Consider the following 57,671-nt stretch of genomic DNA (forward strand, 5'->3'; position numbering starts at 1 on the left):
ATGTAGATGAAGTAAATTCCTACACTTATATTAATACCGAATTCCAGACCGGAGCATGGAAATTTAATCCTTCGGTGCGATTAGATTACTTTAAATTCGATTATTACAACAAGCTTAGCACAACGTACGACAACACCAGCGAAACCCAGCTACGCCTTAGCCCAAAATTCAATACCATTTTCAGCGTAAATCCCAACCTGCAGTTATTCTTTAAAACAGGCATGGGATTCCACTCCAACGACAGCCGCGTTGTAGCCACGAGTCCCGACCTTAAAACCTTACCTAAGGCTTATGGCGCAGATTTAGGAACAATCTTTAAACCTGCATCTCGTCTGGCCCTTAATGCCGCCTTGTGGTATTTATATCTGGAACAGGAATTCGTGTATGTTGGCGATGCCGCGGTTGTAGAGCCCAGTGGTAAAACCAGACGTTTAGGAATAGATATTGGCGCACGTTACCAGGCTCTGGACTGGCTTTATGCTTATGCCAACTTTAATTATGCTCACGGTCGAAGCATAGACGATCCTGATGGCGAAAACTACATACCATTAGCGCCAGACTTTACCTCGGCCGGAGGCCTTGTAATAGATAACTTAGGGCGTTTTTCAGGAGGTATTCAATACCGCTATGTAGACGATCGTCCGGCCAACGAAGACGATTCTATAGTTGCAGAAGGCTATTTTGTTACCGATGCCACTATAAATTACAAATGGAACAACTGGACTTATAGCATTATTATAGAAAACCTGTTTAATACCGAATGGAACGAAACCCAGTTCGCCACAGAAAGCCGTTTATTTAACGAAACCGAACCTGTAGACGAAATTCACTTTACACCGGGAACACCATTTTACATCCGCGGTAAAATTGCCTTAAACTTTTAAGGACAATTATGGTAATAAAAAAACCTTCAGCTTTGATTGTCCGCAAAGCTGAAGGTTAAAAAAAAATAGTATTTAGAAAACTATGTGCAATCAATTTTATAGGATATGCGCTACTCCTATAAAAAGGCTTTCAAAATAATGATTTGATTTTGTCGACTATTAACACAACCAAACCTGTTTAATATTATGCTGATACAAAGATACGGGCCGTCCTCGAGTATAAATATGACTTGTATCAGGTTTTGAAAATTATTTTTAAAAGGGCAAAATAATAGCATAAATAAGAATTATATTAGCTACAATGAACGACCAAATTGTAGCTAAATATTCTACTGAATTCGAAACCTTAAAAAGAGGATATTCCAAAGGACTCGGAAAGGCTCCGCATAAACCGATCCTTATTATTTCGGTACTTGAATTGATAAGAAATGGAGAAATTACTTCCAACAGAATCTACATTACTTCAGATTTAATCTTAGCATTTAAAAACAACTGGAAAAAACTAGTTGATTCTGGACACACACCTAATTTCGCATTACCCTTTTTTCATATGCGCAGTGAACCCTTTTGGCATTTGGTAACAAAACTGGGGCAAAACCTTTCCCTAACCCGCTCAAAAAGTATAAAGAGTTTTAAAAATTTAAATGAAACCTTGGCCTTTGCAGAAATAGATAAAGCACTTTTTGATGTCCTTGTAAACCCTACAAGCTTTACATATTTATTGGAAATCCTTTTAAACAAGTACTTCCCTTTCACTCAGTATAATTTTTATGCAAATACGGAAAACACATTTGAATCACATATTGAACATCAAATTTTAAATGAAGAACGTGCAGAATACCAAAATCATCTAAATGAACTAAGAACTAAATTGGATGATAATGCATTCGAAGAAGAACTTTTTGTCAGAGGTGGTCTTTTCAAAAAAACGATTCCCAAAATATATAATTACTCCTGCTGCATTTCAGACATGAAAGTCTTAAGTAGTACCAATGCCCAAATGATAGACGCCTGTCATATTATGCCTTTTAGTATTTCTAGGGACGATACTATTCCTAATGGCATTTCTCTTTCTCCGAATCTTCATAGAGCTTTTGACAGGGGATTAATAACAATTAATAAAGATTACATAGTTCGCGTTTCCCCGACTATTTTAGAAAATGATTCTGTTTACTCCATTTCTCAATTTGAAGGTAAGCAAATCTCCCTCCCTAGTAATATAAAATGGTATCCCTCGCCAGAATGTTTATCGTGGCATAATAAAGAAATATACGCGCTTTAAAATGCTCTAATCAGAAAAGTTCCAGCAATAACCACAAAAAAAAGCCTCTCATTTCTGAAAGGCTTTCTGTAAGCTTGCTCCCCCTCTTGGGCTCGAACCAAGGACCCTTTGATTAACAGTCAAATGCTCTAACCAACTGAGCTAAGGAGGAGTGTTTGCTTTTGCGAGTGCAAATATACAATCCTTTTTTGCTTCTGCAAACTTTTTTATTCTAGATTTTCAGAGGCTTTCAAGCTTATTTTGTATGCCCTACAAAATTCCATTTAAAACATTTTTTCAATTTAATCAACATCCTTATTTCGAGGTATTACCTATACATATTATATAGGTATACCTTAAAATTTTATATAGGATACCGAATTGTATACCTTTTTTAAATTTATTTACTAATTACAGTTACACACACTATTTCGAATGTAGTTATGAAACGCTTCCCCCCATGAACCTGTCATACCTTCTGAACTAAATTGGATCCACGTATAATTAGATATTCCACAGAAAATATAAGGACTCCCTGAGAAATCATATTCATTCTTTTTAATATATGCTACTACAAACCCTGTTCCATCTAAGGTATAATAAGTTGCTTTTACTAGCATACTAGATCCAAAACAAGTTACAGAACTATTTGTATCATATTTGGTTGTAACAATTTCATACAACTCCTGACAACTAATGGACTGCGAGAATCCATAATATCCAGTTAATAGGGTAAAAATTAAAATAGAGTAGATTTTCTTCATAATTATTGTGGTTATTGATTAGCTAGCTGCTCCTCCATATAAATATTCTTGAAATCCTATAAAAGTATTTCTTATAAGAGGGATGTCTCCTAACTGTTGCTTAGCATCAGCTATGCCTTGATATTTAAGAATTAATAAATCTCCTAACTTATCATCATCTAATTCCTGCACTCCAGATTTTACATATTGATCTAAAACGAAATTCAAAAACTCCTGCTGAGCTGGACTGTATCCATTAAAATGAATACGAGCTCTTTGCGCTCTTTCCTCTCTTGGCACTAATTCTTTTTGATAGGCAATATGTATTAAAACATCATATAAATCACTTTGCTCTCCATGTATTATTTTTTTTAATTCATGAATCTGACTAGATGAATATCCTTTTTCTGATAAAGCTTCTATCAATTTCTTTCTTGTATCTGGCAAACTCCAAATACGTGTTAGTTCCTCTTCATTTTTAAATAGACTTGGAATATCTCCATACAAGGTTTGTATAAACTCTGTAGCTGATATTGGCACTCCTTCAGGACTCCAAAAACTAGTCTTTATCATATGATCTATTTCTAAAGCCTTAGAAGTTGACAGCCTAACTTTTATCATCTGCACAGGTTCTACTTCACAAACACAAGGATCATTCTCACAAACATCACAAACAAAGTCTAATTCATCAGGGCATTGACAGATTATTTGACCACAGTTATTACATGCATTTCTTCCTCCACCACCTGCTCTTGGAGTTGGTTCGACTGGATCTACTGGCTCTCCATCCCATTCAGGATCCTGAAAATGGTTATGAGCACCAACAAAATCATAAATTGTAAAATAATCCTTTCCATCAAACAAACGTGTACCTCTTCCAACAATTTGCTTAAACTCAATCATGGAATTAACTGGGCGCATCAAAACAATGTTTCTAATTTCTGGAGCATCCACACCTGTACTTAATTTTTGTGATGTAGTAAGAATGGTAGGAATATTTTTTTCATTATCCTGAAAATCCCTTAAATGCTGTTCTCCTATTTTACCATCGTTAGCTGTTACACGACAGCAATAATTAAGGTTCTTAGAATAAGAAAATTGATTAATTAGATCTCGAACAGCAGCTGCGTGGTCTTGAGTTGCACAAAACACTAATGTTTTTTGATTCTGATTAATTTCATCCATAAACAGCTTAACACGATATGTCTCACGCTCTCTAATCTCTATAATTCTATTAAAATCAGTCTCTGTATACTCTTTCTCCGTATCTATCTCTCCAGACTCTATATCATCATCATCAGTAAACCTATATGAATCTATAGTTGTACTTATTTCTTTAACCTTAAATGGTGTTAAAAACCCATCATTTATACCAGATTTTAAAGAATAAATATATACAGGATCGCCAAAATAAGCATAAGTATCTCCGTTCACATCTCGTTTTGGTGTTGCTGTTAACCCAAGTTGAACTGCTGGCTCAAAATACTCTAAAATGGCTCTCCATGAACTCTCATCCCTAGCTCCTCCACGATGACACTCGTCAATAATTATAAAATCAAAAAAATCTTTTGGATATTCACCAAAATAAGGAGAATTATCTGGTCCAGACATAAAGGTCTGAAAAATGGTAAAGAAGATACTACCATTTTTAGGCACACGTTTCTTTTTCTTAATTTCTGAAGGTGCAATACGAACTAAAGCATCTTCCTCAAAAGCATTAAACGAGTTAAAAGCCTGATCTGCCAAAATATTCCTATCTGCCAAAAAGAGGATTCTAGGACTACGAGAACCATCGCGTTTAAGATTCCATTTTGCATGAAATAGCTTCCATGCTATTTGAAACGATATAGCTGTCTTACCAGTCCCTGTTGCTAATGTCAATAATATTCTGGTTTTCTTCTCTGCAACTGCATCTAAAACCTTTGTAATGGCATTATTCTGATAATAACGAGGTTGCCATGTACCACTTCTATCTTCGAAAGGCACTGCAAATAATCGCCTTTTCCAGTCTTCAATTTCAATTTTATAATCTTCCTTTGGAGTTGGAAAGGTCATCTCCCATAACTCATCTGGAGAAGGATATTTAGACACATCTCCCTCTATACCCTGATGAACGTCTACTCCATATATTTTAAGCCCATTGGTAGCATACGTAAACCTTATATTTAAACGCTCTGCATAATCCTTAGCTTGCCCCAAACCCTCTGTATAATAACTACCTCTTTTCTTAGCCTCTATTACAGCTAAACGCCTGTTTTTATACTCTAATACATAATCTGCAAAAAGTGGCTTAGAACGCCTATTTTGACCTATTAAACGTCCTTTAGTAATAGGAAATTCCAGCCTTATACGACTACCTTCTACAACACCCCAACCAGCTTCTTTTAAGGCTGGGTCTATTAAATCATGTTTGGTTTGAGATTCATTCATACTAAGTAATTAAATTATCTAACAATTGAATCTTATTAATCATATAATCAAAATCAGCAGTGTGAAAACCGAACATTGAGTCAATATACCGTAGCATCTTATTTGAACGTTCTTTATTAACTGAATCATCTAGGCTAATATCAATTGTTAATTGATAAATATTCCTTTCTACTTCCTCATAAATTTTTTTACCTAATCTATCTTCAGGGAAGTAATAATCATTATAGCTTAACGCTATTTGTATCAACATTAAAGTAACGACGTCAATTTCTCCCCTTGATGTAACACTAGAAGGAAACATTTTTTCAAGTTCTATTATTAGATTTTGAGTAGTGTATTTTTTAGCAAGAATAGAATTAAAAAAAACTGAGTTCTTAGATTTAATGTAAATAAGAAATAAAAACATTCCAGGAAACACATAACTTTTATGGGGATGCGTTCTCAAACTTAACCTAGCATGGACAAAAATCTTTTCTATCTCCCTAATAGCAATATTATCTGATCTAAACAGAATCTCAGAAAATTTAATAAAATTTTCCTTTTCAGAAGCAAAATCATTCCTTCTACGTTCCGAATTGTTGAAATAGCTTCCAAAGTCAAAATACTCATAAAAATACTTAACAATATCTTTTGTACTCGACTTAGGTAACGAAAATTCAACATCTATAAAACGTCTTAAATATTCGTTAGCATCTATTAAATCACTACCATAAACACCGCGCACAGCATGACCTAATTGCTCTTTATCTATAGACAATACAAATACAATACCTTCAACCGAAAATAAATGTTTAATTTGCTCTAATATCTGCACCGCGTAATTAGGACGGCATCTATCTAATTCGTCTATAAAAAACACAATGGGTTTTTCATTATCTACTGCATCTACAAATTCCTTTAAAGAGTTTTTAAAATCTTCAATACCTCTTTTACGAGTAGTATAAGATTCTATTTCATTTTCAAGTCCATTTACAGTTGCTTCTACAACTCCTTCAAACATTGCTTGTACGGCTTCTTCTAAACCAGCTTTTTTAGACAGACCTTTTAATAACCCAACTCCAACGTTTTTAATTAAAGGTGTTGCTTTTTCAAGTACCTTTTTAAACTTAGCTTCATCCTTAGTATCTTTTAAAACCCCTAACTCTGCTAGCAAGGCGATTAAAACATCTTCCTGAAAATCGTTCTCCCAGGCATTAAAATATAGGGTTTGAAACTCTTTATTTTTTAATTGCTGACACCACATTTTAATAAATGTAGACTTACCTTCTCCCCAAGGGTTATTTACAGCCAACACAAAACCATCTGCATAAGACTCCACGATAGATGTTAAGACTTCTGCATACTTTTTTCTGCCTAGCTTACAGTTCTCGAATGGATCTCCGTCTTTTTCTGTAGGTATAAATAGGTCTTTGTGTCTTATTATCAAACCAATTCTTCTTTATTAGTTAACTCCCCTGTAAAAGCCTTTTGTAATAGGGATTTTTTTAGTTCTTCTAGGTTGGATTTTTTCTTTTGGAAAGCGTCCTGTAATTGTTTCAATTTATTATCAAATGAATCTAGGTCATTTACAATTTCAATTTGTTTCTCAATAGAAATTACAGGAATTATAGTATCCTTAATCTTCTTTTGTGAAATATTTGGTTGTGCATTACCAACAGCTTGTGCTATTAGTTCATCTTTAAACTTCAAAAAGAAATAATAAAGAAATTCAGGTACAATATTATCATTTGGTAAAATTCCACATACAGCTTGATTAGTGGCACATTCAAAGTTTAAAATACCAACTTGGCCAGCAGTAGCCCCATACATTGCAATAACAACTGTCCTTGGCGGAAATAGCTTTGCAGAAGAATTATTTAATCCAGATTCTGTTATACGTATTTCACTTTCAGTTATATTTCTATTATTAACCTCACCACTTCTAATCCAAGGGATATTACCATTTTCGTAATATTCCTTATAACTTTTCAAGGGTGTTCCTCCTGCACCTGTTTCACAAACCTCCCCCAAACTCTTCTCCTCCCAACCGTCTCCAGTCTGGCTAAAGATTTGGTTAAGTTTAGACTGAAACAACTCTTTAGCGTTTTCTATATTTCGTTCTATATTAGCTTTCGCTTGGTCTATAACTGCAAAGGCTTCATCTAAACTAGCTACGATGTGTTGTTGTTCTTGAAGTGGAGGGACGGGGATTTGCAGATTTTTAAGTGATTTATAATAAATACCTACCACACTAGTAGTGCCACTTTTCATTTTTTCTAATTCACTAAAAACTGCTTTTGTAGAAAAAGCGTACGCAACAAACGCAGGTAGTAATTCCTTTTTAAATCTAACTCTTAATATGTTATTATTAAACAACGTAAGCTCTGTGCTTTTTGAATTATATAAACATGTCTTACCTACTAATTCATAGCTATTCCTCGTATTAAATAGGAAATCTCCCTGATGTAAACTATATTTTTCAACCTCTTCATCAGATGCATTAATATAAGTAAAAGAATCTTCGTTTATACCATTATCATTCTTGATATTATTCATTTTGAAATATCTATACTTATTAGTAGGAGATTGCTCTTTATTATTCCTCACAACGCCAATTAAAGTATCTGATATTATATCTTCAAATTTCTTTAACTTCCAACCCTCTCTCATATCAGCTCCTTAATAGATTGTAAAATCGTATTCGTTTCTGCATCTAAAACTTCCATTTCTGCTAAAATCACTTCTGGGGTACGTAATGGCTCTTCTTCAGGGGTATTTGGGTTTTTAACACTTAGGTCGTAAGTGGTATCGTCTATTTCAGCAACCTTTAAGTTCCATGACTGTTCTGTCTCTGGTTTAGACTTTTGAAGCTCTATAAACACCTCTAAATCCTTATCATTTAAAGGATTTGTTTTACCCATATTACGCCCTGGATCTAACTGGTAGTACCAAATGTTTTTAGTAGGTTCACCCTTATCAAAAAACAACACTACCGTTTTAACGCCCGCTCCTAAAAATGTACCACTTGGCATATCTAAAATGGTATGCAGATTACAACTTTCTAATAAGAGTTTACGTAAAGCAATAGAGGCATTGTCTGTATTACTTAAAACAGTATTTTTAATAACTACAGCTGCACGACCACCTGTTTTTAAACTCTTTAAAAAGTGCTGCATAAACAAGAAAGCTGTTTCTCCTGTTTTAATATCGAAGTTTTGCTGTACCTCCTTACGTTCTTTACCTCCAAATGGTGGATTAGCCAAAATTACATTAAAACGATTCTTTTCCTGTATATCTCTAATACTCTCTCCTAGAGTATTTGTATGCACAATATTTGGAGCTTCTATACCATGCAATATCATATTCATTATACCTATTACATAAGCAAGATTCTTTTTTTCTTTACCATAAAAAGTAGCCTCCTGTAATATTTTTAAATTATCAGTAGACTTTTCCATACGCTCATACATATACTCATAAGCTTCACATAAGAAGCCACAAGATCCTGCTGCACCATCGTAAACAGTTTCACCCATTTGTGGATTAACAACCTTAATCATGGCTCTAATAAGAGGCCTAGGCGTATAATACTGCCCACCATTACGCCCTGCATTACCCATGTTTTTAATCTTGGTCTCGTACAGGTGGCTTAACTCATGTTTATCTTTAGAGGAACGAAATGGCAATTCATCTGCATATTCCAGAATTTCTCTTAAATTATACCCACTTTGGATTTTATTTTTAAGTTCTGAAAAGATCTCACCTATTTTATACTCTATTGTTTGAGCACTCTCTGCTGTTTGCTTAAACTTGGCTAAATACGGGAACAACTCGCCATCTACAAACTGTACTAAGTCTGGTCCTGTTAATGCTATATGATGATCTACTTTACCATCTGCTCCTTTAGGCATTGCCCAATTAGCCCAACGGTATTTTTCATCTAGTATAAATGTATAATCTTGACCTCTTAAAGCGGCTTCATCTGCTTTGTCTTGCTCTAAATTATCTAAATACCTCAGGAACATCACCCAAGAAGTCTGTCCTATATAATCTAATTCGCTATCTGCTCCTGAATCCTTATACAGGATATCATCAATATTTTTAAACGTTTGTTCGAACATTCCTACAATTATTATTAAAGTTTCTAAAATATAAAAAAGGCAGCTATTACACTGCCTTTTCTTTGGTTTAATCTACATATTTTCAGGAGTACCCTCCACTATTTTTTCTTTCTCCTCTGCATACTCTAGAAATGCTTGTTTTACTAACTCCTGTACTTTTACTAGCTTCTGTAACTGAATCATAGACATTAATTAACTTGCCTGAAAGTCTATACTGTCTAACTAGCCTCTTCCTCAAGTCTATTTCTAATCCATCAGAACCTTTTAGTTTATAGCTTCAGTAAAAACCTCCACAAGTTTTATTTTGTCCAGCACAAACATTTGCTATACTATTTTTATGGACTCCAACTGCCTTGGCAGCTCTTTCTAAACAATCATAGGCATACATTAATTTACCTGTTTTAACTGAATACTGATAGACCTTTTTCTTAAATCCTCCTCCTGAATCAGAATTATAACCATTCAACCTACAATCAAATAAAGCAATATAGTCCTTTTCTTTTTGCGCTAATTCCTCACTACTTGTAGCTATATCAATTTGACTTCATTCAAAAGCATTGGCTCCATATTTTGCTATAGCATTATGAAACTTGTTTGCTTCTCCTCTGTTAGCACGTTCAATATGATCTAGTTTACGTTGGTGTAGAGTTTTGGTTGTAGCACCTACATAAACTTGTTCTGTAACTTTATTGGTTGCTGTATAAACAACACCAAAAGGAATAAACTTTTTCTTAAACATCTTCATCCCAAAATTATTTTAAACAAAATATTTATTTTCTACATTTTCATTAAATTGTTTGAGTCCTATAAATAAATTACTAAAAGAACTCGTATATTTATTTTTTACTATCCTTTTCGCATTCTCAATAATTTTTGAAGAAATATCCCAACAATAAAGTCTATACTTAGCGAAATCTCTTATAGCCTCGTAGTCTTTAGCCTCAAGTTTTATTCCTTTAAATCCTGGAACAAGTTTTAACAAAAATTCTGCAACTATTTTAATGCGATCTTCTAATTCATCATCATCATACCCTACAATACTTTCTAATAAATCAGAAAGCTCATCTTCCTTTTCATCTATATCCTTTATTTTCTCCACATCCATGTGGCAAACTGGACTATATGTTTTCTTGTTTTTAGTATTCTTGTTCTTAGTATTAGCTACTTTTTTATTTTCTTGAATACGTTTTTTTTGACTTCCTGAAAGTTGATTTTCACCAATCTTAGGTACTACGGGCTTTTTAGATGAATTTTCTCCACCAGTATCTTTCAAATAGTTTTTATAAGAACCTTCATGTTTATTAATATATCTAGCAATATTATCTAAATCTAGAAAATAAATATTAGGTTTATTTAAGCCTTGACGTTTTACGTTAATTAACTTTTCTTGTTTTAATTTTTTAATCCTGTTTTGTATAATATTTTTTGAATAACTGGTTTCTTTTTCTAAATCATCATGACTAATATAAAATCCCTTTTCTCCTTTATACTCTTTTAATTTATCCTCATTCCTCCAATACTTAAATTTATACATCAAAGTAGCTAAAATATCAGCAGAAGCGGGGTCTAACTTGTATCTAATAACTTTTGATGATGCTATAAAATCATAAGATATTTCATCGTTTAAATTTCCAATCATTTTTATTTATTTTGAAAATTTATGTCTTAATTACACACTTTTGTGTGACTAGATTAATTGGACCATCCAAATTAATCTCTAAAATATGTTTAAATGATTACTGTCTAGACAGCCAAGTTTGCCATCTTTTTTTTCAAAATAGTCTTTCTATTTGAACAGGTAACTTCTAATAAAGTGTAGTAGTGTTTTAATTAATGTCTGCTTAGAAGCCATTGTTGCTTATAACAAATAATCATGCCAAATTCAAAACCTCTTAATTTAATGCCAAATTGACTTATTTTTTATTCCTAAGAACCTTAAAATCATAACCTATGGCAGAAAAAAAGGCAGCCTAAACTGCCCTTTATAAATTACAATTGTTCATTTTCAGGTGTTTTTAGTTTAAAGTGTTAAAAACAGTCTCAAAAGCTTAACTATCCAAAATACAGCATAAACCACTTAATATTATACCAAGATGTAAAAATGATGATAGTAATACACCTCTCCCTTTATAACAAACACAGTCTTCATTGTCGTTGAAATTTTCACACTTTCAACATCGTACATAAAAGCCTTTTTCAAACATCCAATATCATGTTTTGTTTCTACCTTAAAAGGACATTTCAACTCTATTACTCTATTCTTGGCATTTACCACAAGAATACTTTTAGGCGAAGCATATTTTAAAAGCTCCGCCCAATCCTTTGAATTCATTTACTGTTGCATTAAGTATTATTAATTATTCAAAAACCAATTTGGCTTATTATTCTTTAATGAATTACACAGATCTCTGGTAAACTCGAATGCACACAGACTACGTTCTAAATAATTATCTATATAGGATGATTTGTTTGCCTCAGTTAATAAATTGTATACTCTCCACAAATTAATAGAACCATTTTCCTGACGTTTAAAATTTGGACACCCATAATATTCCTTGACCATTTTATTAATCTGAGAATCATTCATAACAAACTTAAAAATATCTCTCTGCTCTGTCTTTGGCATACTTTGAAACATCCTTATTTTGCCTATAAGATGTGCAAATTGAGGTTCTGTTAATGAGTAATTTTCCATTTGACTAAGTTCTTCAAGATGATTTTGAAAATTATATCCATTAAACAGCATCTTCATCTTTGCATCTAATTCTGAAATTGAACTGATTCTAATATCATCGCATAAGCCATCTGTACTCACACATAAATTAGTACACACTTTATTAGTATAACCTATAAAAACCTTGAATTTCTCTACTGTTTTTTTACTATATAAATTCTCCTGATTTAAACTTCTTACTCCCCCAATATTTAATGATAACACATTACCATTTACTGTACTTGTAATATCAGGGACAGTAATTAAAAAGGCACAACGCTCATAATAAATAGTTTTCTCTTCTTCTAAAAGTTCTTTTGCTGGTTTACCTATGGCACTTGGAATTCTTCCTTTAATTACATGGCTAACTCTAATATCTGGCTCATTTACCTTTAAATCAGGAAAACTAGACTTGACAGTTTCAAAAGCACTTTGTATAAATTGATAATGACTTATTGTTGACTCATTATCTTTAGAAAACACAGGTATAATACAATCGTTCTTTAAATGATTCAAAGAGACTTTTGAAGTATTAGCCTCAATAAAACTAGAACTATTTATACTTTTAACAACTTGACTATCCTTGACAACTTGTTGCTCTATTTGATTTGAAATTAAATTCATATTACTTATTATTTTTACTCACATTAACAATACTCGTACTAGGAACTACTTGTCTTACCACATGTTCAATTTCTGCCTTACGTTCAAGGATCAAATCATGTATTTCAGTTTTTATAGAAGCATATTTTTGATACAAATGCCTTAACCCCTCTAAGGTCTCACAGGCTTCTATTTCTTTAATAGCATCTTCTTTTCTAAAACCTAAATCGCACCACTCCTTTAGTTTCCTCCCAACAACTGCACTAATAACAAACTCTGGTTTATTAGCAAACAAACCAGTTCGATCTTTACTTGCTACAGCCATGTGATTATCATTAATCAACTCAAAATTCACAGTCAATTCATATTCAAACCCATCTCTAGTAATCTCTTTTGTTCCATGCTTTACAACTTTTGTTTTACCATTCGAGTTTACGTCCAAAGAATAGTCTATTTTACGTCTGGTTGTAGTTAAAACATGGCAAGTTGACTTTAAAATTGCATCTACCATTGCCTGATGACGAGGGGTTATTTTTGCCCAGTCTTGAAATCTACCTCCTAGCTGCTCGTGGATTTGTAAACACCCTCCAGAACCTACCCATTCATGAGAAATACTATCTATAATAACCACCTCCATTTTAGCCTTTTCACACATATTTAAAGCCTCTATATAACGCTCTGGAGTATAAGGATCATTTAGTTGCAAAACATTAAATCTCCCCATGTGAGCATATAAATTTGCACTATTATTTTCTGTGTCGATAATGGCTATTTTATTCCAGTCATTGGTTATCCCATATGCCAACAATAAGGCTGAATATGTTTTTCCAAACCCAGAGGCTCCAGATAGCCCTATTCTTAATTTAACTTGCTCTCGCTTTGCTATTTGTAAATTCATAATTTTAATATGTATTTGATTATTTACAGACAAAAAAAAAGAGCCTCCGTTTGGAGACTCTTATATTTTAATCTTTATTATTTAATTTATTTGATCTGTTTTTTCAACCACATGTTCCTGAAACACATCTAACTCTTCATCAACGTACTCCCATCTATGATTCAACTCGATAATTTCACCTGTTGACTCAATTGTATAACTATAAGGCTCGCAGTTAATTTTCTTAATAATACCATCAAACTGTGTTCCTACCGCTAACCTACAGGTTTGCTCATCAAAAGTTGTAGGCACTGTTGCTGTTCTGCAAGTAAAGTAGGTTCTACCAGTTCTAGAACTCTTTACAGGCTCTACTCCACCTTGAAGAATTAATGCATAAAACACTTCCCCATTTTCTTTTGTAATAGATTTAAAATCTTTAATTGTAACCATCTTGATATTTTTTAGGATTAAACATTAACGGGGGGTATCCCGCCAGTTTACAAAGCCTGGGGGGTTGATGTATGGATTATTTGGTTCTTGAAGACTTAATTAAAAAAGTATTCAACACCTAAACTTCCTATAAAACCAACATCTAACTTTAATACGTTCAATCTCCCTCTTTAACCTTATTAAATGGTTTTTTAATTAATAGCAAAAACTCTATTTAAAATTGTGATTGAGCTTCAGATCTAAGTTTTTTCTCCCTTTCAGATTGAGCCTTTGCTCTACTTTTCTTCGCAGCTAATTTACCCTGTTCATATAAATTTAAGTTTAAATAAGTTAAGGTATAAGATTTCACTCCTGAGATATCTGGGCCCATAAAAGCCAACTGAATTCCATTTTTTGTTCTCCAATAATAAGTAGGAAACAGATCCTTATTGTATTCAGTACATCTACCATATTTATAAGTAAGAAGTTCTAATATTCTATTATTTGGTTCAAGAAAGATTTTTATCTCATAAATCTGCCCATAATTAACCTTAACTAGAAGCATATAAATTGATAGATCCCCAATTTTATCATATGGATATTTTTCATTTAACACAAACCTATAAACATCATGAACTGGCTCTCCTGTAATTCCCCTCATCATACTCCTCTCCGCATTATCTTTCACAAAACAATCGTAATCAAAAATATAACCTCCTAATTTAATATCTCGAAACCCCATCCCTTTCTCTAATGCACTTATATCCTGACCATAAATTGAATTTAAAGAAAAAACAACCAAAGCTATTATAAGTAAAGTACCATTTTTCATAAATAAATTTTTAGGTATTAATAAACAAACTGTATCGTTTTGTCTTGATAAACATCTCCTGAGGAATTATAACGCTTATAATTACAAGTTTTTGGATAACCATCTGAATCATATGTATAGGATGCCTCAAAATACAATTCTCCATTTTTAAAAATTTTGGTAGGGTTATGTTCAAAAAAAGTAAATGTGACATCATATATTCCTATTTCAGGATCCATATAATACCCAAAAGACTTCCATAACGGATAAAAAGGATTTATTTTATCATCAAACTCATAACTTAAAACACCCGTATTATCTTCATTCCTTGAAGTAAGTAAAGTACCATTTGAATCATAAGTAAAATAAGCACTCCGCTCATACCCTGCATTATACTCATAACCTTCTCCAAACTCTTCAATATAGTCCTTAACTAGACCATCATTAGTATAATTAAACATACCTGTTAAATAGTTTGGAGACAAGTCCTCCGAGTAAATCACTTTAACCAACTTATTATTGGAATACTCTTGAGTTTGAGAATAGCCATCAAAGTACATTGACTCAATCTTATTAATGTTATTTAATTGTACCATGAAATTGACATCTTGAAATACACTTTCTATGTTACCAGAATTATCATACTTGAAAATCATGGTATCTGCATATTCATCGTCACCATCCGACATATATGTAATAAATTTAAAATTCATTTCATTAGAATTTTTGGAATCTTCACTGTCCGAATCAGAAGAGCATCCTAAAAAGATTAAAGCTAGAATTAGGCTAAATAAAACATTGTTTTTTTTCATAATTTATTGATTAAATATTTAGTTTTTAAATATAGGCATATACGCCTACCTAGTAGTCGTTAATCTCCACGATTTTTACTTTGTGGAGAATTTCAATGAAACAGAATTTTTAATTGCATTTGGAAAAAATCTTAGTAAACTAAGGAGGTTCAAAGGGTTTACCCAAGAACAACTCGCCAATGATTTAAATATTGAAATTTCACAAATAAGCAGAATTGAACGTGGTAAAATCAATACTTCTATTTCTAATATTAAATTAATCTCATTAGCTCTTGACATTGAAATCAAAGAGCTTTTCAATTTTTAACAGCAATAAAAAAGGAGCCTCATTAGACTCCTTCTATATCATTAATACTTGATTACTTTTTTTATATCCCTACCCATTTCGGAATCTATTTGAATTAAATAAACGCCATCTGGAAAATTATCAACTAAAATAGATTCTGGATTAGAATTATAACTAATTAACTCTTGACCCGATAAATTATATAAGCTAATATTCTTAACCTTTAATGGTGTAGAAATATTAATCACACTTGAACTTTTATCGTAAAAAACCTTACTATCATTTACAACAAAATCATTTACACTAAGAGTAGCACAATTTTCTGAATACACAGCCTGAGTAGGTAAATTCCACATCTGATAACTACCAATTCCTGCATTTGCAGCTGCTTCGTTATCCACTTGTACACAAGTCAAATTTACACACCCTTGAGCAAAAACAATAAGATTTGAATTATTCCCATTTTTTAAATTAAGTGATTCTAATTTAGAATTATTATAAATATACAGAATTTCCAATTTAGAAAATCCCGAAGAAATATCAAATGATACCATTTCATTTCCTGGACATATTAAATTTTCTAGGTTGTCAGTTTCACCAAAAACTAGATTATTAATCTTATTATCATTACAACTGACCCAATTAATGGACGAATTACTGCTAAAATCAAGACTTATAAATTCATTTTCAAAACCCTGAAAAGTTAAAAGTTTACTATTATTACTTAAATCAATTTCAGTTAATTTATTTCGAGTGCACTCCAAACGTGTTAATTTTTCATTTTTAGAGACATCCAAATTTTGTAATCCATTCGATCCAACTGACAAATCTTCTAATTCTAAATTTTCAGTTACATTTATGTCAAACAAATAATTTTGACTAGCATCCAAATGGGTTAGACCTTTAAAACCCTCTATCCCTGTTAAATCAGAAATGCCTTTTCCTAAAAGATCTAAGCGTACCACATTTTCGATATCTGAGGTCAACACCTCCCCATTTACAGTTTTATCTGAATCAATGCCTAGTTCAATTAAAGCCTCCTCAAACTTAGAATCAGGAATTGCGGTTGTTTGACCCAACATATTATGGCTATAAAAACCAATTAAACAAAAAGCCATTAAAGTAATTTTCTTCATATATTATATTTTGATGATTAATTTAAATTCAAATATACGTGCTAAAATACTTACAGTTTACGGTTTTCCGTATCCTCTACTAATTTTACTTCTAAAACTTTGATTGCTTCACTCACTTTCCTCTGAACCACTTTTGCATAACTATCCTGAGTTACCTTTAGACTTGAGTGCCCTAATAATTCACTAACAATTTCCATAGGCACATCATTATAAAGCAATACCGTAGACGCAAAAGTTTTTCTGGCAGTATGTGTTGTAAGCTTCTTTTCTATGCCTAATACGGCTGCTATTTCCTTTAAATAAGAGTTATATTTTTGATTACTAATTCGAGGAAAAATCAAATTATTATGACCTGAATATTTTTCTATAATTTTTAAGGCTATTGGCAGAAGAGGTACTGAAATAGGTTTTGAAGTTTTTTCTCTCTTCATTTGAATCCATAAACCTTTATCAAAACCTAGAACTATATTTTGCCTCCTTAACCTAAACAATTCATTATAGGCTAAACCTGTATAACAACTAAAAACAAATAACTGCCTTACAAAGTTTAATCGTGGTTGTGAAAATTCAGCGAGTTCTATTTGCTTTAATTCCGCTGGTGACAAAAAGACAACTTCTTTAATAACCTTCCGAGGTTTATATAATATAAATGGATCTTTATCTAGATATCCTTCTGCCACGGCTACAGTAACAGGCTTTCTTAATCTTTGTATTGCCTTATTTGTAGTTACTTGTTTTTGGTTACGCTCCGTCTTTAAATAATATTCGAAGTCCACCAAAAATTGATTATTTAATTTAGATAAGGGATAATCTGATGTCTTGTATTTAGATTTAATAAAGTCTTGAGCTTGCATTTTAACGTACTCAAATTTCTGCCATGTAGAATGGGTCAAATCTTTACCTATTAGCTTCTTCCGTTTTTCCTGAAACCTAGTGAAATATCTTATTAGATGCCCCTCCATTTTCTTAGTCTTTTCAAAATACTTTTCTAAAATATCCTGAACCCCAAACTCACTTTCATTAAGTTTTAAATTTAGAAATACCTTATTAATCTTCTGAGATATTAAAAGTAATTCTCCATTTATAACATCATTAATTTTAGATGATCTAAGTTTTTGCTTTTTAGCATTCCAGTCTGTAGGAAACACATAATTACCTGTAGAGAATTGCTTTCGTTGTTTGAGATATGTTATTCTACAATAAATAGAACAACGTCCTTGTTGATTCGTTTTAGCTTTGTTTAAATAAAACAAAACTGACAATGATTGTTGCTTCATTTCCAATTATTTACGTTAAACAATTGGCATACAATTCGGAAAAAAATAGGGATACCCAGTTTTTTTTAATGGGATACCTAATAGGATACCTTATTTTTTAAAATAAGTTGACAAATTGACTAATTATGTCTCCAAGTAGAGAATCTTAAAAACTCAAGAATAGCTAGGAATAGCAAGCAATAACCACAAAAAAAGCCTCTCATTTCTGAAAGGCTTTCTGTAAGCTTGCTCCCCCTCTTGGGCTCGAACCAAGGACCCTTTGATTAACAGTCAAATGCTCTAACCAACTGAGCTAAGGAGGAGTGTTTGCTTTTGCGAGTGCAAATATACAATCCTTTTTTGCTTCTGCAAACTTTTTTATTCTTTTTTTATTTAAATATCGCTTTAAAAATATCATTCCCGTTAGCGAACAACACTAAAGCTATGAGAATGAAGAATCCAACCATTTGTGCGTACTCCATAAATTTATCGCCTGGCTTACGGCCGGTAACCATTTCATAAAGTAAAAACATGACATGCCCGCCATCTAAAGCCGGAATTGGCAATAAATTAAGCACGCCAAGCATAATAGATAAAAAGGCTGTAATACCCCAGAACGCTTCCCAGCTCCAGGTGTTCGGGAAAATATCGAAAATCGCCTTAAAACCACCTACACCTTTATAAGCACCGGTGTTTGGATTAAAGATCATTTGTAACTGCCCCCAGTAGGCCACAATCTGCTGCTTGAACTTTCCAGCCCCCACACCTATACTTTCGGCAAACGAATAGTCTTTAGTAACAACTTTATAGTATCCTAACTTCTCATAAGTTTCGGCTCCTACTCCGGCATACGGATAAATACCTAATTTCCCCTTATCATCTACCGTAAGCTCGCGCGTTACCGGTTTAAAATCCCGTAGTAACTCCACTTCTACCTTTTGCCCTTTTAGCTGAGACAAAAATGGCTCGAACTCATCAAAATACTTTAGTTCGGTATGATTTATTCCTGTAATAATATCGCCCTGTTTTAAATCTACTCCTTTATTCATCGAAGAATCAGAAACCTGAGCTACGACGAAAGGAATACGTAATTCAAATAAGGACTTATCTTCTCCTGTACTTAATTGCCCAAGAAAATCTTCGGGAGTTGTTATGGTTTTCTCTGTTCCATTACGATCTAAGGTGATGGTTTTAGCCACAATTAATTTAGAACGCATATCGGAATAACTTACCACCGGTTCATTATTTATAGCTACAACCTTATCTCCGGTTTGCGCTCCCAGATCTATTAGCAACGGATTGGTTACCCAGTACCCGTCTTTAATACTGCTGGTTGCGATATCGGTTTCTCCGTACGCAAAGGCCATAAACATATAAATTAAAGCCGCCAGAATAAAGTTTACTGTTACTCCTCCTAACATAATAATTAAACGCTGCCAGGCCGGCTTGCTTCTAAATTCCCAAGGCTGCGGTTCTTTAGCCATCTGCTCGGTATCCATACTTTCATCAATCATACCGGCAATTTTAACATAACCTCCTAATGGCAACCAACCGATACCATAAACCGTTTCTCCGATTTTCTTTTTAAACAATGAGAATTTCACATCGAAAAACAAGTAGAATTTTTCTACTCGGGTTTTAAATAATTTTGCAGGAATAAAATGTCCTAATTCGTGCAATACTATAAGTAAAGAAAGGCTTAATAAAAATTGAGAGATTTTAATTAGAAACTCCATTGAGGTTTTACAGTTAAATTTTAACAGCCAAAAATACATTTTTTAACTGCTTAAAAAAAAGATAATGTAAGACACAATGCTAATTTAACACCGATTTATAACAAAATGCCCTAAGCAAAACCCAATTTTCTTGGTACTTTTGCAGGACTCAAGCATAAAACCCAAACATGTTATCATTTTTTTCGGCTTACAAAAAATTCGCCATTGTTTTTGCTATCATATCACTGGTTATCATTTCCATTATCTATAACATTTTAGATGTAGAGGCACCGCTTCCTATTTATCAGCCGGCTCAGGTCGCGCAGGATTTAGTAGACACCAGTTTAATAGACGTCAAAAAATATCACAAGATTGCCGATTTTAGTCTGACCAATCAAAATGGAAAAACCATTACTCAGGACGATTATAAAGACAAAATTTATGTCGCCGATTTTTTCTTTACAACCTGCCAAACCATTTGCCCCATTATGACACAGCATATGGAACAAATCCAGCAGGAAATATTAAACGACGATGAGGTCATGCTATTATCGCACACTGTGACTCCCGAAATTGATACCGTAGCCCAATTAAAACGTTATGCAATAGCCAAAGGGGTTAACGACAGCAAATGGAATCTGGTTACAGGAAGCAAAAAAGCTATTTACGAGCTGGCTCGCAAAAGTTATCTGGCGGTAAAAACCACTGGTAACGGCGATGCTTACGATATGATACATACCGAAAATTTTATGTTAATTGACAAAAAAAGGCAAATCCGTGGTTTTTACGACGGTACAGATCCTGAAGCCATAGATAAACTACTTAACGACATTAGCAATTTAAAAAAAGAGTATAAAAAGTAGATTTTTGGTTTCAATTTTTTTACCATAAGTTTTTACCGTACTTTTGCTTCTTTAAATTCAATCTAAATAAGCTTGCAAACAACTTTAGCACAACTGAAACGCGGAGAAACAGCCATCATAACCGATGTGTCTTCCATACATATTCCACTAAAATTACTGGAAATGGGTTGCCTTCCTGGAAACGAGGTTGAACTGGTTCAGATTGCACCGTTTAAAGACCCTATTTATCTTAACATTAACGGATCGCATTTAGCCATTCGTAAGGAAACTGCAAGCCACATTTTAATTGAAATGATATCGCATGGGTAAACAAATTAATGTCGCTTTAATAGGAAATCCAAACACAGGAAAAACCTCTGTATTCAATGCTTTAACAGGGCTTCACCAGAAAGTAGGAAACTATCCCGGAATTACGGTTGAAAAAAAAGAAGGGATCTGCAAACTACCTCGTGGCGTTAAAGCCCACATTATAGATCTGCCGGGAACTTACAGTTTAAATGCCTCTTCTCTGGATGAAAATGTTGTTATAGAATTACTCCTGAATAAAAATGACAAAGATTTTCCAGATGTTGCTATAGTAGTAAGCGATGTTGAAAATTTAAAACGAAATCTCCTTCTTTTTACCCAAATAAAAGATCTTGAAATTCCCACTATTCTCGTCATTAATATGGCAGACCGGATGGCTAAAAGAGGGATTTCGCTGGACATTCCATTTTTGGAGAACCAGCTTAAAACAAAAATTGCTGTAGTTAGCACTCGAAAAAATCAGGGTGTAGACCATTTAAAGGAACTCATTACGAACTACAGAGACCTTTCTACAACCCCGTGTTTAAACGCATCTGAAATAGACAAGGAATATTTTAACCGATTACAGCACGCTTTTCCTAATCAGTTACTTTACAAATTATGGCTGGTTATTACTCAGGATGTTAATTTCGGAAAAACCAACCGTAACGAATTTGATGCGGTTTCCGATTTTAAAACCAAAAGCAAAACCGATTTAAAACGCCTGCAGCAACAGGAAACTATAAAACGTTATCAGTTTATAAACAACACCTTAAAAGCAGGACAAACCATAGACAGTTCGAAAGCCAAAGGCTTACGTGCGCAGCTGGATCGTATCCTGACACACAAAGTCTGGGGCTACGTTATATTCTTTTTTATTTTACTGCTTATCTTCCAGTCTATTTACAACTGGTCCAGCATACCAATGGACTTTATAGACGCCTCTTTTGCATCTTTAGGCGAATGGGTTAAAACCAATTTACCTACAGGGCCGTTTACCAATTTACTGGCAGAAGGCATAATTCCGGGACTTGGAGGTGTAGTCATATTCATCCCGCAAATTGCATTCTTATTCCTGTTTATTTCCATTTTAGAGGAAAGCGGTTATATGAGTCGTGTGGTATTTTTAATGGACCGCATTATGCGACGTTTTGGTTTAAGCGGAAAAAGTGTGGTTCCTCTAATTTCTGGAACAGCCTGTGCTATCCCCGCAATTATGGCCACAAGAAATATTGAAAGCTGGAAAGAGCGATTGATTACCATACTGGTTACACCATTCACCACCTGTTCGGCACGCCTTCCGGTATACCTTATTATCATCTCTTTAGTCATTCCAAAAGGTTCATTCTTAGGACTGGGCTATCAGGCGCTTACCTTAATGCTGCTATACCTCATCGGCTTTGCAGCAGCTATCGTATCAGCCTACATCCTGGATAAGGTCATGAAAATAAAGAGCAAATCATTCTTTGTGGTAGAAATGCCAAATTATAAACTGCCTCTACCAAAAAATGTCGCTTTAACCGTAATAGAAAAGACCAAATCCTTTGTATTCGGAGCCGGTAAAATTATTTTAGCCATCTCTATCATTTTATGGTTTCTGGCGTCCTACGGCCCTGGAGAACATTTTAACGAAGCCGAAACTATAATGACTGAAAAATATGCTTCAGAACAATTATCGCAGGATGACCTGAACCACAAAATAGATGCTTATAAACTGGAACACTCGTATATAGGTATTGCAGGACGTGGTATAGAACCCCTTATTCGTCCTCTAGGTTACGACTGGAAAATAGGCATAGCCATAGTAAGTTCCTTCGCGGCCCGAGAAGTATTTGTTGGCACTTTGGCGACCATTTACAGTGTAGGTAGCGATGAAGAAGAAACCATTAAAAACCGAATGGCCGGAGAAGTAAACCCGATTCTTGGAGGTCCATTATTCAACTTTGCTTCCGGTATTTCTTTACTTCTGTTTTACGCCTTCGCTATGCAGTGCATGAGTACCCTGGCCATAGTTAAAAAGGAAACCAACAGTTGGAAATGGCCTATGCTGCAACTTATAAGTATGAGTGGACTGGCGTATTTAACAGCTTTATTAGCCTATCAGTTTTTAAAGTAGTAAGTTTAAATATAAATTACGACTAGAGCATTATGAACACGCTTATTCAAAACATACTGGCTTTTTCCGCTTTAGGCCTATCTGTATATTTTCTGTACAAAAAATTTTTCGGGAGAAAACCAAAGCCTAAAAAATCCTGTGGCACAGACGGCACCGATTGCGGATGCCATTAGACTTAGTACCGATAAAAACGCTTGCTTTTCTAAACAAACAGGCGCCAGATCTGAGCTACTAAAAATGTAACTACAAAACCAAGAACCAAAGGCATTAAAGTGGCTACTGCTGTCCATTTCACACTTTTAGTTTCCCTATATATGGTATAAATGGTTGTACTACACGGATTGTGAAGCAAACTAAACAACATAAGATTTATTGCCGTTAAAAGCGTCCAGCCACCAGCCCTCAATATATCACCTGTAGCATTCACCGAATCCAGTTCAAACATCACTCCTGCACCTTCACCTCCGGACAAACCAGCAACCAGAACCGTAAGCATTAACACTGTAGGAATTACAATTTCATTTGCCGGAATCGCAACGATATAAGCCACCAGAATTACACCATTTAAACCAATTAACCAGCCAAAACCTTCCAGATAATGAATCATCCAGTAAGCAATACTTTCATTTCCGATGTGAATATTCGAAATTAACCAGATTACTGCACCTGCCGGTACTGCAAACACGATTGCCCGCCATAATACAATTAGCGTTCTGTCGATTATTGAAGTATAAATAGTTTTCCAGAATCGCGGCGGTCTGTATGGCGGCAATTCAAGGTTAAAAGTGGACACCTCTCCTTTTAAAACCGTTTTTGAAAGCATCCAGGAACTGGTAAACATAAATGCCATTCCCAATATCGCTATACCTATAACAGCAAAAACCGAGGCTGCACCCGAAAGTGATTTAGGCACCAAAGCACCAACAAAAATGGTAGCTATTAATATTTGCGTGGGCCAGCGCCCGTTACATAACGAAAAGTTATTGGTAATAATTGCAATAAGACGCTCCCGCGGACTATCTATAATTCGAGTAGCGACTACTCCTGCTGCATTACAACCAAAGCCCATACTCATTGTTAATGCCTGCTTACCATGAGCTCCAGCCTTTTTAAACAAATAATCCAGATTGAATGCTACTCGTGGCAAATACCCGAAATCTTCCAGCAAGGTAAACAACGGAAAAAATATAGCCATAGGCGGCAACATAACCGCTACAACCCAGGCCGAAGCCAGATACACACCATCTATTAAAAATCCATCTAACCACCAGGGCATCCCTATACTGGCAGCACCACTTTTCAATGCCGGATGAATAGTATCCAATAATAATTCTGCAAGTAAACCGGACGGATAATTGGCTCCAGTAATAGTCAGCCACAAAACAACACCAAGAATTAAAAACATAATAGGAAAGCCCCAGCGCTTACTGGTTACAATCTGATCTATTTTTATATCCAGGGCGTTTCTCCCTTTTTTCCCATCAGTACTCACGGTTTCTTCCACAATCTCGGAAGCATCAGCGTAAATACTTTCACTAATGTGATCATGAAATTCACCACCCAACTTCCAACGCAACTCGTTGGACATTTCTATAATATTTTCAACTTCAGTCTTCATAATCTACTGTAATTCAAACTCACCGTTTCTCAATGCCTCTATGACCCGTTCATCGCCTTCCAGCAGTCGAAAGGCAATCCACCGGCTATTCGGGATAGACGGAAACTGTTTCGAAATATTTTCACTTAATGTTTTTACCGCGTCGTTTATATGTTTTGGTACATTGGTAATACGATGCGGCTTACACAGCACTTCTCCATTTGCCACCTGACGAATCACATCTATAAGCTCTGGTATGCCCTGGTTAAATCTGGCACTGGTAGCCACGACCGGAATCCCCAGACGTTTAGCAAGTCCCCGCTCGTTAACTTCAACATGATTACGTTTGGCTTCATCTATCAAATTTAAACACAACACGGCCTTACTTGTAATCTCCAGAATCTGAAGCACCAGATTAAGGTTACGTTCCAGTCGCCCAGCATCTACAACAATTACTGTGACATCTGGTTTTCCGAATAAAATAAAATTGCGAGCTACTTCCTCATCCTCAGAAGTAGACAACAAGGAATATGTCCCAGGCAAATCGACCAGTTTATACTTCTGTTTATTATATTGATATGCCCCTTCTGCACGCGTTACTGTTTTTCCCGGCCAGTTCCCTGTATGCTGCTTTAATCCGGTTAAAGCATTAAACACCGTACTTTTTCCCGTATTGGGATTTCCGGCCAATGCCACAACAAAATCAGTTTGTGTTGCATCAACCCCCAGACGCTTTAAGCCATCGGGATTGTATTGCGGACAAACTTCGCACGCACTGGTTACTATTTTCTTCTCCATCTTACTGCTTTTTTATAAGAATTTTTGCCGCCTGATCTTCACGCAACGCAATAGACGTTCCTTTAATTAAATACGCTTTAGGATTACTTAAAGGACTTACCAGATCAACTTCTATATGCGCCCCTTTAACAAAACCCAGATCTAAAAGTCGTCTGCGCGCGTCTCCCCTGCACTCTTTAGAAATGCCAAGAATAACAGCCGTCTCGTTTTCCGGCAAGGCCGATAATCTCACAGCATCGTCTTCTATATTTTCACTGGTGTCGAGCACCTCAACGGTAATATTCGCAGCCACTTCCGGAGCTAATTTAAACTCTTCGCCTTCGGCATAAAACACCACCCGCTGCGCGTTGTTTTCCACAATCCGAATATGCGACCCAATATGAATGTTTTCTGCCAGTATCTGTTTATAAATTATAACGGGCTCGTCTTCTATATGCACAATTTTACCCACAGCATCTACAGGAAGGTCATTAAGATGCTCTCCTTCAATATGCAGAACATCTCCGGCATGCGATGGAATTGGATCGCCATGAGGATCGTAAACCGGGTTTCCCAATTGCGTGGCAAGCACATTGGTTTCTTCCTGACTCAATTTATGCTCCATCTCCTCGGCTCTGGCATGCCATTCGGTTTTTTCGAAACCTGTTTTTTCTGCCAGATATTTTTCCCACAACCTGTGTACCCGTACAATTTTTATAGCATATTCCCTTCCCGAAGGCGTAAGATTCAATTCATTCCTTTCGAGTTGTATCAATCCATTTTTAGACATACTAAGCAAAACACTTTCTAGAGTACTATCGCTGTACTTTAAACTATACTTTAACTCATTTTTAAGGATATCCTGCCCAAGATTTTCCCAGGTATACATTTGTTTTAAAATGTCTTCCGAGATAATTTTAGTATTGGTCTTAATACTGTTTTTAATTAGCCAGAACCACCCCTTAACCGGTCTGAAAAACAAAAAAACCATACCGGCCAGAACCAGAAATAGTATTAAATTTTGTAGCGGCTGACTTAAACTCATGTACTGCTCTTTACATATAAATTGTTCGACACAAATTTTGAAATACTTAATGGTTTGCCATTAATTTCAATAATCATAGATTCATCGAAAACCTCTTTGGAATGCACGCTAAAAAGCGTTCCCAGACCTATTTTCAGTTTATCCAAATACTGTAAGAATTCTACCGAAGAATCTTTAACCCCAACACAAATACAGGCCGTTTTAATACTTACCTGAGACAGCAGTACTTTTTGGGTACTTTTTATCTGACCATCTTTTCCCGGAATAGGATCTCCATGCGGATCTTCTTCAGGAAAACCTAAAAAAGCATCCAACTCGTTGGTTAATTTTTCAGACTTAATGTGCTCAAGTTGCTCCGCCACTTCATGGACTTCATCCCAGGAAAAATTTAAATTATCTACTAAAAACACTTCCCATAATCGATGCTTACGTACAACATTCGAGGCCGCCAATCTGCCTTTTTCAGTGAGTCGAACCCCCTGATATTTTTTATAATTCACAAAAGATTTCTCAGCCAACTTTTTAATCATATCTGTAACCGAAGACGCCTTGGTATCCATTTTCTCTGCAATGGCGTTTGTACTCACCGACTCAGCACCGTATTTACTTATTAAATAAATGGCCTTTAAATAATTCTCTTCCGATAATGTAACCACTATAGTATTGTTTTCCACAAATATACAAATTTTACTTTAACTCAAATATATTTTTAGTCTTATCTAAATTTATATTTATATTTGTATAAATATTTTTAATATGAGAACCTTAATTGTAGCCTTAATATTCTCAATTCATGGCATTTACTCACAAAACACCGGAGCAATAAACGGCACGATAAGCTCGAAAGGCCAACCTGTTGCCTTTGCGAACATCTATCTTAAAGGTACAAGCAAAGGCGCTGTAAGCGACGAAAACGGCTATTTTCAACTCAGTAATATTAATTACGACAACTATACTCTTGTCGTTTCTTATACGGGATTTACAACCAAACAAAAGCATATCACACTCAAAAAGAAAAACTTAAGCATTAATTTTGAATTAGATGAAAACGAAACTTTAGATGAAATCGTCATTTCTGGAACCCTGAAACCCATTTCCAGAAAAGAAAGTCCAGTTCCTGTCGAGGTATATTCGACGTCTTTTTTAAAGAAAAATCCGACACCCAATATTTTTGAATCGATGCAAAATATAAACGGAGTCCGACCTCAGTTAAACTGTAATGTCTGCAACACCGGAGACATTCATATTAACGGACTGGAGGGGCCGTACACCCTGGTTTTAATAGACGGCATGCCAATAGTTAGTGGCTTATCTACAGTATACGGTTTATCTGGCATCCCTAATTCGTTAATTGAGCAAATAGAAATAATAAAAGGGCCAGCATCCTCATTGTATGGCAGCGAAGCCGTTGGCGGCTTAATAAACGTCATTACTAAACTTCCTGAAAACACTTCAAAATTTACCGCAGACAGCTACCTGACATCTTTTGACGAACTGAATTTAGATTTAAGCTATAAAGCTCAAATAGGCAAAAACACCACTGTTTTAACAGGAGCAAATTACTACAATTACAGCAACCCAGCTGACCTTAACCACGATAACTTTACCGATGTAACCTTACAAGATCGCATATCGGTTTTTCAAAGCTGGAATTTCAAAAGACCAAATAACAAGGCTTTCACCGTTGCGGGGCGCTTTTTTTACGAAGATCGCTGGGGAGGAGAAATACAGTGGAATAAATCGTATCGCGGCGGCAATACCATTTACGGAGAAAGCATTTACACGACACGCTATGAGCTTTTCGGAAAATACGAGTTACCAACAACCGAAAAAATAGTTATACAATACTCTTTTACAGATCACGATCAGAATTCAGTTTATGGCGATGTACCTTATCTTGCACAGCAACGCATAGGATTTACTCAGCTTACCTGGCACAAAACTCATAATAGTCACGACATCCTACTGGGAACAGCGGTCCGTTACAATTTTTACAACGATAACACCCCGGCAACGGTTATCGCAGACGAAGTTATTATACCATCTGTTTTTCTGCAAGACCAGATTTCCTTTTCAGAAAAACACAATGTACTACTCGGCGCACGATACGACTACGATTCCAGACACGGATCTATTTTTACACCTCGAATAGCCTACCGCTACAAATCTAATAACGAATCTATATTAAGACTTAATGCCGGCACCGGATTTCGCGCCGTAAATTTGTTTACCGAAGAACACGCGGCGCTTACCGGGTCTCGCGATGTTATTATTACCGAAGCCCTAAAACCAGAACGCTCCTACAATATCAACCTAAACTACCTTAAGACGTTTTATACCAAAAATCACAATATAATTACTCTGGATGCTTCGGCCTGGTACACCTATTTCACCAACGCCATAATCCCGGATTACGACACAAACCCAAACCAGATTATTTACGACAATTTAAACGGACATGCAGTAACCACAGGTATAAGCGCGAACGCTGATATTACTTTTACCAACAGCCTAAAAATATTACTTGGAGCCACTTACCAGGACGTTTCTCAAACTGAGAACCATATAACTACCGAACAAATTTTAACCGAAAATTTCTCCGGAACCTGGGCAGTAAGCTATAATTTTTACAAACCGAATATTACTTTAGACTACACAGGAAATCTATACGGACCAATGCGACTTCCTTTACTTGGCGATCTTGATCCCCGAGCTGAATACTCTCCGGTTTGGAGCATACAAAACATCCAGGCAACGTATAAAACTCATAATTTTGAAATCTACGGCGGAATAAAAAATATTTTAGACTGGACACCAAACAGAGGTAATCCGTTTATAATCGCAAGAGCAGAAGACCCCTTCGACAAACAGGTAACCTTTGACAGTAATGGAAATGCTGTAGCCACAGCAGACAATCCGTACGCACTTACTTTCGACCCGTCTTATGTTTATGCACCAAATCAAGGCAGACGCCTGTTTTTAGGATTACGATATCACTTTAATTAAACAGCTACAAACCCGAAAAACGTTTTACTGCACTTCTAAATCAGGCAGCACAAAAGATTTAGCATTACTATGCAACCTGATCCATAATCCAGGATTTTCATTTAACTGCTTTTCCGCTTCAATTGGATCTGAACTGATTTTGGTATTTAACACCTTAGCATAGGTTTTAATCTTTGCCGGCGCCGAGTCGGCATCCACTACAGACTGCACTACTTTTTTAGCCTTCAAAATAGCCGCAGGTCCTAAAGTTAAGATAAACTGAGCAGATCGACATTCCTCCTCATCTTTCTCGTTTACAACGCTTCCACCGGCCTTAAACTTATTAATATGATGCTCTAAAATACTATTTGAAATGGGTATAATTCCAGCAACATGATGCCATTGCGCCCCTGAAAAAGGCTTGATATACGCCAAATGGGATGCTTGATTATTCTCCGGTCCGTGGCCGATAAAAAAGATATCCAAACCTCCTAAATTTTCCAGCTTTGTTAAATATGCCTTTAAAGCAGATTCTAAATCTGCAGTATCGGTTTGCATCGGCGTAAAGCTTTTAATTTTTTTAAAGAAATCAGCTCCTAAAATACGCTCAAAATCACGTACAAAACTAAATCCATTGGCCATATTCATAGGCGCAAGTGCATCTTGGGTAAACACATTTAATCGGGCTAATAATTCATCCTGTTCTCCGGACTTTGCTAACTCTCCCAACAAACGATGCAACTCCTGAGCTCCACGACCGCCTAAAAGCGCAATATTAATATCTCCTTCTTTATTAGCAGCCGTAGTGTATAATTCCTGCAACATAGCCTGACCAACTTCAGCTTCAGATGATAAAACAAGCGGTTTAACACCGTAATCTTCTGTACTAAATTCCGAAGTATTCAAATGAGATAACCACACATTATCATGCTCTTCCTGTCTGGTAAATTGCAACTGCTGTTCAGTCATATCGTTTCGTTTTATACTATTGGTAATTTAATTAAACCCGCGTTCCTTTTGCAGCTGATCGTAAGCGTCCTGAACCTGACGGAATTTTTCTTCGGCGCCTTTCTGATGTTCTTCCCCTAAATGAATTACTTTATCCGGATGGTACTTCTTAGCCATTCGTCTGTAAGCCTTTTTAATCTCGTCGTTAGTCGCCGTTTTTTCAATTTCAAGAATTCTATAAGCGTTATCACTACTGTTATAGAACATGGCTTTTATACTTTCAAAATCCAACGCTCGTATACCCAGATAATTTGAAATCCTATAAATGGTATCCACTTCTACCTGACTTACATTGCCATCGGCTTTAGCAATTCCAAACAGAAAATGCAATAACTGCAATCGCGAAGGATGATCCATCATCTGACGAATCTGCATACACACATCGCGCACAGGGATATTATTTTGTTTACTTATGTTTTTAAACAATTTGAAGGCATGATTGGCACGGTCTTTACCATACATACCTACAAACTGCGATCTTACAAAATCCAGTTCTCGTTGATCGCTTTTTCCATCGGCCTTTATAACCACAGCCGAAAGAATAAGCAGACTCACTTCAAAATCTCCTGAACGTGTACGTGTATTTGTTGGTCGCGCATAAGGCCCCTGGGTATTTATTTTTATACCACCATCTGTTAATCCGTCAACTACACTTCCTAAAGCAAAACCTAAAATTGCTCCTATCGGTCCGCCGAACGACCAGCCTAAAGTCGCCCCTAACCACTTTGATATACTCATAGCTCATTTTTTGTACAACAAATATAGCACTTGTAAGTTTTAAGCCCATTGTGTTTTAACAAAATGATAGCCCCCCCATCCTGATACAACCCGACATAGTAATAGATACATTGAAAAAACAACATTTTATAAGATTCCCAATAACACTAAAACATTGTGTTAGGATTAACGCTTATTACATGACTAAACATTTAATTTTATGTATCTTTGCTGCCTATTATTGTTAAACATAAAATTTCAAAAAAATATGTATCCAGCAGAATTAGTAAAACCAATGCGCGAACATTTAACTCAAGCTGGTTTTGAAGAATTACATACTGTAGAAGCTGTAGATGCAGCGATTGCAAAAGAAGGTACAACTTTAGTGGTAGTAAATTCGGTTTGTGGTTGTGCAGCTGCTAATGCAAGACCAGGTGCCATTGACAGTATTCAAAACGAAAAACACCCAGATCATTTAGTTACTGTATTTGCGGGAGTAGATAAAGAAGCGGTAGACAAAGCCAGAGGTTATATGATACCTTTCCCTCCAAGTTCACCAAGTATTGCTTTATTTAAAGACGGAGAATTAGTACACATGCTTGAGCGTCACCACATTGAAGGTCGTCCTGCAGAAATAATTTCTGAAAATTTAAAAGATGCTTACAACCAGTTTTGTTAAGACATTTTTTGAAAAATATACAAACCACGCTTTTTGCGTGGTTTTTTTATGCTTAATTTTACGCGCATTTTAAACTAAAAAACAACCTTATTAATGAAAATCTTAGCGTATCCGTTAACTATTTTATACTTTATCGCTTTTGGTTTAACCTTACTTATTTTTCACCCCATTTTATGGATCAGCCATAGGGTTTTCGGATATAATACCCTTCAAAAAAGTGTGAATATCCTTCAGTTTTGTCTACTGCGTTGTTTAAATATTCTGGGTACACGGTTCACCTATACCAATTCGCACGAATTACCTAAAAACACCCCGCTAATAATTGTTTCTAATCACCAGAGCATGTATGATATTTCTCCAATTTTATGGTATATGCGAGAAGTACATCCAAAATTTATTAGTAAATTAGAGCTAGGAAAAGGCATCCCCAGTGTTTCTTACAATTTACGCCACGGTGGTTCTGCATTAATCGACAGAAAAAATGCAAGACAATCCATTAAAGCCATCAACGATTTTTCGACATTTATCAACGAGAAAAAATACGCTGCAGTTATTTTTCCGGAAGGCACCAGAAGTAAAAACGGACAACCCAAAACGTTCCAGCGTCGCGGACTACAGACCTTAATAAAAAACATTCCCGATGCCCATATTGTGCCTTTAACCATAAACAATTCCTGGAAAACGCTGCGCTATGGTAAATTTCCTATGGGATTAGGAGCTCATATTTCACTAACAGTTCATAAACCCATAAATTTGGCTACCTTTACCGAATCTACAGATGAATTAATCGACCAGGTAGAGCAAACCGTAAAACAAAGTATAAACTAAAAAATATAACGTTATGTCATTAAAAAATGTGAGGTTAGAAGTCATGCAGTTTTTGGAAAAAGACGTAGACGCTTTAATAGAAAAATATTTAATTCCTATTGAAAAAATCTGGCAGCCAACAGATTTCTTACCAGATTCTGAAGGGAACAACTTTTTTGAAGAAGTAAAAGAAATACGCGAACTGGCTAAAGAACTGCCTTACGATTTCTGGGTGGTTTTAGTAGGAGACATGATTACCGAAGAAGCCCTTCCAACCTACGAATCCTGGCTAATGGATGTAGAAGGTGTTGGACAGGTAGAGCGTAACGGCTGGTCTAAATGGGTGCGCCACTGGACAGCAGAAGAGAATCGCCACGGCGATGTACTTAACAAGTACCTTTACCTTTCCGGACGTGTTAACATGCGTGAAATTGAAAAAACCACACAGTATTTAATTTCCGATGGTTTTGATATTGGTACAGATCGCGATCCTTACAAAAACTTTGTATACACCAGTTTCCAGGAATTAGCCACTTATATTTCTCACAATCGTGTAGCTAAACTGGCAAAGGATCGCGGTAATAAGCAGTTAAGCAAAATGTGTCGTATTATTTCAGGAGACGAAATGAGACACCACAATGCTTACAGCGAATTCGTAGAGCGTATTTTTGCCGTAGACCCAAGCCAGATGATGATGGCATTTCATTACATGATGAAACAGAAAATTACCATGCCTGCTCACTTTTTAAGAGAATCTGGAGATAAAATAAGTACAGCATTCGAAGAGTTTTCGAACACGGCACAACGTATTGGAGTTTACACTTCTGTAGATTATGTTGAAATTCTTGAAAAACTAATTAAGCGCTGGGAAATCGAGAAAATTACCGGACTAACAGATGAGGCTGAAAAAGCCAGAGATTACCTGGTAAAACTTCCTGCTCGTATGATGCGCCTGGCTGACCGTATGCGTATTCCGGAAAACTCATATCAGTTTAAGTGGGTAGAACCGGCTAAACTATAAATAGTTATAAAACAACACTTCAAATTCCTTTCCATACCAGAAAGGAATTTTTATTTTGAACCATTACAATGAACAAAACAGAACTAATAGATAAAACCATATCATTCGTTAAAACGACTTTACAACATGCTGAAGGAGGCCATGACTGGTTTCATATAGAACGTGTGTATAAAAATGCTCAGCTCATAGCTAAAACAGAGGACGTTGATTTATTTATTGTAGAACTCGCAGCCTTATTACACGATATTGCAGATAGTAAATTTAATAATGGCGACGAAACCGTTAGCCCTAAACTAGCCAAGTCCTTTTTAAATTCTTTAGATATCAATAAGGATATTACAGACCACGTCATTCTGATAATAGAAAACATTTCATTTAAAGGCGGTAATTTCATAACAACTTTTAGTTCTAATGAACTTAAGGTGGTACAAGATGCAGATAGATTAGATGCTATAGGCGCTATAGGTATTGCCCGTTGTTTTAATTACGGAGGCTTTAAAGATCGCGCTATTTACAATCCGGAAATCGCCCCTAATTTAAACATGAGTAAGGAAGAATATAAAAACTCGACTGCACCTTCCATCAATCATTTTTACGAAAAGCTCCTTTTACTTAAAGACAAAATGAACACCAAGACCGGAACTCAAATTGCAGAACAACGCCATCAATTCATGCAATTATATTTAGACCAATTTTACGCCGAGTGGCAGGGAGAAAAATAATTACTGAATAATTCGCGTCATTTCACTTCTGTATTTCGACGCGGTGGTTCCTGTAATTTCGTTAAAGAATTTATTAAAGTGGGAAAAATTATTGAAACCACATTCAAAACAAATATCCGTAATACTCATTTTACTTTCCTGAAGTAATTTAGTAGCATGCACTACACGGTATTCGTTTACCAGCTTGGTAAAGGTCTTACCTGTTGCCTTTTTAAAAAATCTGCAGAATGCAGGCACCGTCATATTAACCTTATCAGCCATATCTTCCAGACTAATATGTTGCTGGAAGTTATTGTTGATGTATTTAAAAATTACGTCAATTTTAGCACTATCCTGTGGTTCCGTTTCGAAAGCCACACCATCCACATTTAAAATCGTATAATGTTCAGATAAAGCTAAATCGTTTAAAATTTCAAGCAATTTTAAAACACGATTAAACCCCTGACAATCATTTAAAGATTCTATTTTAGGCCCCACAATAAATTTCGTTTCGGGCTTATATAAAATTCCTCTTTTAGCACGCTCAAACAACAGAGCAATGCGCTCCATTTCCGGCAACTTTAAAAAAGGTTCACCTAAAAAATCGGGTAAAAACTGTACTATGGTCTCCGAACCACTGGCTGTTAAACGATCTGTAAACCCATTATGTGGCAGATTAGACCCCATTAAAATAAGCTGACTATTATTAAAATAAGACAAGTGATTACCAATATGGCGCTTTCCCGCACCTTTATTTACATAAACCAATTCCAGTTCCGGATGAAAATGCCAGAATGCACGACTTTTATGAGCTTCCTGCGTGTGTTGTCGAACTACTATGGAGCTTCCAAAGGTAGGCGTAACTTTTTCGTATGTAGGTTTAATTTTCATAGAGCACAATTTTATTATAAAATTACAAAATGTATCAGGCTTTTATAATGAACAAAATTAACAATAATATTGCTTTAATTAACTTAACAATAATTTAACTTTAATTTCACGGTTAAAATAACACATATTTCGGACAATATTGATGTTTTATGCTGCAAATGCACATCCTATCTTTGTACTGTTCTCACAACGTAATATGTAAGCCTATTATTACAAGTAAAAAAGTTTTTAAGAGAACATACGCTATTGATTTACAATAGCCTGAATACAATAATTTTGAATTTAAATAAATAGTTAGTTAGACTATGTCAATTAGTTAGTTTGTTAGAGTGGGTCTGGTTAACCCACTCTTTTTTTTATTACTATTGTAATTTAAAAATTCACAACTGTTAATTTCTATTCTATTTTATCCACTATCAATAGTTTTATAATTACAAGGTAAACCTGAACTATTCACTCCAGACATTCAAAATCCCTAACTATTTTCTAAACTTTCACTTTAAAGTTTATACAAATTTCAGACCACAACCCTAGTCAGGTATTAAATTTTAACAAATTTCAACTATAATTATAACGTTTTCGGATAAAATAGCACACAATCCAGACAATATTGATGTTTTGCAGGGCTTAAGCGCACCATACTTTTGCAGCGTTAATTGTTAAGAAGAACAACATGAACAAAGTATTAAAATTAAGTTTAGGTCTATTAGTAATGGTTACTAGTATGACATCTGGTTATGCAAACACCATAACAAAAAATGACAATGAAAAAGGAAAAATAGAAGTTACCTTAACTTTAGAAGATGTTAAAGCAGGGCAACTTGTATTAATTAAAGACATGAGCGGTCTTACAATTTATAAGGAAGCCATTAAAAAGGCTGGTGTTTACAACAACACCTTCAACTTAAAATCTTTACCAGATGGTGCCTATTACTTTGAGCACATTAAGGACTACCAGGTAAAAATGATTCCATTTACTGTAAAATACAAAAAAGCTACGGTATACAGAGCTAATGAAAAAGTGTTTTTTAAACCTGTGGTTCGCACAGAAAATAACATGATTTACCTAACGCAATTAGCTTTAGACAAAAAAGACTTAAAAGTTAGCATTTATTATACAGACAAATTTGGTTTCGAAAGTGAATTAGTACTTTCTGAAACGATTAAAGACACTGTAAACATAGAGCGTATTTACGGGCTGTCTGCAAACAAAAAAGGAGAATATAAGGTTGTACTTTCTACAAATGGTGAAGAGTTTGTAGAGTATTTTAATCTATAAAAATATTAAACGTATAGTTAGTTAGACTATGTCAATTAGTTAGTTTGTTTAGAGTGGGTCTGGTTAACCCACTCTTTTTTTTTTGCATAAACTTAGGTTCCTCATCTAAACACACTTGTATTTCAATCCCCAAAAAACTATCCTATTTTAACCTATAACAATCTTCTACAGATTAGAAACACACTCTATAATTATTTCTTTAAGATCAGTCAGAATCCCGATAATTTTTAGGCATTTAAACTGAAATCATAGCGATAAACCAATATACACTCAATTCAAAATATCTAATCTTAACAATAAAGTAACATTATTACAACGTTTTCGGATAAAATAGCATACAATTCAGACAATATTGATGTTTTGCAGCGTTTAAGCTCACCATACATTTGCAGTGTTAATTGTTAAGAAGAACAACATGAACAAAGTATTAAAATTAAGTTTAGGTCTATTAGTAATGATTGCTAGTATGACATCTGGTTATGCAAACACCATAACAAAAAATGTTGATGAAAAAGGAAAAATGGAAGTTACCTTAACTTTAGAAAATGTTAAAGCAGGTCAGCTTGTATTAATCAAAGATTTTAGTGGTATCACTATTTATAAGGAAGCGATTAAAAAAACAGGAGTATACAATAATACCTTTAATTTAAAAGCGCTTCCTGAAGGGAATTATTACTTCGAGCACTTAAAGGATTATCAAGTTAAAATGATTCCTTTTACAGTTAAAAATGAAAAAGTAACTGTAGACAGAGCGAACGAAAAAGTGTTTTTCAAGCCAGTAATACGCGCTGAAGGAAACATGATTTATCTAACGCAATTAGCCTTAGACAAAAAAGATCTTAAAGTAAGTATTTACTACACAGACAACTTTGGTTTCGAAAGTAATTTAGTACTTTCTGAAACGATTAAAGATACCGTAAACATCGAACGTATTTACGGCCTGTCTGCAAGCAAAAAAGGAGAATACAAAGTTATAATGTCTACAAATGGTGAAGAGTTTGTAGAGTATATAAAACTATAAAATATTAAACGTATAGTTAGTTAGACTATGTCAATTAGTTAGTTTGTTTAGAGTGGGTCTGGTTAACCCACTCTTTTTTTTGCATTAAATTCACCTTCCTTAATCTTTCTCCTTTACCTCTCCTAGTCTATTAGGAGAAATAACAATCCTTTTTCAATTTGTAACCATTATTCCAGATTCCAGGCAAACTATCACAGCTCTTTCTAATAATCTTCATTATAATAAAAGTAAAAGCCTAAAAAGAACTATCGCAACAACAACTATAGATTAAGACTGGAATATTCTATTCTATATTAACCTATAAAACTCCTGTTTAACTTTAACTTCAATCTCAAATCTTTTCTGCTGTATTTACAAAAACAGTGAAAAATATTCAGCTTTCAACTTCAATATTTAAATATTTTTTTACTCAATCCCAATAAAACATATTTCATTTTAACAAACTTTAAACATATTTACAACGTTTTCGGATAAAATAGCACACAAAATAGACAATATTGATGTTTTGCACCGAACATACACACCTTATCTTTGCAGTGTTAATCGTTAAGAAGAACAACATGAAAAAAGTATTAAAATTAAGTTTAGGTCTATTAGTAATGATTACTAGTATGACAACAAGTTATGCTGATAACGTAGCTACAAAAGGAGATGAAAAAGGAAAAATGGAAGTTACCTTAACATTAGAAAATGTTAAAGCAGGACAACAAGTTTTAATTAAAGATGTTAGCGGAGTAACAATTTATAAAGAAGCTATCCAGGAAGCGGGTTTATATCACAACACTTTTGATTTAAAAGCTTTACCGGAAGGAGATTACTACTTCGAGCACTTAAAGGACTTTCAGATAAAATTGATTCCTTTTACAGTTAAAAACGAAACTGTTACCGTAAACAAAGCCAACGAAAAAGTATTTTTCAAGCCTGCTTTACGCAAAGAAAACAACATGCTTTATTTAACACAGTTAGCTTTAGATAAAAAGGATTTAAAAGTGAGTATTTACTACAGTAATAACTTTAATGCAGAAGACGAATTAGTACTTTCTGAAACCATTAGAGATACTGTAAACATAGAACGTATCTATGGTTTATCTGCTAACAAAAAAGGAGAATACAAAGTTGTACTTTCTACAAATGGAGAAGAGTTTGTAGAATATGTAAAACTATAAAATATTAAACGTATAGTTAGTTAGACTATGTCAATTAGTTAGTTTGTTTAGAGTGGGTCTGGTTAACCCACTCTTTTTTTTGCTCTATACTTTATAAATAAGCCTTTCAGATTCCACGCCACAAACATTAACTTCTGAATACACAAAGTGACCTCCAGATTCCCAAAAACATTTCCTTCAGCCACCTTCTCTTAAAGGACATAACTACTATTCTTTTATGTTAAAAAATTAACAGTATTACCTTAAATATACACTATATTAACATAACATATATTTAACTTAAATTTCATAGTTAAAATAGCATACAAAATAGCAAATATGGATGTTTTATACTCTTATAAACGCACTTACATTTGCCTTGTAAACCATTAAATACCTCAACTATGAAAAACGTTATGAAACTAAGTATTTGCGTGTTACTAGCAGTAAGCAGTATCGCAACAGGTTACGCCAAGACCTTTTCATCGAAAAAAGATGATAAAGAAAAAATGGAAATTACATTATCCCTTAGATATGTTAAAGAAGGCCAGCAACTATTAATTAAAGATTTAAACGGCCTGATTATATACAAGGAAGAAATAGAAGAAACCGGGTATTACAATCATAAATTCGATTTAACAAATTTACCAAACGGCGATTATTATTTCGAACACCAAAAAGCATTTCAAATTAAAATTATACCGTTTCAGGTTAGCACGAACGACGTTAGCTTTAAAACCGAAGCTGAAATGCTTATTTACAAACCAGTGGTTAAATTTAAAAACAATCAGTTATTACTAACAAAGTTAGCTCTGGAAAAAGAAGATTTAAACGTAAAAATATATTACGACGCTACTCCAAACAGCTCTTCAGATTACGATCTGATATACACTGAGACAATTACAAACACGCTGAATATAGAACGCATCTACCAATTGTCTCCAAAACAAAAAGGAGATTATAAAATTATTTTGGAGAGCAATGGCAGAACATATACCGAAAATATCAGTATTTAAAAAAATAGTTAGTTAGACTATGTAATTAGTTAGTTTGTTAGAGTGGGTCTGGTTAACCCACTCTTTTTTTGGTTAAAATTAAGTTTCTCAAATTAAGCAAAATCAAAAGTGACTTCAAAGTGAAATTTTAAAATTTAAAGCATAGTTATTAACCAAGTAATTCACAATACATTTTAATTAAATTCCCCTTACTGGTTTCGACTTAAATCGAACGACAAACAAAACACCAATCAAACTAAAAAACCACTCATAATCACTAAATTACCTCGATTATATACTAAATTATCCTTACAATAATTTAACCTAAATTTCACAGATAAAATAGTATATAAAGCTGCCAATATCGATGTTTTAAACCGCCTATTCCTGTGCTACATTTGTAATGTTAATCGTTAAATAATTCAATTATGAAAAAAGTAATGAAATTCAGTATTTGCATGTTAGTCACGATGACTAGCATAGCAGCAAGTTACGCTAACGACTTTTCATCTTACATTGATGATAAAGAGAAAGCAGAAATTACGTTAACTCTTGACGATGTAAAAGCAGGACAACAATTACTAATTAAAGACGTTAACGGATTAATATTGCACAGGGAAACCATTGAAAATTCAGGCGTGTACAACAACACTTTTGACCTGACCAATTTACCTAATGGCAATTATTATTTTGAGCACCAAAAGGCATATCAAATTAAAATTATTCCTTTTAACGTATCAAACGGTAAAGTGGCTTTTACAACTGAAAAGCAAACCACTATTTACAAACCTGTATTACGCGTAAAAGAAAATAATTTATTGGTATCTAAACTCGCTTTAGACAAAGAGCCTTTAGAAGTTAAGATTTATTACGATGGAAAATACAGTTCTAGCGGCTACGAATTAATTCACTCCGATATGATTTCCAACGAGATGAATATTGAACGCATCTATAAGTTAGACAACAAAGAAAAAGGAAATTATCGCATTGTGTTTGAATCCAATGGCAGAGAATATGTTGAAAATGTAAAAATCTAATACCTTGAAAACAATTGATTATTAAGAGCGAACATGTAGTTGTTCGCTCTTTTTTATTTACAACTATTCTCCTGTAAATGCTGCCTTACGTTTTTCAAGAAAGGCTGTTGTCCCTTCTTTAAAATCTTCGGTTCCAAAACAGTAACCAAAACCTTCTATTTCGGCAACATATCCATTAACACCAGTTTTAAATCCGGCATTAATTACTTCAATCGCTTTACCAATAGCTTTAGGCGAATTCTTCATAATTTTTGCGGCAATTCCCATACCAAACTCAAGCAATTGATCATGAGCTACCACATGATTCACCAAACCGTAGTTTAAAGCCTGTTCTGCCGTTATCATTCCAGCCGTCATAATCATTTCCATGGCACGACCTTTACCCACTAACTGCGGTAAACGCTGTGTTCCTCCATACCCTGGAATAACTCCTAAAGACACTTCAGGAAGTCCCATTTTAGCATTATCACTCGCCACACGAATATGGCACGACATCGCTAATTCTAAGCCACCTCCAAGCGCAAAACCATTTACAGCAGCAATAACCGGAGTAGATAAATTTTCAACAAAATCGAATAGCAACTCCTGACCTTTTGCGGCAAGATCAGCGCCTTCTTCAACATTAAAATCGGCAAATTCACTAATATCAGCCCCGGCAACAAATGCTTTTTCTCCTGAACCGGTAAGTATAATAACTTTTGTTTCACTGTCATTATCCGCAGCTTTAAATGCCTCATGCAGCTCTGCGATAGTTTCTTTGTTTAAAGCATTGAGCTTTGTAGGACGATTAATAGTAATGGTTGTAACACCATTGTCAAATTGTGTAAGAATATTATTATATGACATAAGAATTATAATTTAGGAAAGGCCACTATAAAAGTTGTTCCCTTCTGGTCTTGAGTAGTAAAGGTAATATTTCCATTATAAGTTTCCACAATGTTTTTTACCATTGCCAAACCAAGCCCCATACCACTGGACTTTGTAGTAAATTTAGGCTCGAACACCCGATCTTCATTTTCTGATGTTATTCCCGTACCATTGTCAGATACTGTAATCTGTATCGTACTGTTTTGTAATGACACATGCACTACAATTTTAGGTACGCGATCTGATGGAATAGACTGTATCGCATTTTTCACCAGATTAGTTACAATTCGGATAAGGTGAGTTTTATCGAAAACAGTAATAATCTCTTCCCGTTCGGAAAGAAATACTATGTAATCCTCATTAAAAATATCCAAAGCTAATCGCACCGTATTAACCACGTCTATCGTTTCGTTTTGCTGAGCAGGCATTTTAGCAAAATTGGAAAAAGCCGATGCTATGGCACTCATCGTATCGATTTGCTGAATTAAAGTTTCGGAATACTCTTCTACCTTTTGATATATATTAGGATCGTTTGGATTGAATTTTCGTTGAAAATTCTGAACACTTAAACGCATAGGCGTTAACGGATTCTTTATTTCGTGAGCCACCTGCTTAGCCATTTCGCGCCAGGCCTGCTCCCGCTCACTTTTAGCCAGTTTTACAGCACTATCCTCAAGCTGATCGATCATACTATTATAAGAATGAACCAGCGTAGAAATTTCCTGACTTGCATCATCCACATCAATACGTTCATTACGCTTTCCTAAAGCCGTAGTATTTATTTTATCACTAATAATTTTTATAGACTTGGTAATATAATTGGCCAAAAAGAACGCAATAGCCGAGGCCAGAACCAGCATAAACAAATACGCATAGCTAATACGTTCCAAAAACTCATCCAGCTCATTATCCAGGAAATCATCATTTTCCAGATACGGAATATTCAAAATAGCCAGAGGTTTATATTTTTGATCTGTGATATAAGAATAAGAAGACTGATATAACAACCCGTTCTCCCGTCTTTTTTCCACATAGGTATGCTCTGCAGTATTCGCCAACCAGTTTAACACATTCGTATTTATACAACTTGGTACAGAATCCTGAGCAAAAGCCGCACGAGAAGACATTAAAATGCTTCCGTCTAAATCGTATACATTTATAGTTAAGTTATGAATACTGGAAACCTCGTAAATCTTATTCTTTAAAATGAGAGGAAGTTTTTCTGTTTTTACCTCATAAGAAGTCTCCTGTATAATAAAATCGAGGTGAGATTTAATATTTTTCTCTTTACGAGCCAGCCGCTGTTTATGATAATCAACCGCCTCTTCACTATACTGGTAAATTGCTACAGCCACAATTAAAATAGACGCCAGAAGCACCACAAAAAGCATCGCCACAAAAATACGGAGTCGTAAAGAGATTTTTTTGAGTTTCATATGTTATACGCTTGACTAAATATAACAATAATCAAGCCAAGCACCTTTAAGCATTCGGATTTTTAGACCGAATACGCTTATAAACTTTAAAACCCAGCATAAGCAGAATACCCAGTACAAAAATGCCAATTACCCCGAAAATCCAGTTCATAGCACTCTTCAGAATTACAAGAAATACCACAGCAAATAAAATAAATGTTGCCCCTTCATTCCAAAGACGCATAAAATTAGACGTTTTAGTAATCTCATCGCGTTGCAACTGCTTAAAATACTGATGCGTTTTTAAATGATAAATAATAAGCAACACCACAAAAGCGAGTTTAACATGCATCCACGATTGCTGTAACCATACTGGCATTATTACCAGCAGACTTATAGCAAAAACCGTAGCGAGAATTGCCGAAGGCCAGGTTATTATAAACCACAGTCGTTTACTCATTAATTTCAACTGCGTAGTAAGTATTTCCTTTTCCGGCGAGGGTTTCTGAGACGCCTCTATATGATACACAAACAATCTTGGAATATAAAACAACCCGGCAAACCAGGTAATAACAAAAATAAGATGCAGTGATTTTATATAATTGTAGTATTCCATATTAACATTTAAACCGTTATACTTTTACCCTCCAGATCGGTTTTAATTTCTTTATGAAGAAAATAACCGGTAACCAGAGTAGACAACACATCGGAGACAGGAAATGACACCCAGACCCCAAGTTCTCCAAAAAATTTTGGTAAAATTAATATTAATGGAATAAAGAAAAACCCCTGGCGGGTTAAAGTTAACAGCAATGCCGGTTTTGCTTTTCCTATCGCCTGAAAATAAGCAGCACCAATAAGCTGCAAAGCTATAATTGGCGTAGCAGCAAACACCCAGCGCATCGCCGAAGGCGTCTGACTTAACACTTCTTGATCTCTGGTAAACATAATAGTGATATAATCTGGAAAAGCCATAAGCAGTACAAATACAACTGTGGCCAGAATAGCCGCATATTTTATAGCGATATAAATTGAATCTTTTACTCGATCGTATTGCTTAGCTCCATAATTATAACCTGCAATAGGCAAAAACCCCTGAGTGATACCAAACACCGGGAATAAGGCAAACATTAACATTCTTCCCACAATAGCATAAGCCGTAACCGAAACCTCCCCGCCCAAATGAAATAAAATATTATTCATAAACAAATAGGTTACACTAACTACCGCCTGCCTGGACAGGGTAACAAAACCCAACGAAGCAATTTCAGAAATCACTTTCCATTTTAATCTTAAATAACTCCAATCAATATGTAAATCTGAATTACTGGAGAAAAAATACCACAGAATATAAAGCAAACAGAGAATATACGACCCCGATGTCGCCCAGGCAGCACCTGTCATACCCATATCCATGAGGTTGATAAAAATATAATCGAAAATCAGGTTGCCTACTGAAGGAATCATCATAGCATACATGGCAAACTTTGGTTTACCTTCTGCCCTGATTACAGAGTTCCCCATCATACAAAGTGCCAGAAACGGCACCCCATAAAGCACTATAGTATAATATATTTTGGCCGGTTCAAAAATATCACCCTTTCCTCCGAAAGACGTTATGATACCATCCTTAAACATCAGTCCAAAAAACACAAAAACAGTAGTAAAAACTACTGTTAAGGTAATTTGATTTCCAAAGGTATCTAGTGCTTTATCCTTATCTCCGGCACCCAAAGCCCGAGAAATTATTGAAGCCCCTCCAATACCTATAGCCATTCCCAAAGCTGCTATAAAAAACGACACTGGCAAAACTACATTTATAGCCGCTATAGCAATAGAACCTATCCAGTTTCCAACAAAAATAGTATCGACCAATACATTTAGAGACATTACCAGTATACCTATCGAAGCAGGTACAGCCTGCTTAATCAGCAACTTTCCTATCGGTTCAGTTCCAAGATCTACGGTCGATGTTCTACTCATTAATATAATTTAGCCATTATCAGCCCAGTTGTTTATCCACTTCCCTAATAAGGCTGCCCATTGGTCTTCATCATTCAAACATGGTACGGTAGTAAATTCCTGTCCACCAACTTCATGAAACAACTCCTGACCCTCCATTGCAATTTCTTCCAGTGTTTCCAAACAATCACTCACAAAAGCCGGGGTAATTATGGCCATATTTTTCACACCTTCTAACCCGAGACGCTCAATGGTTCTATCGGTATACGGCTGCAACCACGGATCGAAACCTAATCTAGATTGAAAAGAGGTTGAAAACGTTTCCGGCTTAAGATTTAATTTTTCCCCAACAAGTCGGGTCACTTCCAGACACTGATGTCTGTAACAAAATTCATGTGCTTTAGATGGGGTCTTACAACAAGAACCATCCAATTTACAATGCGACTTAGTGACATCGCTTTTTCTGATATGACGTTCCGGAACCCCGTGATAAGAAAACAAAACATGATCGTAAGTTTTCCCCTGAAGATGTTTTGCAATAGAGTCGCTTAACACCTGAATATAATCTTCCTTATTGTAAAAAGCAGGTAAATGATCTATTTTTAAATTCGGAAAATGCGTTTGTCTCAATTCTTCAGCCAAAACTAAAATCGTTTCGGTTGTTGCCATGGCAAACTGTGGATATAACGGAATTAAAAACACCTGTTCAACACCTTGATCTACCAATTCCTGTAAGCCTTTTTTAATGGTCATGGAACCATATCGCATAGCCAGCGCCACGGGATACTCTACTTCCTTTTGCACTTTTGCCTGAAGCCGTTCCGATATCACAATTAAAGGAGAACCTTCTTCCCACCAGATTTTTTTATAGGCAGCTGCAGACGCCTTAGGACGTGTTTTTAAAATAATACCTTTAACAAGTGCCGTTCTGGCTACATACGGCAAATCTATTACGCGCTCGTCCATTAAAAATTCACCTAAATACGTTTTTACATCCTGAGGTGTCGGACTGTCCGGAGACCCTAAATTAACAAGTAAAATTCCTTTTTTCATGCAGCAAAAATACAATAGAAAATACTTTCAAACTATTTTCTACTGATAGTATTATTTTATACAGAATTAAATCTTATTGATTTAATATCTGAGTGTATTTAAAATAAAATCTATATGACACTCCGTTAACCAATATTACTTTTTAAGTGATTTAAGTTTAATTTGTGGCACTTCCTCATTAGCATCACAATCCTGAAAAATTCCACAGGATATTCCAGGTTTTACCAAAGACTTTTCTTTTGCTTTTTTAAACCAAGCTTCAATTTCAGGAGATAAATAACTCATACTTTAAGTGTTATATCGTTCTAATGTACAAAAAACTGAAAGCTATAACAATGCAGAGCATTAATTTATTGACTGCAAATATTTTTTAGGAGTCGTCCCGTATTTTTTCTTAAAAGCTGCTATAAAATGACTGGAGGTACTATACCCTACTTTTAACCCTACTTCATTTACATTAAAACCTCCAGTTTCCAGAAGTTTTCTGGCCTCTTCCATTTTGTAATCAAACAAGAAACTATACACCGAATCGCCATAAATCTGTTTAAAACCTTCTTTTAATTTTTTAAGACTCAATCCAATTTCATCTGCAAGCTCCTGCAATCCGGGTGGCTCGGCCATTCTTGAAATCACAATATCTTTAGCCTTCCTAATTTTAATAACATTGGTTTCATCCACAAGAAACGGACAGTGTTCGTTATTGGTTTCTTCGCTTCTGTTGAAATAAAGACTTAACAACTCGTAGGCCTTAGCTTTAAAATACAGGTTTTTAATTGAGGCATTAAGATTATAGTGAATAATCTGGGTTAACACCACAGCCATGGACGGCGATATCCTACCGTCTTTATAATACTTTTTATCCTTATTATCGTCACTTAAAAACGTAATATAATCGGCTTCCTGAGAAAACAAGGCATGAAATGCCTTAATAGAAATTAATATTGTTACCAACCAGGAATTAGGGTTTACCTCTAAGTGAATCGGCAAATCCTGTTGCGGATTATAAAGCAAAAGCGAATTCTCTTCGTTAATTTTTAAAGTATAAGCGCCTCTGTTAAATTTAAAAGCCGAAGCGCCTTTAAGACAAAAATGAAACTGAATAAAACTACTATCAATAGCCTTCATTACAGTATCAACGTCGTCCCCTTCATTTTTATAAATTAATACTAAAAACCCATCATCCAAGGCCACCTCATCGAAGGTTCTTATAGCGTTATTTTTTTTATCTATTGCCATACTCTATATTCATATTTTATTTAGATTAGTTCTAAACAGAAGCAAACGAAATCGTTGTTATCAGTACAAAAATATAATAATATATGCATTTACAGACAAATAGACATTAAAATACCCGAAACGACACTAAAAGTTCTTTGAGCGTTATTTTTTTAAAAAATGTCACTATACATTTGCCCCGTAATTACTATCAATTTTATTAATGAGTCAGAATCAAGCCTCGAGAGGCACTTATTTTTACGCCATTGGATTAAGCTATAAAAAGGCAGATGCCGAAACCCGAGGTCACTTTAGTTTAGACGACCACGCCAAGACAGCTATACTTAATCAGGCCAAAATCAACGGATTAGAAAGCTTGATTGTTACCTCCACTTGTAACAGAACAGAAATTTACGGTTTTGCCGAACACCCATTTCAACTCATTAAATTACTTTGCGATAACACCGTTGGTACGGTAGACGAATTTCAAAAAGTAGCGTATGTTTATAAAAGCCAGGAAGCCATAGCACACATGTTTCGTGTAGGTTCCGGACTGGACAGCCAGATTCTTGGCGACTTTGAAATTATCAGTCAGTTAAAACTTAGTGCTAAGCAAGCTAAAAAAGCAGGATTATTAAATTCGTTTTTAGAGCGTCTGGTTAACATGGTGACTCAAGCCAGTAAACGTATAAAAACCGAAACCGAGATTTCTTCGGGAGCAACCTCAGTATCGTTTGCTTCGGTGCAATACATTTTAAATAATGTAGAAAACGTTTCCGATAAAAACATCTTATTATTCGGAACTGGAAAAATAGGACGAAATACCTGTGAAAATCTTGTAAAACATACCAAAAACGATCATATTAAGCTTATTAACAGAACAAAAAATAAAGCTGAAAAGATTGCAGGAAAATTTAACTTACTGGTTAAAGATTACTCCAATTTACAGGAAGAAATTAATGACTCAGATATTTTAATAGTTGCAACAGGTGCTCAAAACCCTACCGTTGATAAATATCTGATTCAAACCGAAAAGCCTTTGTTAATTTTAGACTTATCGATTCCTAAAAATGTCGATAATAATGTTACAGACCTGAAAAATGTTAGTCTGATTCATTTAGATCATTTATCTCAGATTACCGATGAAACTCTGGAAAAACGTAAAGCCTACATTCCCGTAGCCGAAACCATTCTGGAGGAAGTAAAACAGGAATTTAACGAGTGGCTGGAAACCCGAAAATTCGCTCCAACCATTAAGGCTTTAAAAAACAAATTATTAGACTTTAAAACCGCTGAATTAGACTTACAACGTAAAAAAATTCAAGATTTTAACGAAGCTCAGGCCGAATTAATAAGCAATAATATTATCCAGAAAATCACCAATCACTTTGCGCACCATTTAAAGGATGATGATTTTTCTACTAACGACAGTTTAGAACTTATTAAAAAAGTTTTTCAGCTAGACACTCCTACAAATGCATAAAACCATTCGCATTGGCACAAGAGACAGCCAATTAGCTCTTTGGCAAGCAAACACAGTTCAAACTCAATTACAGCAATTAGGTTACAACACCGAAATTGTTGCAGTTAAATCTACAGGCGACTTGATTCTGGATCAACCGCTTTACGAATTAGGTATAACCGGAATTTTTACAAAAACTCTGGATGTAGCCATGCTAAACGGTACAGTAGATATTGCAGTACATTCTATGAAAGATGTACCAACACAACTACCTAAAGGCATCATGCAAACTGCCGTATTACCAAGAGCAAACGTTAACGACATCTTAGTTTATAAAGATTTAGATTTCCTAAATTCGGAAGGAACGATAGGTACAGGAAGTTTGAGACGAAAAGCACAGTGGTTAAATAAATACCCGAATCATAAGGTTGAAGATTTACGAGGTAATGTAATAACCCGACTTCAAAAACTAGAGGACAACAACTGGAATGCAGCCGTATTTGCCAAAGCCGGATTAGAGCGTATTGAAGTTCTTCCGGAACAACATATGGAACTGGACTGGATGGTGCCAGCACCTGCACAGGGCGCCATGGTAGTAGTCACTCTGGAAAAAGATAAAGACATAACAGCAGCTGTAACAAAACTAAATGACAGCCACACAGATATTTGCACCTATGTAGAACGTGAATTTTTACGTATCTTAGAAGCAGGTTGTACGGCTCCAATTGGAGGCCTGGCAACCATAACCAATGATACTATTGCCTTTACGGGGGTTTTATTGTCTTTAGATGGCAGTAAAAAACTAACCGTATCGAAATCCGAATCCCTTACCAATTACAAAGGATTTGGAAAACAATGCGCCTTAGAAATCATTGAAAATGGTGGAAAAGAACTGATGAATTCAATAAAAAAAGCATTGAATTCATAAAAAATTGCATGAAATGAAGTTTAAAACGTTGCAAAACCTATATCGTTTTACTGATATTCTCATTTTATTTTTTCTGATTTTCGATTTCGGTTTTTCTATAAAGGAAGATTACAAGCCGTTTAGAATGCCTGTATACACTATTATTACAAGCCTTTTAATCTTTTTTAATTTTGTAAAACACTCCAGTTACACCAACACCAAGGCTTTAAAAAAAACCATAAAATTCAATATTGCAATTTTGTTAACCACAATAATAGCAGCTTTAACCGTCTATTATTTAAACCATGATTTACCTGAAATTGAACGCCCATTACGCCCAAAGGTTATTTATGAAATCGGCCTGTTTTTCTACCTCTTAATCCGGTTAACATTTTTCATAAAATTTATTTACAGAATCTATTTTAATCCCGCCATTTTGTTTGTGGGAAGTTTTGGAATTTTATCGTTAATTGGAGCTCTCCTATTGATGCTTCCTAACATTACAGTACATGGCATTTCGTTTATTGACGCTTTATTTACAGCCACCAGTGCCATTTGTGTAACAGGATTAGCTGTATTAGATACCGGTAAAGATTTCACCCAATTAGGGCAGACCGTTATTCTGATATTAATTCAAATCGGCGGTTTAGGAATCTTAACTTTCACCTCCTTTTTTGCCTACTTTTTTAAAGAAACATCGTCTTTTAGAGAAGGTATGTACATGAAGGATTTCACATCTACCGAAAATCTTCAGGATGTGTTTAAAATTGCAGCACAAATTGTAGCTTTTACTTTAGGTATCGAATTACTGGGCGCCATATTTATATTTATGTCTATAGACCGTATCAGCATTGTAGAAAACAAGATCTTCTTTTCGATATTCCATTCCATTTCAGCCTTTTGTAATGCAGGATTTTCAACGTCTTCTTCCAGCTTTTACGAACCGAGCCTTAGAGTAGATTACTCCCTGCAATGGGTTTTAATGGTATTAATAATTGTTGGTGGTATTGGATACAATTTCATATTTAATTCATCTAATTATTTAAAGCGTAGCTTTTTAAACCTATTCCGTAAAAAAGACAAGATAGCAACCACAGTTCGTGTTATTACTTTAAACACAAAAATTACGCTGGCAACAACAAGCATATTACTGATAGCCGGTTTTATATTCTTTTATTTTTCCGAAGCCAGTCATTCCCTAAAAGAACACACATCTACTTTCGGAAAAATTACTACCGCAATGTTTTCTTCAGTAACTCCAAGAACAGCCGGATTTAACACGGTGGATTACACTCAGGTAGCAACCCCTTCCTTGTTATTCGTAATTTTGTTAATGTGGATTGGAGCATCTCCCGGATCGACCGGTGGTGGAATAAAAACAAGTACCTTTGCTATTGCCACCCTTAATATCTTAGCGACTGCTAAAGGGAGAAAACGCATAGAACTGAATACCAGAGAAATATCGAGCAGTACAGTAAACCGCGCATTTGCCATTATTTGCATATCGCTCATAACAATAGGAATAAGCATATTATTACTGCTCTTTTTTGAACCTGAAACCGACTTATTAGCCATAGCTTTCGAATGTTTCTCGGCCTATAGTACTGTAGGACTGAGCTTAAACTTAACCCCAACCTTGAGCGACCCGAGTAAATACGTTCTTATTGCCGTAATGTTCGTGGGCCGTATCGGACTATTAAACTTACTTTTTGGAATGCTGGGTCAGGTGGAACAGAAGTTCTATCAATATCCGCAAGAAAATATTTTAATCAACTAAACAATACGACATGAAAATTATAATCTTTGGACTCGGAAATTTTGGAATGTCATTAGCTTTTAGCCTAACAGAATCGGGCAATGAAGTTGTAGGGGTAGACAAGCAAATGGAAAAGGTTAATATTGTTAAAGACAAAATAGCTCACAGTATTTGTTTAGATTCTACCAACGAACTGGCCTACCAGGCCTTGCCTATTAAACAGACCGATATTGCCGTCGTAGCTATTGGAGAGAATGAAGGAGCCGCTATTATTACAACTGCAATAATTAAGAAATTATCAGACGCCAAAGTTATTAGTCGTTCGCTTTCCCCTATTCACGATACGGTATTAAATGCCATGGGCATAACTTCCATTGTTCACCCAGAGCAGGAAGCAGCACAGAAATTAACAGATAAAATTAATCTGAAAAACATAGTCGATAATTTTAAAATAGACGAAAAATACTCCATCTCAGAAATAAAAACTCCGGAAGAGTTTTTAGGTAAATCCATCAAAGATTTAAATATCAGATCTAAGTACAAACTAAATATTATCACCATTATTCGAACTAACGAACGCGTTAACCTAATTGGCAATGCAACAACTGCCAGAGAAGTTATAGGCATACCAGAAGCAGACACTATTATTAAACCCAACGATATTCTGGTAGTATTTGGACGTAACGATGATATTTCTAAAATCTGTCAATCTAATCTCTAATGCCAATACAGTCGGTTTTATCAACTAAAACACTTAGCAAAGAACAAAAGGAGTTCCTAACTAAGGCCCATATTAAAGTATTCGATTACGATGCTATCGATATTGAATTCACCAATTTTGACACCGAAATTATTGTGGAAAATGCCATAATTACAAGTCAGAATGCAGCCAAAGCGGTCATAGACAATAAAGTAGTTATTAAAAACTGTTTTTGTGTAGGCGAAAAAACCATGGCCTTTTTAGAAGATAACGGACAGTATGTTTCTAAAATGAAACTTCACGCACAGGACTTAGCCCATCATATTGTAAAATATCATAAAAACGATAATTTTATTTATTTCTGTAGCAACCAGAGACAGGATGCTTTACCTGAAATCTTAAAGGAACACCATATTACTTTAAAGGAAATTATTGTATACAACACTGTTGAAGCTCCACAAAAAATAGAAACAGCATACGATGCCATTTTATTTTACAGTCCAAGTGGCATAAACAGCTACACCTCTAAAAATGATATCGCAGACAAAACAGCATTCTGCATAGGAAAAACCACTGCCGAAGAAGCAAAACAACATACAAACAACATTGTAACAGCGCCATCGCCTACAATAGAACACCTGCTACAAACTGTAGTTAAATACTCAAAAAAATAATGATTAAAAACGATTTATACCTTAGAGCTTTAAAAGGAGAAACAGTAGAACGTCCACCAGTCTGGATGATGCGTCAAGCCGGACGTTATCTACCGGAATTCATGGCCATTAAAGAAAAATACGATTTCTTTACCAGATGCCGCACTCCGGAATTAGCCAGCGAAATTACCGTACAACCTATAAGACGCTACGGTATGGATGCCGCAATTTTATTCAGCGACATTCTTGTAATTCCACAGGCTATGAATATCGAGGTAGAAATGAAGCCTAATTTTGGCCCCTATTTACCTAATCCTGTTCGCGACCAGAAAGGTGTAGACAACGTCATCGTTCCAGATGTTAATGTAGAACTGGATTATGTAATGCAGGCAATTAAAGCCACTAAAGAATTACTAAACGACGAGATTCCATTAATCGGTTTTGCCGGATCGCCATGGACCATTTTGTGTTACGTTATTCAGGGACAAGGCAGTAAAACGTTCGACAAAGCCAAAGAATTCTGTTTTACCAATCCCCTTGCCGCACATCAATTATTACAAAAAATTACAGATACCACTATAGCCTATTTAAAAGCTAAAGTTGTTGCCGGAGTAAATGCGGTACAGATTTTCGACTCCTGGGGAGGCATGTTATCACCTACCGATTATCAGGAATTCTCCTGGCAGTACATCAACCAGATTATTGAAGCATTAAAAGACGATGCTCCTGTAATTGCATTTGGTAAAGGCTGTTGGTTTGCATTAGGTGAAATGGCTAAAAGTAATGCCTCTGCCTTAGGGATAGACTGGACATGCTCACCAAGAAATGCGCGTTATTTAACCGGAGGAAACATAACTTTACAAGGAAATTTCGATCCGTCTAGGTTATTATCGCCTCCTGCCGAAATCAAGAAAATGGTACACCAAATGATAGATGAATTTGGTAAAGACAAATACATCGTAAATTTAGGACACGGTATATTACCAAACATTCCACTGGATAACGCCAAAGCCTTTATAGATGCGGTAAAAGAATACAAATAGTATATGACAAACAAGTCGTTTTACATTGAAGCTCTAAACAGGACAGATGCCTATGGCCTTAATACCTTTATGCGCTCCAATGTAAAACAGTTTGTTACATATTTACCCAACACGCTATCCAAAAACTTAAAGCTTCAGGGGTCTAAAGATTACATTGAAGACCAGTTAAAAAAAGAGTTCAAAAAAACGGAATTCACCTTTACTTTAAAAGATTCAAACTCTAAAAAAATTATAGGTTTAATCATTCTGAAAGAACTAAACTGGGACACCAAACAAGGTGAATTTGCCTATTGTATAGACAAAAAAGAAACCCAAAAAGGCCTGATGACTCAAGCTATTAAAGACATGTCTTTATACGCTTTCAACACTTTACAATTAAAAACACTTCAAATTATAACCAATAAAAGCAATATAGGAAGTACCAAAGTTGCTACTAATTGCGGGTTTATTTGGAAATCTACATTAAAAAACGAATACACTCCCCCAAACGCCACTAGCTTAGATATGGAGTTATACGAATTACACCATGAAAGATAAATTTTACCAATACATTCAGGAATTACAGGACAGCATTACTTCAACATTAGAAGCCATAGATGGGGAAGCTAAATTTCAGGAAGACATCTGGAAACGCCCTGAAGGTGGAGGCGGAAGAACCCGTGTTATAGAGAATGGTGCTGTTTTCGAAAAGGGAGGCGTAAATATCTCTGGCGTTCATGGTGAACTTCCGGACAGTATGAAAACCTATTTTGGTGTAAAAGATGCTCGGTTTTTTGCCTGCGGTTTAAGCCTAGTACTACACCCTAAAAACCCTATGGTTCCTACCGTTCATGCCAACTGGCGTTATTTTGAAATGTATGATAAAGACGGTAACATTGTAGATCAGTGGTTTGGTGGCGGACAGGATTTAACACCGTATTATATTTTTGATGAAGATGCCATACATTTTCACAAAGTATGTAAAACAGCCTGCGACAAACATGATCCTGAATTTTATGAAACCTATAAAGAAAAATGTGACAACTATTTCTGGAACGCTCACAGAAATGAAGCCCGAGGTATTGGCGGCCTGTTCTTCGATTACTGTAAAGCTACAGAAACCATGAGCATGCATAACTGGTACGATTTTGTAACAGAAGTAGGAAACAGTTTTTTAGAAAGCTATGTACCCATAGTAGAAAAACGCAAAGACCTGGACTATACGGAAGCCCAAAGACAATGGCAGGAAGTACGTCGTGGTCGCTATGTAGAATTTAACCTTATTCATGACAAAGGCACACTTTTCGGCTTAAAAACCAATGGCCGAATAGAAAGTATCCTCATGAGTTTACCGCCACACGTGCAGTGGATTTACAATTTCACTCCGGAACAAAACAGTCCCGAAGAAAAGCTAATCAATATCTTAAAACAACCAAAATCATGGGTTTAAAAAAATGGATCTTATCAATTGCACTTATCCTAAGTTTTAGTACAACATATTTTGCACAGGACACAAATCAGACTGTTGAAAATGACAGCCTGGCTCCAATCGTTTATTCTGAAGCAAACGACTATATCCATATTTACAAAAACCGCATTACTGCACGTTTATTTTTCGTTAACACATCTAATTCTTTATCTGTAATAGATCATGAAAATGATATTAATTACGATTTAGCAGCAAACAAACAAAACAGAATTGGAGCATCTTTAGCCTTTCGGGCTATTAACATTTCTTATTCCTTTGCCCCGGATTTTCTTTCGGAAAACAAAGATAACGACGATTCCAAACTTTTTAATTTTAATATAAGAACTTACCTAGGGAAACACTGGATGCAAACCCTTGAAATATATAAAGAAAAAGGATTTTACATCCAGAACGATGATATCAGTTTTTATCTACCCCGAACAAAATTTTTTAAAATAGGAGGAGCAACGTCTTATATCCTAAATGAAAATTTCTCCTTTAGAGCTATCGCTTCTCAAGATGAAAAACAACTAAAAAGCGTAGGTAGTTTTATACCTAGTCTTGTTTATTATTATACCTACTATCATGTCATTTGGGACATGGCAAATCCAGAAGATTCTATTGACGGTAAATCACATTCTTTCGATATCGCCTTGGCTCCATCTTACTATTACAATTTTGTACCAACTAAAAATCTGTTTATCTCTGCGGGGTTTTCAATTGGCTTAGGCATGCACTATTCTAAAGAAGAATCAGGTAGCGAAACATCTTTACTTTCTGAAGTAAATTTAAGAGGCTCTGTAAATTATGACATTGACAACCTGTACCTTGGCTCACACTACAACCTACTAGTATTAAATTACAATACAGATAGCGCTATAAATGTTAGTGACAATATTCCATACTTTCAAATATTCGTTGGTTACCGCTTTAAAGCGGGTAGAAAAATGATTAAAACAGCTGACGAATTCAATAACAAATTAAAACTTTAAACATTATGTATCCTTTAAAACGCAATAGAAGATTAAGAACCGGCGAAGCCATTCGTTCATTAGTTCGTGAAACCATAATCTCTCCAAACGATTTTTTAGTACCGCTTTTTGTAGTTGAAGGCAAAGGCGTAAAGGAAGAAATTCCGTCTATGCCCAATTACTTCAGATTAAGTCTGGATTTACTTGAAAAAGAAGTTAAAGACCTTTGGATTCTGGGCTTAAAATCGGTTTTACTATTTGTAAAAGTCGACGATAAACTAAAAGACAATAAAGGAACCGAAGCATTAAATCCGAATGGCTTAATGCAACGCGCCATAAAAACCGTTAAGAACGCCTGTCCTGATATGTTGGTTATGACCGATGTTGCTCTAGATCCATTTTCATCTTACGGACACGATGGTATTGTTGAAAACGGTCTTATTTTAAACGACGAATCATCTTCAGTATTAGCAGAAATGGCATTAAGCCATGCCACAGCAGGAGCCGACTTTGTTGCTCCCAGCGATATGATGGATGGTCGCATTCTGGAAATGCGCGAATTACTGGAGGACGAAGGTTTTACAAATACCGGAATAATGGCCTATAGCGCCAAATACGCCTCTGCGTTTTACGGTCCGTTTAGAGACGCTCTGGATTCTGCTCCGGTAGATATGGTAAACGTTCCTAAAGACAAGAAAACCTATCAGATGGATTACGCCAATCGTTTTGAAGCTATACGCGAAACCGAAATGGATATTGACGAAGGAGCCGATATCGTTATGGTAAAACCAGGTTTATGTTACTTAGACATCGTAAGAGATATTAAAAATGAAGTCGATGTTCCTGTTGCAGTTTATCAGGTTTCCGGAGAATATGCTATGATTAAAGCAGCTGCTGAAAAAGGCTGGCTAGACCACGATGCCGTAATGCTAGAACAGGTAACAGCAATAAAAAGAGCTGGAGGAGATATCATTGCGAGTTATTTTGCTAAGGATGTTGTGAAATTGATTTCGTAACTTAGCGATAATCAATTCTTAAAATTATGGGGGCACTTATTTTTTGGGCAACAATTTCGATATTTTTTTCATTTTTATGTTCAGTATTAGAAGCGGTGTTTTTGAGTGTCACCCCAACTTTTATAACGGTTAAAAAAAATGAAGGCAAAGAATACGCTACAACTTTAGAAAATTTAAAA

The 57,671-nt window shown here is 35.2% G+C and carries 57 protein-coding genes, 2 tRNA genes and 1 pseudogene (2 of these 60 only partly in view); 28 read left to right on the forward strand and 32 right to left on the reverse strand.

Annotation, left to right across the window (positions count from 1 at the left end; all coding sequences use genetic code 11):
• Positions 1-884: the 3' end of a TonB-dependent receptor gene (locus tag I3217_RS12250; RefSeq protein WP_435050051.1), read on the forward strand. The gene continues 1,345 nt to the left of window position 1, outside the view; only the last 884 of its 2,229 coding nucleotides appear in the window; its start codon lies off the left edge, out of view; the stop codon is at positions 882-884.
• A gap of 301 nt (positions 885-1,185) precedes the next feature.
• The gene (locus I3217_RS12255) at positions 1,186-2,166 is read left to right on the forward strand and encodes an HNH endonuclease (protein ID WP_435050052.1); all 981 of its coding nucleotides are present in this window, start codon (positions 1,186-1,188) and stop codon (positions 2,164-2,166) included.
• A 77-nt stretch (positions 2,167-2,243) separates the two neighbouring features.
• Here the strand turns inward: I3217_RS12255 and I3217_RS12260 are convergent.
• From I3217_RS12260 to I3217_RS12330, 15 genes are all read right to left on the reverse strand, one after another.
• Positions 2,244-2,317: transfer RNA gene (locus tag I3217_RS12260), tRNA-Asn, on the reverse strand.
• A 610-nt stretch (positions 2,318-2,927) separates the two neighbouring features.
• A complete protein-coding gene (gene hsdR, locus I3217_RS12265; protein ID WP_435050053.1) occupies positions 2,928-5,318 on the reverse strand; it encodes an EcoAI/FtnUII family type I restriction enzme subunit R in 2,391 nt (796 codons plus the stop codon).
• 1 nt (position 5,319) lies between these two features.
• On the reverse strand, positions 5,320-6,744 hold the full coding sequence (locus I3217_RS12270; RefSeq protein ID WP_435050054.1) for a KAP family P-loop NTPase fold protein: 1,425 nt from the start codon (positions 6,742-6,744) through the stop codon (positions 5,320-5,322).
• Positions 6,741-7,967 carry a restriction endonuclease subunit S gene (locus I3217_RS12275; protein WP_435050055.1) on the reverse strand — a complete coding sequence of 409 codons (1,227 nt, stop codon included), beginning with the start codon at positions 7,965-7,967 and terminating at the stop codon, positions 6,741-6,743. The genes I3217_RS12270 and I3217_RS12275 overlap by 4 nt, the downstream gene beginning before the upstream one ends.
• Positions 7,964-9,418, reverse strand: coding sequence for an N-6 DNA methylase (locus I3217_RS12280; protein WP_435050056.1), 1,455 nt, complete (start codon positions 9,416-9,418; stop codon positions 7,964-7,966). The genes I3217_RS12275 and I3217_RS12280 overlap by 4 nt, the downstream gene beginning before the upstream one ends.
• 82 nt (positions 9,419-9,500) lie before the next feature.
• Positions 9,501-9,656 carry an NUMOD1 domain-containing DNA-binding protein gene (locus I3217_RS12285; protein WP_435050057.1) on the reverse strand — a complete coding sequence of 52 codons (156 nt, stop codon included), beginning with the start codon at positions 9,654-9,656 and terminating at the stop codon, positions 9,501-9,503.
• Between the two features lie 39 nt (positions 9,657-9,695).
• Positions 9,696-9,884 (reverse strand): NUMOD1 domain-containing DNA-binding protein, encoded by a 189-nt coding sequence (locus I3217_RS12290; RefSeq protein ID WP_435050058.1) that lies wholly within the window; start codon positions 9,882-9,884, stop codon positions 9,696-9,698.
• A 78-nt stretch (positions 9,885-9,962) separates the two neighbouring features.
• Positions 9,963-10,163 carry a hypothetical protein gene (locus tag I3217_RS12295; RefSeq protein WP_435050059.1) on the reverse strand — a complete coding sequence of 67 codons (201 nt, stop codon included), beginning with the start codon at positions 10,161-10,163 and terminating at the stop codon, positions 9,963-9,965.
• Positions 10,164-10,175: 12 nt separating this feature from the next.
• Positions 10,176-11,057, reverse strand: a complete 882-nt coding sequence (locus I3217_RS12300) for a hypothetical protein (protein ID WP_435050060.1) — start codon at positions 11,055-11,057, stop codon at positions 10,176-10,178.
• Positions 11,058-11,501: 444 nt separating this feature from the next.
• Positions 11,502-11,750: a hypothetical protein gene (locus I3217_RS12305; protein WP_435050061.1), complete on the reverse strand. Its 249-nt coding sequence runs from the start codon at positions 11,748-11,750 to the stop codon at positions 11,502-11,504.
• A 21-nt stretch (positions 11,751-11,771) separates the two neighbouring features.
• On the reverse strand, positions 11,772-12,755 hold the full coding sequence (locus I3217_RS12310) for a DUF3871 family protein (RefSeq protein WP_435050062.1): 984 nt from the start codon (positions 12,753-12,755) through the stop codon (positions 11,772-11,774).
• A 1-nt stretch (position 12,756) separates the two neighbouring features.
• A complete protein-coding gene (locus I3217_RS12315; protein ID WP_435050063.1) occupies positions 12,757-13,632 on the reverse strand; it encodes an AAA family ATPase in 876 nt (291 codons plus the stop codon).
• Positions 13,633-13,713: 81 nt separating this feature from the next.
• On the reverse strand, positions 13,714-14,061 hold the full coding sequence (locus I3217_RS12320) for a hypothetical protein (RefSeq protein WP_435050064.1): 348 nt from the start codon (positions 14,059-14,061) through the stop codon (positions 13,714-13,716).
• Between the two features lie 214 nt (positions 14,062-14,275).
• Positions 14,276-14,872: a hypothetical protein gene (locus I3217_RS12325; RefSeq protein WP_435050065.1), complete on the reverse strand. Its 597-nt coding sequence runs from the start codon at positions 14,870-14,872 to the stop codon at positions 14,276-14,278.
• Positions 14,873-14,889: 17 nt separating this feature from the next.
• Positions 14,890-15,663, reverse strand: a complete 774-nt coding sequence (locus tag I3217_RS12330; RefSeq protein ID WP_435050066.1) for a hypothetical protein — start codon at positions 15,661-15,663, stop codon at positions 14,890-14,892.
• Positions 15,664-15,745: 82 nt separating this feature from the next.
• On the opposite strand from I3217_RS12330, the gene I3217_RS12335 reads away from it, so the two are divergent.
• Entirely contained in the window at positions 15,746-15,970 is a 225-nt protein-coding gene (locus I3217_RS12335; RefSeq protein WP_435050067.1) for a helix-turn-helix domain-containing protein, read from the forward strand.
• Positions 15,971-16,011: 41 nt separating this feature from the next.
• Here I3217_RS12335 and I3217_RS12340 read toward each other — a convergent pair whose 3' ends face one another.
• The 4 genes from I3217_RS12340 to rseP form a co-directional block, all read right to left on the reverse strand.
• On the reverse strand, positions 16,012-17,085 hold the full coding sequence (locus I3217_RS12340; protein ID WP_435050068.1) for a T9SS type A sorting domain-containing protein: 1,074 nt from the start codon (positions 17,083-17,085) through the stop codon (positions 16,012-16,014).
• A 50-nt stretch (positions 17,086-17,135) separates the two neighbouring features.
• Entirely contained in the window at positions 17,136-18,362 is a 1,227-nt protein-coding gene (locus I3217_RS12345; RefSeq protein ID WP_435050069.1) for a tyrosine-type recombinase/integrase, read from the reverse strand.
• A gap of 228 nt (positions 18,363-18,590) precedes the next feature.
• A tRNA-Asn gene (locus I3217_RS12350) sits at positions 18,591-18,664 on the reverse strand.
• 66 nt (positions 18,665-18,730) lie between these two features.
• A complete protein-coding gene (gene rseP / locus I3217_RS12355) occupies positions 18,731-20,077 on the reverse strand; it encodes an RIP metalloprotease RseP (RefSeq protein WP_435050070.1) in 1,347 nt (448 codons plus the stop codon).
• 167 nt (positions 20,078-20,244) lie between these two features.
• On the opposite strand from rseP, the gene I3217_RS12360 reads away from it, so the two are divergent.
• The 4 genes from I3217_RS12360 to I3217_RS12375 all read left to right on the forward strand — a co-directional run bounded on the left by I3217_RS12360 (position 20,245) and on the right by I3217_RS12375 (position 23,493).
• Positions 20,245-20,919, forward strand: coding sequence for an SCO family protein (locus I3217_RS12360; RefSeq protein ID WP_435050071.1), 675 nt, complete (start codon positions 20,245-20,247; stop codon positions 20,917-20,919).
• Positions 20,920-20,991: 72 nt separating this feature from the next.
• Positions 20,992-21,228: a FeoA family protein gene (locus tag I3217_RS12365; protein ID WP_435050072.1), complete on the forward strand. Its 237-nt coding sequence runs from the start codon at positions 20,992-20,994 to the stop codon at positions 21,226-21,228.
• Positions 21,221-23,320: a ferrous iron transport protein B gene (gene feoB / locus I3217_RS12370; RefSeq protein WP_435050073.1), complete on the forward strand. Its 2,100-nt coding sequence runs from the start codon at positions 21,221-21,223 to the stop codon at positions 23,318-23,320. The genes I3217_RS12365 and feoB (I3217_RS12370) overlap by 8 nt, the downstream gene beginning before the upstream one ends.
• A 32-nt stretch (positions 23,321-23,352) precedes the next feature.
• The gene (locus I3217_RS12375; RefSeq protein WP_435050074.1) at positions 23,353-23,493 is read left to right on the forward strand and encodes a FeoB-associated Cys-rich membrane protein; all 141 of its coding nucleotides are present in this window, start codon (positions 23,353-23,355) and stop codon (positions 23,491-23,493) included.
• Positions 23,494-23,522: 29 nt separating this feature from the next.
• Here I3217_RS12375 and feoB (I3217_RS12380) read toward each other — a convergent pair.
• From feoB (I3217_RS12380) to I3217_RS12390, 3 genes and pseudogenes are all read right to left on the reverse strand, one after another.
• Positions 23,523-25,715 (reverse strand): annotated as a pseudogene (gene feoB / locus I3217_RS12380) (ferrous iron transport protein B).
• Position 25,716: 1 nt separating this feature from the next.
• Positions 25,717-26,739 carry an iron dependent repressor, metal binding and dimerization domain protein gene (locus I3217_RS12385; protein ID WP_435050075.1) on the reverse strand — a complete coding sequence of 341 codons (1,023 nt, stop codon included), beginning with the start codon at positions 26,737-26,739 and terminating at the stop codon, positions 25,717-25,719.
• Positions 26,736-27,395, reverse strand: coding sequence for a metal-dependent transcriptional regulator (locus tag I3217_RS12390; protein WP_435050310.1), 660 nt, complete (start codon positions 27,393-27,395; stop codon positions 26,736-26,738). The genes I3217_RS12385 and I3217_RS12390 overlap by 4 nt, the downstream gene beginning before the upstream one ends.
• Positions 27,396-27,495: 100 nt before the next feature.
• Between I3217_RS12390 and I3217_RS12395 the strand changes: the two genes are divergently transcribed.
• Positions 27,496-29,745 carry a TonB-dependent receptor gene (locus I3217_RS12395; protein WP_435050076.1) on the forward strand — a complete coding sequence of 750 codons (2,250 nt, stop codon included), beginning with the start codon at positions 27,496-27,498 and terminating at the stop codon, positions 29,743-29,745.
• Positions 29,746-29,769: 24 nt separating this feature from the next.
• Here I3217_RS12395 and I3217_RS12400 read toward each other — a convergent pair whose 3' ends face one another.
• The gene (locus I3217_RS12400; protein ID WP_435050077.1) at positions 29,770-30,693 is read right to left on the reverse strand and encodes a hypothetical protein; all 924 of its coding nucleotides are present in this window, start codon (positions 30,691-30,693) and stop codon (positions 29,770-29,772) included.
• A gap of 27 nt (positions 30,694-30,720) precedes the next feature.
• Entirely contained in the window at positions 30,721-31,470 is a 750-nt protein-coding gene (locus I3217_RS12405; RefSeq protein WP_435050078.1) for a TerB family tellurite resistance protein, read from the reverse strand.
• Between the two features lie 247 nt (positions 31,471-31,717).
• On the opposite strand from I3217_RS12405, the gene I3217_RS12410 reads away from it, so the two are divergent.
• The 4 genes from I3217_RS12410 to I3217_RS12425 all read left to right on the forward strand — a co-directional run bounded on the left by I3217_RS12410 (position 31,718) and on the right by I3217_RS12425 (position 34,678).
• Positions 31,718-32,128 (forward strand): BrxA/BrxB family bacilliredoxin, encoded by a 411-nt coding sequence (locus tag I3217_RS12410; RefSeq protein ID WP_435050079.1) that lies wholly within the window; start codon positions 31,718-31,720, stop codon positions 32,126-32,128.
• Positions 32,129-32,221: 93 nt separating this feature from the next.
• Positions 32,222-32,956, forward strand: a complete 735-nt coding sequence (locus tag I3217_RS12415) for a lysophospholipid acyltransferase family protein (protein ID WP_435050080.1) — start codon at positions 32,222-32,224, stop codon at positions 32,954-32,956.
• Between the two features lie 13 nt (positions 32,957-32,969).
• A complete protein-coding gene (locus I3217_RS12420) occupies positions 32,970-33,956 on the forward strand; it encodes an acyl-ACP desaturase (protein WP_435050081.1) in 987 nt (328 codons plus the stop codon).
• A 68-nt stretch (positions 33,957-34,024) separates the two neighbouring features.
• Positions 34,025-34,678 (forward strand): HD domain-containing protein, encoded by a 654-nt coding sequence (locus I3217_RS12425; protein ID WP_435050082.1) that lies wholly within the window; start codon positions 34,025-34,027, stop codon positions 34,676-34,678.
• On the opposite strand, the gene I3217_RS12430 is transcribed toward I3217_RS12425, so the two are convergent.
• On the reverse strand, positions 34,679-35,548 hold the full coding sequence (locus I3217_RS12430; RefSeq protein ID WP_435050083.1) for a helix-turn-helix domain-containing protein: 870 nt from the start codon (positions 35,546-35,548) through the stop codon (positions 34,679-34,681).
• 673 nt (positions 35,549-36,221) lie between these two features.
• Here I3217_RS12430 and I3217_RS12435 point away from each other — a divergent pair.
• The 5 genes from I3217_RS12435 to I3217_RS12455 all read left to right on the forward strand — a co-directional run bounded on the left by I3217_RS12435 (position 36,222) and on the right by I3217_RS12455 (position 41,025).
• Positions 36,222-36,827 (forward strand): hypothetical protein, encoded by a 606-nt coding sequence (locus I3217_RS12435; RefSeq protein ID WP_435050084.1) that lies wholly within the window; start codon positions 36,222-36,224, stop codon positions 36,825-36,827.
• A gap of 415 nt (positions 36,828-37,242) precedes the next feature.
• Positions 37,243-37,848, forward strand: coding sequence for a hypothetical protein (locus tag I3217_RS12440; RefSeq protein WP_435050085.1), 606 nt, complete (start codon positions 37,243-37,245; stop codon positions 37,846-37,848).
• 560 nt (positions 37,849-38,408) lie between these two features.
• On the forward strand, positions 38,409-39,014 hold the full coding sequence (locus I3217_RS12445; protein WP_435050086.1) for a hypothetical protein: 606 nt from the start codon (positions 38,409-38,411) through the stop codon (positions 39,012-39,014).
• Between the two features lie 383 nt (positions 39,015-39,397).
• Positions 39,398-40,009, forward strand: coding sequence for a hypothetical protein (locus tag I3217_RS12450; protein ID WP_435050087.1), 612 nt, complete (start codon positions 39,398-39,400; stop codon positions 40,007-40,009).
• A 407-nt stretch (positions 40,010-40,416) separates the two neighbouring features.
• A complete protein-coding gene (locus tag I3217_RS12455) occupies positions 40,417-41,025 on the forward strand; it encodes a hypothetical protein (protein WP_435050088.1) in 609 nt (202 codons plus the stop codon).
• Between the two features lie 63 nt (positions 41,026-41,088).
• On the opposite strand, the gene I3217_RS12460 is transcribed toward I3217_RS12455, so the two are convergent.
• The 7 genes from I3217_RS12460 to I3217_RS12490 form a co-directional block, all read right to left on the reverse strand.
• A complete protein-coding gene (locus I3217_RS12460; protein WP_435050089.1) occupies positions 41,089-41,871 on the reverse strand; it encodes an enoyl-CoA hydratase/isomerase family protein in 783 nt (260 codons plus the stop codon).
• Between the two features lie 5 nt (positions 41,872-41,876).
• Positions 41,877-43,328, reverse strand: a complete 1,452-nt coding sequence (locus tag I3217_RS12465) for an ATP-binding protein (RefSeq protein ID WP_435050090.1) — start codon at positions 43,326-43,328, stop codon at positions 41,877-41,879.
• A 46-nt stretch (positions 43,329-43,374) separates the two neighbouring features.
• Entirely contained in the window at positions 43,375-43,923 is a 549-nt protein-coding gene (locus I3217_RS12470) for a CopD family protein (RefSeq protein WP_435050091.1), read from the reverse strand.
• A gap of 8 nt (positions 43,924-43,931) precedes the next feature.
• Positions 43,932-45,290, reverse strand: coding sequence for an MATE family efflux transporter (locus I3217_RS12475; RefSeq protein WP_435050092.1), 1,359 nt, complete (start codon positions 45,288-45,290; stop codon positions 43,932-43,934).
• A gap of 9 nt (positions 45,291-45,299) precedes the next feature.
• Complete coding sequence (gene hemH, locus I3217_RS12480; RefSeq protein WP_435050093.1) at positions 45,300-46,322, reverse strand: ferrochelatase; 1,023 nt, start codon at positions 46,320-46,322, stop codon at positions 45,300-45,302.
• Positions 46,323-46,457: 135 nt separating this feature from the next.
• Entirely contained in the window at positions 46,458-46,607 is a 150-nt protein-coding gene (locus I3217_RS12485; protein WP_435050094.1) for a hypothetical protein, read from the reverse strand.
• A gap of 60 nt (positions 46,608-46,667) precedes the next feature.
• Complete coding sequence (locus tag I3217_RS12490; protein WP_435050095.1) at positions 46,668-47,558, reverse strand: helix-turn-helix transcriptional regulator; 891 nt, start codon at positions 47,556-47,558, stop codon at positions 46,668-46,670.
• Between the two features lie 202 nt (positions 47,559-47,760).
• On the opposite strand from I3217_RS12490, the gene hemA reads away from it, so the two are divergent.
• The 11 genes in view from hemA to I3217_RS12545 are tightly spaced (at most 26 nt apart) and all read left to right on the forward strand, a layout consistent with a single transcriptional unit that may run on beyond the window.
• Positions 47,761-49,020: a glutamyl-tRNA reductase gene (gene hemA / locus I3217_RS12495; RefSeq protein ID WP_435050096.1), complete on the forward strand. Its 1,260-nt coding sequence runs from the start codon at positions 47,761-47,763 to the stop codon at positions 49,018-49,020.
• Positions 49,013-49,927, forward strand: a complete 915-nt coding sequence (hemC, locus tag I3217_RS12500) for a hydroxymethylbilane synthase (protein WP_435050097.1) — start codon at positions 49,013-49,015, stop codon at positions 49,925-49,927. The genes hemA and hemC overlap by 8 nt, the downstream gene beginning before the upstream one ends.
• Before the next feature lie 13 nt (positions 49,928-49,940).
• The gene (locus tag I3217_RS12505) at positions 49,941-51,683 is read left to right on the forward strand and encodes a TrkH family potassium uptake protein (RefSeq protein ID WP_435050098.1); all 1,743 of its coding nucleotides are present in this window, start codon (positions 49,941-49,943) and stop codon (positions 51,681-51,683) included.
• Between the two features lie 10 nt (positions 51,684-51,693).
• Entirely contained in the window at positions 51,694-52,383 is a 690-nt protein-coding gene (locus I3217_RS12510; RefSeq protein ID WP_435050099.1) for a potassium channel family protein, read from the forward strand.
• Complete coding sequence (locus I3217_RS12515; protein WP_435050100.1) at positions 52,383-53,036, forward strand: uroporphyrinogen-III synthase; 654 nt, start codon at positions 52,383-52,385, stop codon at positions 53,034-53,036. The genes I3217_RS12510 and I3217_RS12515 overlap by 1 nt, the downstream gene beginning before the upstream one ends.
• Positions 53,036-54,058 carry a uroporphyrinogen decarboxylase gene (gene hemE / locus I3217_RS12520; RefSeq protein ID WP_435050101.1) on the forward strand — a complete coding sequence of 341 codons (1,023 nt, stop codon included), beginning with the start codon at positions 53,036-53,038 and terminating at the stop codon, positions 54,056-54,058. Before I3217_RS12515 ends, hemE begins: the two co-directional genes overlap by 1 nt.
• Before the next feature lie 3 nt (positions 54,059-54,061).
• Complete coding sequence (locus I3217_RS12525; protein ID WP_435050102.1) at positions 54,062-54,595, forward strand: GNAT family N-acetyltransferase; 534 nt, start codon at positions 54,062-54,064, stop codon at positions 54,593-54,595.
• Positions 54,585-55,487: an oxygen-dependent coproporphyrinogen oxidase gene (gene hemF, locus I3217_RS12530; RefSeq protein ID WP_435050103.1), complete on the forward strand. Its 903-nt coding sequence runs from the start codon at positions 54,585-54,587 to the stop codon at positions 55,485-55,487. Before I3217_RS12525 ends, hemF begins: the two co-directional genes overlap by 11 nt.
• Positions 55,478-56,497: a DUF4421 domain-containing protein gene (locus tag I3217_RS12535; RefSeq protein ID WP_435050104.1), complete on the forward strand. Its 1,020-nt coding sequence runs from the start codon at positions 55,478-55,480 to the stop codon at positions 56,495-56,497. The genes hemF and I3217_RS12535 overlap by 10 nt, the downstream gene beginning before the upstream one ends.
• A 5-nt stretch (positions 56,498-56,502) precedes the next feature.
• On the forward strand, positions 56,503-57,492 hold the full coding sequence (hemB, locus tag I3217_RS12540) for a porphobilinogen synthase (RefSeq protein ID WP_435050105.1): 990 nt from the start codon (positions 56,503-56,505) through the stop codon (positions 57,490-57,492).
• A 26-nt stretch (positions 57,493-57,518) separates the two neighbouring features.
• On the forward strand, positions 57,519-57,671 hold the 5' end (the start) of the coding sequence (locus I3217_RS12545; protein ID WP_435050106.1) for a CNNM domain-containing protein. The gene runs 933 nt beyond the window's last position; the window shows 153 of its 1,086 coding nt (coding positions 1-153); its start codon is at positions 57,519-57,521; its stop codon lies off the right edge, out of view.

It is taken from the genome of Formosa sp. S-31, from assembly GCF_051172795.1.
GTDB lineage: Bacteria > Bacteroidota > Bacteroidia > Flavobacteriales > Flavobacteriaceae > Formosa.

Bases quoted from the DNA above. Each gene is read 5' to 3' on its own strand.
- I3217_RS12255 (WP_435050052.1), top strand. From the start codon at position 1,186: ATGAACGACCAAATTGTAGCTAAATATTCTACTGAATTCGAAACCTTA.
- hsdR (WP_435050053.1), bottom strand. From the start codon at position 5,318: ATGAATGAATCTCAAACCAAACATGATTTAATAGACCCAGCCTTAAAA.
- I3217_RS12275 (WP_435050055.1), bottom strand. From the start codon at position 7,967: ATGAGAGAGGGTTGGAAGTTAAAGAAATTTGAAGATATAATATCAGAT.
- I3217_RS12280 (WP_435050056.1), bottom strand. From the start codon at position 9,418: ATGTTCGAACAAACGTTTAAAAATATTGATGATATCCTGTATAAGGAT.
- I3217_RS12295 (WP_435050059.1), bottom strand. From the start codon at position 10,163: ATGAAGATGTTTAAGAAAAAGTTTATTCCTTTTGGTGTTGTTTATACA.
- I3217_RS12300 (WP_435050060.1), bottom strand. From the start codon at position 11,057: ATGATTGGAAATTTAAACGATGAAATATCTTATGATTTTATAGCATCA.
- I3217_RS12305 (WP_435050061.1), bottom strand. From the start codon at position 11,750: ATGAATTCAAAGGATTGGGCGGAGCTTTTAAAATATGCTTCGCCTAAA.
- I3217_RS12310 (WP_435050062.1), bottom strand. From the start codon at position 12,755: ATGAATTTAATTTCAAATCAAATAGAGCAACAAGTTGTCAAGGATAGT.
- I3217_RS12315 (WP_435050063.1), bottom strand. From the start codon at position 13,632: ATGAATTTACAAATAGCAAAGCGAGAGCAAGTTAAATTAAGAATAGGG.
- I3217_RS12320 (WP_435050064.1), bottom strand. From the start codon at position 14,061: ATGGTTACAATTAAAGATTTTAAATCTATTACAAAAGAAAATGGGGAA.
- I3217_RS12325 (WP_435050065.1), bottom strand. From the start codon at position 14,872: ATGAAAAATGGTACTTTACTTATAATAGCTTTGGTTGTTTTTTCTTTA.
- I3217_RS12330 (WP_435050066.1), bottom strand. From the start codon at position 15,663: ATGAAAAAAAACAATGTTTTATTTAGCCTAATTCTAGCTTTAATCTTT.
- I3217_RS12340 (WP_435050068.1), bottom strand. From the start codon at position 17,085: ATGAAGAAAATTACTTTAATGGCTTTTTGTTTAATTGGTTTTTATAGC.
- I3217_RS12345 (WP_435050069.1), bottom strand. From the start codon at position 18,362: ATGAAGCAACAATCATTGTCAGTTTTGTTTTATTTAAACAAAGCTAAA.
- rseP (WP_435050070.1), bottom strand. From the start codon at position 20,077: ATGGAGTTTCTAATTAAAATCTCTCAATTTTTATTAAGCCTTTCTTTA.
- I3217_RS12360 (WP_435050071.1), top strand. From the start codon at position 20,245: ATGTTATCATTTTTTTCGGCTTACAAAAAATTCGCCATTGTTTTTGCT.
- feoB (WP_435050073.1), top strand. From the start codon at position 21,221: ATGGGTAAACAAATTAATGTCGCTTTAATAGGAAATCCAAACACAGGA.
- I3217_RS12375 (WP_435050074.1), top strand. From the start codon at position 23,353: ATGAACACGCTTATTCAAAACATACTGGCTTTTTCCGCTTTAGGCCTA.
- I3217_RS12385 (WP_435050075.1), bottom strand. From the start codon at position 26,739: ATGAGTTTAAGTCAGCCGCTACAAAATTTAATACTATTTCTGGTTCTG.
- I3217_RS12395 (WP_435050076.1), top strand. From the start codon at position 27,496: ATGAGAACCTTAATTGTAGCCTTAATATTCTCAATTCATGGCATTTAC.
- I3217_RS12400 (WP_435050077.1), bottom strand. From the start codon at position 30,693: ATGACTGAACAGCAGTTGCAATTTACCAGACAGGAAGAGCATGATAAT.
- I3217_RS12405 (WP_435050078.1), bottom strand. From the start codon at position 31,470: ATGAGTATATCAAAGTGGTTAGGGGCGACTTTAGGCTGGTCGTTCGGC.
- I3217_RS12410 (WP_435050079.1), top strand. From the start codon at position 31,718: ATGTATCCAGCAGAATTAGTAAAACCAATGCGCGAACATTTAACTCAA.
- I3217_RS12415 (WP_435050080.1), top strand. From the start codon at position 32,222: ATGAAAATCTTAGCGTATCCGTTAACTATTTTATACTTTATCGCTTTT.
- I3217_RS12420 (WP_435050081.1), top strand. From the start codon at position 32,970: ATGTCATTAAAAAATGTGAGGTTAGAAGTCATGCAGTTTTTGGAAAAA.
- I3217_RS12425 (WP_435050082.1), top strand. From the start codon at position 34,025: ATGAACAAAACAGAACTAATAGATAAAACCATATCATTCGTTAAAACG.
- I3217_RS12430 (WP_435050083.1), bottom strand. From the start codon at position 35,548: ATGAAAATTAAACCTACATACGAAAAAGTTACGCCTACCTTTGGAAGC.
- I3217_RS12435 (WP_435050084.1), top strand. From the start codon at position 36,222: ATGAACAAAGTATTAAAATTAAGTTTAGGTCTATTAGTAATGGTTACT.
- I3217_RS12440 (WP_435050085.1), top strand. From the start codon at position 37,243: ATGAACAAAGTATTAAAATTAAGTTTAGGTCTATTAGTAATGATTGCT.
- I3217_RS12445 (WP_435050086.1), top strand. From the start codon at position 38,409: ATGAAAAAAGTATTAAAATTAAGTTTAGGTCTATTAGTAATGATTACT.
- I3217_RS12450 (WP_435050087.1), top strand. From the start codon at position 39,398: ATGAAAAACGTTATGAAACTAAGTATTTGCGTGTTACTAGCAGTAAGC.
- I3217_RS12455 (WP_435050088.1), top strand. From the start codon at position 40,417: ATGAAAAAAGTAATGAAATTCAGTATTTGCATGTTAGTCACGATGACT.
- I3217_RS12460 (WP_435050089.1), bottom strand. From the start codon at position 41,871: ATGTCATATAATAATATTCTTACACAATTTGACAATGGTGTTACAACC.
- I3217_RS12465 (WP_435050090.1), bottom strand. From the start codon at position 43,328: ATGAAACTCAAAAAAATCTCTTTACGACTCCGTATTTTTGTGGCGATG.
- I3217_RS12470 (WP_435050091.1), bottom strand. From the start codon at position 43,923: ATGGAATACTACAATTATATAAAATCACTGCATCTTATTTTTGTTATT.
- I3217_RS12475 (WP_435050092.1), bottom strand. From the start codon at position 45,290: ATGAGTAGAACATCGACCGTAGATCTTGGAACTGAACCGATAGGAAAG.
- hemH (WP_435050093.1), bottom strand. From the start codon at position 46,322: ATGAAAAAAGGAATTTTACTTGTTAATTTAGGGTCTCCGGACAGTCCG.
- I3217_RS12485 (WP_435050094.1), bottom strand. From the start codon at position 46,607: ATGAGTTATTTATCTCCTGAAATTGAAGCTTGGTTTAAAAAAGCAAAA.
- I3217_RS12490 (WP_435050095.1), bottom strand. From the start codon at position 47,558: ATGGCAATAGATAAAAAAAATAACGCTATAAGAACCTTCGATGAGGTG.
- hemA (WP_435050096.1), top strand. From the start codon at position 47,761: ATGAGTCAGAATCAAGCCTCGAGAGGCACTTATTTTTACGCCATTGGA.
- hemC (WP_435050097.1), top strand. From the start codon at position 49,013: ATGCATAAAACCATTCGCATTGGCACAAGAGACAGCCAATTAGCTCTT.
- I3217_RS12505 (WP_435050098.1), top strand. From the start codon at position 49,941: ATGAAGTTTAAAACGTTGCAAAACCTATATCGTTTTACTGATATTCTC.
- I3217_RS12510 (WP_435050099.1), top strand. From the start codon at position 51,694: ATGAAAATTATAATCTTTGGACTCGGAAATTTTGGAATGTCATTAGCT.
- I3217_RS12515 (WP_435050100.1), top strand. From the start codon at position 52,383: ATGCCAATACAGTCGGTTTTATCAACTAAAACACTTAGCAAAGAACAA.
- hemE (WP_435050101.1), top strand. From the start codon at position 53,036: ATGATTAAAAACGATTTATACCTTAGAGCTTTAAAAGGAGAAACAGTA.
- I3217_RS12525 (WP_435050102.1), top strand. From the start codon at position 54,062: ATGACAAACAAGTCGTTTTACATTGAAGCTCTAAACAGGACAGATGCC.
- hemF (WP_435050103.1), top strand. From the start codon at position 54,585: ATGAAAGATAAATTTTACCAATACATTCAGGAATTACAGGACAGCATT.
- I3217_RS12535 (WP_435050104.1), top strand. From the start codon at position 55,478: ATGGGTTTAAAAAAATGGATCTTATCAATTGCACTTATCCTAAGTTTT.
- hemB (WP_435050105.1), top strand. From the start codon at position 56,503: ATGTATCCTTTAAAACGCAATAGAAGATTAAGAACCGGCGAAGCCATT.